Below are 57,671 nucleotides of genomic sequence, written 5' to 3'. Positions count from 1 at the left end.
GTGGATAACTCCTTCCGCGTGCCAGGGCGCCAGATGAACTACGTGAACCGCAAGCCCATCGGCGTGGCCGCGTTGATCACCCCCTGGAATGTCCCGTTCATGCAGGAATCCTGGAAGCTGGCCCCGGCCATCGCCACCGGCAACTCGGTCGTCCTCAAGCCCGCCAGCTACACCCCGCTCTCCGCAGGGCTATGGCCAGACATCTTCCGCGAGGCAGGCCTGCCAGAAGGCGTCTTCAACCTGATTTTCGGTTCCGGCGGCGTAGCCGGCGACTACCTGGTCAAGCACCCGGATGTGCCGCTGGTATCCTTCACCGGCGACTCCTCCACCGGCGCCACCATCTCCACCGCGGCTGCTCCGCAGTTCAAGGGCCTGTCCCTGGAGCTGGGCGGCAAGTCCCCTGCCGTGGTCTTTGCCGACGCCGACCTGGACGCAGCCCTGGATGCCACCGTCTTCGGCGTGTTCTCGCTGAACGGCGAGCGCTGCACCGCAGGTTCCCGTGTTCTGGTCCAGCGCGATATCTACGATGACTTTGTTGCCAAGTTCGCGCAGCGCGCCAAGAACATCCGTGTTGGCCTGCCTAGCGACCCGAAGACCGAGGTGGGTTCGCTGGTGCACCCGAAGCACTTCGAGAAGGTCATGAGCTACATCGAAATCGGCAAGACCGAGGGCCGGCTGCTGGCCGGCGGCGGGCGTGCAGAAGGCTTCGAGGACGAGGGCAACTATGTTGCACCGACCGTGTTCGCCGATGTCGCCCCCGATGCCCAGATCTTCCAGGACGAGATCTTCGGCCCGGTCGTGGCGATCACCCCGTTCGACACCGACGAGGAAGCGCTCGAGCTGGCCAACAACACCAAGTACGGCCTGGCCGCCTACGTATGGACCAGCAACCTGAAGCGCGCGCACAACTTCGCGCACCAGATCGAATCCGGCATGGTGTGGCTGAACTCCAATAACGTCCGCGACCTGCGCACTCCCTTCGGCGGCGTGAAGGCTTCGGGCCTGGGCCGCGAAGGCGGCTACCGCTCGGTGGATTTCTACACCACCCAGCAGTCCATCCAGATCACCCTGAACGAAGCCCACTCCCCCAAGTTCGGCGTCTAGGAAGCTCCCGCTTCCCTCCACTAATCTTTCCTGCTTGCAAAGGAGCAAATCATGAGCAAAGAAATCGAAAACCCGATTCCCACCCCTTCGGTTCCAGCACCGGATATCCTGCGCTGCGCCTACGCCGAACTGGTGGTCACCGACCTGGAGCGCTCGCGCAACTTCTACGTTGACGTTCTGGGCCTGCATGTCTCCTACGAGGACGAGAACCAGATCTACCTGCGTTCCTTCGAGGAATTCATCCACCACAACCTGGTGCTGACCAAGGGCCCGGTGGCCGCGTTGAAGGCCATGGCCTTCCGTGTCCGCTCCAACGAGGACGTGGACAAGGCCGAGGCCTACTACAAGGAACTGGGCTGCCGCACCGAGCGCCGCACCGAAGGCTTCGTCAAGGGCATCGGCGATGCGGTGCGCGTGGAGGATCCGCTGGGCTTCCCCTACGAGTTCTTCTTCGAGACCACCCACGTTGAGCGCCTGCACATGCGCTACGACCTGTACTCGGCCGGCGAACTGGTCCGCCTGGACCACTTCAACCAGGTCACCCCGAATGTGCCTCGTGGCCGCGCCTACCTCGAGGACCTGGGCTTCCGCGTCACCGAGGACATCCAGGACGATGAAGGCACCACCTATGCAGCGTGGATGCACCGCAAGGGCACCGTGCACGACACCGCGCTGACCGGTGGCAACGGCCCGCGCCTGCACCATGTGGCCTTCTCCACCCATGAGAAGCACAACATCATCCAGATCTGCGACAAGATGGGCGCCCTGCGCATTTCGGATCGCATCGAGCGCGGCCCGGGCCGCCATGGCGTGTCCAACGCGTTCTACCTGTACATCCTGGATCCAGATGACCACCGCATCGAGATCTACACCCAGGACTACTACACCGGCGACCCGGATAACCCGACGATCACCTGGAACGTGCACGACAACCAGCGCCGCGACTGGTGGGGCAACCCGGTTGTTCCGTCCTGGTACACCGAAGCTTCCAAGGTCCTGGACCTGGACGGCAACGTGCAGGAAGTTATCGAGCGCACCGATGACTCCGAGCTGGAAGTCACCATTGGCGCCGACGGCTTCTCCTACACCCGTGCCGGGGACGAAGACGGCTCCTACCACGGGCAGGCTTCCAAGGGCTTCAAGCTGGGCAACCAGCTCTAAGCGCCAGTGGCCATCAAGGGCTCTCGTGTTCCGGGCGGATTATCCCGTCCAGGCCACGGGAGCCCTCTGGCGTTTCCCCTAGCTGGCCGCCTGGCCGGTGAATGAACCGCTTGAATTTCTGGCTGTTGCTATTCATTTCGCTGACTTTGGGCAAGACTGGAACCATGGTCAGTGAAAACAGTTCCAAGTTTGACGACCGTAGCCACGCCGGAGCCGCGTTGGGCATGAAGCTGGCCACGACCTTGCCCGCTGGCGAGTACACGGTGCTGGGGCTATTGCGCGGCGGCGTTCCCATCGCGTACGAAGTAGCCCAGGCATTGGGCGCTCGCTTGGGTGTCTTGGCGGTGCGAAAGCTCGGAGTGCCCAATAATCCGGAACTGGCCTTCGGAGCCATCGCACATTACTCCGCCGTCGGCGGCCGCTACCTCAATGCCGAGGTGCACCGGCGGGCTTTGCAGTATTTTGGGCCGGAGGAGCTGGCCTCGGTGGAAAATGGAACCCATGCCGATCTGCTGGCCCTGGCCCACGCGTTCAGGGCCTACGCACCGGACTTGGCGGGACAATCCGTGATTCTCTGCGACGACGGCATCGCCACCGGGGCAACGATTAAAGCCTCCCTGGAACTCGTTGCCCAGCTGCATCCCCAATCCATCATCGTCGCATCCCCGGTAATTGCCCCGGAAACCCTCACCGAACTGGCTCCGCTGACCGACGGGCTGGTTGAGCTGCTCAAGCCGCACCGGTTTGGAGCTGTTGGTGCGTTCTATAAGGACTTCAGCCAGGTCGATCAAGACAACGTTCTCAAGCTGCTGGGTGCCGGTTCTTGAAAGCAGTACAGCAAACGGCCAGCAACTTTCGCCGTTGCTGGCCGTTGTGCTTTGCACCCTTTATCCGAAGAACTGATTCAGCGTACTGACCGGAAGCGGAATGCCGCTCCCAGGGCCGTGATGCTGACGATGGACAGGACGGCGAGATAGTATCCCGGCGCCACCGGCTGTCCCGTGGTTTCAATCAGGAATGCGCAGATCATCGGGGTGAACCCGCCAAAGACTGCCACTGCGGCGTTGTAGCTGAATGACAGGCCCGTGGCCCGGACCGAGCCGGTAAACACGTCGGCCATAACCGAGGGCAGCGCCCCGAAGTACAGGGCCTTGAGCAGTCCAAGAATCGTCATCACCACGGCCAGGACCAGGAAGCTCTTTCCTGCGATGAGCCAGAGGAACAGCGGAATCGTCAACAGGACAATCCCGATGACTGCCGGGATCATGATTTTCAAGCGGCCGTACCGGTCCGACAGGTGGCCGACGACTGGAGTCGCGAAGGTGAGGATCACGCCGGAAATAATCAATGATGAAAATGATACGGACGGATTCATGCCCAGCTGCTTGATACCGAAAGTCGGCATGTATTGCAGGACGAAGTTCAACGCAGTCGAGATGGCCAGGGCACCACCGGCAATCAGCACCGAAACCTTATGCGACCGGAATAGCTGCTGCACCGGCGCATGGTTGTGCTTCGTGCCGCCCTGGGCCTGCTGGTCGTCGGCCTTTTCAATCGGCGCTTCGTCAACATGCCGGCGGATCCACCATCCGGCGGGACCTACCAGCAGTCCGACGAAGAACGGAATGCGCCATGCCCAGTCGTTCATTTGCTCTGTAGTGAAGACGCTGGTCAGGATGACGACGGTGATTGCAGCCATCAGCGCGCCAAGCCCTTGGCTGGCAAATTGGAAACTTCCCAAGAAGCCCTTGCGCCCCTTGCTTTGGGCCAGCAGGTACGAGGTTGCTGCTCCGAATTCGCCGCCGGCCGAGAATCCCTGAACCAGCCGGCCGACGATCAGCCCCAACGGAGCGAGCAGCCCGATAGTTCCATAACCCGGCATGAAAGCGATGATTGCGGTGCCCAATACCATCAGCCTGATGGTGAGGACCAGGCCTTTTTTCATTCCCTTGCGGTCTGCGTAGGAGCCGAGCACCAAGCCACCCAGCGGCCGGATCAGGTACGAGATCCCGAAGACGGCAAACGCCTGGATTACTTCCACGGCCGCATTGTCCGAGGGGAAGAAATTATGCCCGATGTAGATGGCCAACAGCGCATAGATGGACATGTCGTACCATTCCAGGGCATTGCCAATGGTGGCCGCCGCAATGCCTCGTGCCGCGGACTGGCGTGCAGGCGCGGGAACTTCCGAGACCAAATCTTGTTGTTGCTTGTCCATGCTGGTACCTATATCTTTCCACTGGCCAGCGCGCTTGCGCTGGGCACGTCTTGGCGCGTTCCCAGATCGTGGAACAGGCCGCACATCATTTGCAGTCCTTCGCGCAGGACCGATTCCAGCGCATGTTCGTTGGGGCCGTGCTGCTGGCACCCAGGGTAGGAATGCGGAATCCAGAGGGTCGGCAACCCCAGCGTGGATTCGAAAACGGCGTTGGGAAGCGAGCCGCCAATATTCGGCAGGATCGTGGTGGGCTGGCCGGTGGTTTCTTCCAGCGAATTGCTTGCCCATTGCACCCACGGATTCTCCGGTTCAATGCGGCTTGCAGCAAAACATTGGCCCATGCTCAATTGCACCATCGAGTACCCAGCTTCATCCAAGGCCTGGCGAATGGCCGATTCGATCTTTCCGGTGTTTGTGCCGACGACAAACCGCAGCTGCAGAACTGCCCGTGCTTGTCCAGGTATCGCATTCACCGGCACCTGGACATCGGCCGAGTTCATCGCCAGGACTTCCAGGGTGTTCCACCCGTAGAGCCGCTCGGCGGCGCTCAAGCTCGTGTCCGCCCAGCCTGCCGCCACTTCTGGATCCTGTTTTCCCTGCCCGACTTGAACCGGTGCCAATACCTCGCGCACGGAGTCCGGCAAGCTGTCCGGCAGCAGTTCAGGGACCCTGATGCGTCCGTGGCCATCAACGAGTGTTCCAATCGCGCCGGCCAGTGTCGTCGCTGGATTGCGCAGCAATCCTCCCCAGTTTCCCGAATGGTATCCGCCTTGGCGCAGGGGAACGTTCAGCTCAAAGGTCGCCCCGCCGCGTGCTCCGAGGAAGATGGTGGGCTTATCCGCGCTCTGCCGTGGACCATCCGAGGCAATGAAGACATCCGCCTCCAGCGGTTCGCGATGCGCCGCGGCATATTCATCCAGCTGGGGGGATCCGATTTCCTCCCCGGCCTCGAAGAGGAAGGTGATGTTGAATCCCAGGGATCCTTGTTCTGCCAAGATCAGCTCGATGGCCTTGAGGTTCACCAGATGCTGGCCCTTGTTATCGGCGGCGCCACGTCCATACCAGCGGTCCCCCTCGGCACGCAGCTCAAAGGGATCCCGCCCCGCGTCCCACTGTCCGGCTTGCCCGTCAACCACATCCGCATGCCCATAGCACAGCACCGTCGGGTACTGCTGAGCCTCGATGCGAGTGGCGATCAGAAAGGAATTTCCTGAACCCTGCCAATTCAGATCCGTAGTCACTGAGAAGCCCATGGCTTCGAATCGTCCACGGAGGACATCGTCGAGATATGCGTTGACAGCAACGCTTTGCGCGGGGTCGCTGCTCACCGTCGGCCGCGCTACCAGCTGCGAAAGTTCATTGAACAACTCCCCAGAGTCGGCGAAATGCTCCGCTTTTTCCAATAGATCTTGTCTCGTTGCCACGGTTTCTCCTCCAGGATTTTCTGTACTGGAGATCACATTACGAGACCGGGAGGGGCTTGAACCAGTGCCGTTTCGAGCACTAGGTTTGACTTGAAGGCAAACCTACAGGGAACGAGAGCTCAGCACTATGCAAACGCTACCCACCGCACTGCGCTATTTCCATGAGGTGGCAACCACCGGGTCGATCTCCGAGGCAGCTGAAACCCAGCACGTTTCCCCGTCGGCGATCAGCCGGCAAATCAGCCAGCTAGAACGGCAGATAGGCTCTCCGGTGTTTCGCCGGCATGCGCGCGGCATGGAACTCACTGATGCAGGAGTACTTTTGCTCACCCATACCCGTAGAGTCCAGGCAGAAGGCGAGCAGCTTCTCCAGGACCTCGGCCAAATCTCCAGCGGCATCTCACGGAGCATCAAAGTCGTCAGCTCCGAAGGGCTGGCCGCCTCGGTCACCCCGAGGGCGATCGCCGCATTCTGCAAGCTCCATCCGCAAGTGTCGGTGCACCTGACGGTGCTTCCATCAGCTGACGCGGCTCGCCAAATCGTCGAGGGGACCGCGGATATAGCGACGGTCTTCACCCTGGGCTTGCAACGAGATGCGCAAGTCGAGTACTCCCGCCCCGCTCCGGCCTTTGCGGTCCTTGCCACAGGTCATCCGCTGGCGGGCAAATCCCAGATCTCGCTGGAGGAGCTATGCCGCTATCCCCTGTCAATGACCGCCAAGGGCATTACCCAGCGCGAGCTGTTCGACATTGCGATGTCCATGGCAGGGTTGACCCCGAACATTGCGTTGACGACGGACCATATCAACCCGGCGATGGAATTCGCGCGCTCGGGCGCGGGAGTGACGCTCTTGAGCCAATTCGCGCGGGACAGCGCGTTGAGCGAGGGATTGGAATTCATCCGCATTGACCATCCAGCTTTCGCCGAACGCACGGCGCAGATTCTGACCATGCCTCGCCGCCGCCAGCCCGCCTTAGTCACGGCTCTGATCCAGCACATCACCGATGTCATGAAGAGCAGCTAGCCCGCACGGGCAGCAGGCGGGAACCTACTGGGTATCCTTCAGCAGGGCCACGTCGGAAACAAGCTCGATGTGCTCCTGCATCGCCGCGGCTGCCGCCTGCGGGTCTCCGGCGGCAATGGCCTCCGTGATTTTCCGGTGCGATTCCAAGGACCGTTCCGGGCGCCCCGGCTGCCCCAGGGATTCCAGGCGCGTTTCGAGCACCATTTCAGCGATGAATGTCATCAATTTCTGCAGGACCGACGATTTCGCCGCCCCGGTAATGGCCTCGTGGAAAAGCTCGTCGCCCTTTTCCCCGCGGTCTCCGGCCGCAATCTCCTGGGCCATCACTTCCAGCGCGTGATTTATGCGCTTGAGGTCATCGTCGGTGCGCCGCTCTGCGGCGAGCGACGCCAATTTCACTTCCAGGGTGCTGCGCGCTTCAACAATATCCGGAAGCCGGTTCTTGTGTTCATGCAGCTCCCGCAAGACCGTCGCGACTGTGGGACGGTACACCAAGACGGCACCGGTTCCGTGCTTGACGTCTATAACGCCCAAAACCTCCAGCGCGACCAGCGCCTGCGCCAAGGTAGCCCGGGAAACGCCCAGCTGGTCCGCTAGCTCCCGCTCGGCCGGCAGATGGTCCCCGGGACCCAGCCGCTCTTCTTCCACGAAGGCCAAGATCTGCTGCATGAGCTGCTCATAGAGCCTGGGGCGTTGCACCTTGGCAAAAGCCCTGGGCTTCTTGATTTCAGCCACGTTCACTCCTTCTGATGTGTCCTAGATCAAACTTACACCGAAATTTTGCTTGACAAGACACTCTGAGTCTAGGAGGCTAGGCCAGTGAGCCAGTGACTCCTGTCACACAAAAATCCACTCGCTTTGCGGCCTTCACGAAAAGGATATTCCCCATGTCTGTCGCGCTAGTCTCCATCATCATCTTGGCGGTGATGTTCATCATCGCCACGATGTTCCCCATCAATATGGGGGCCTTGGCCTTTGTCGGAGCATTCCTGCTCGGCGCCGTCTTCCTTGGGATGGACACCAAGGACATCCTCGCCAGCTTCCCCGGCGGGCTCTTCCTCACCCTCGTGGGTGTCACCTATCTCTTTGCCATAGCGCAAAATAACGGCACCATCGACATCCTCGTCGACAAGGCCGTCAAATTGGTCGATAGCCGGATCTCGTTGATCCCCTGGGTCATGTTCGTCATCACCGCAGCCATCACCGCCATTGGCGCACTGGGCCCGGCAGCGGTCGCAATCATCGCGCCCATCGGCCTGAACTTCGCACAGCGCTACAAGATCAACCCGCTGATGATGGGCATGCTCATCGTTCACGGCGCCCAGGCTGGCGGCTTCTCCCCCATCGCGGTCTACGGCGTCATCGTCAACGGGCTCATTGAAAAAGCCGGATTCGATTTCAGCCCCACCGCGCTATTCCTCACCAGCTTCATCTTCAACCTGGTCATCGCCATCGTCTTGTACCTGGTCCTGGGCGGACGCCAGCTAGCTGGCCAGCGTGCCGGAGCCATCGCCGAACGAGTTGCCGAAGCACGGCTGAAGGTTTCCGCCGGCGCCCACGCCGCAGATGTCGATTTCAAGGGCAGCGGCTCGGGCACCTACGGTCCCCGCGATCCCGCCGGCGACGGCGCCGCTCCGAAGGCACCAGGACAGCGTTTTGGCCAGATCATGACCATCATCGGCCTGATCGCACTGGCCGTCATCGCACTGGGCTTCAAGGTCGATGTTGGATTCGTATCAATCACCATCGCCGTGTTCCTCGCACTGGTGAACCCCGCTGGGCAAAAGGGCGCCGTCAACAAGATCAGCTGGTCCACCGTGCTGCTGATCTGCGGCATGCTCACCTTTGTCGGGGTACTGGAAGAAGCAGGAACGATCGAATATGTTTCCAACGGCGTTGCCAACCTTGGCGCACCGCTGCTGGCAGGCCTGCTGATCTGCTACATCGGCGCCGTGGTCTCCGCCTTCGCTTCATCCACCGCCATCCTGGCCGCGCTGATCCCGCTGGCCATCCCGTTCCTGAACACCGGCTCCATCAGCGCCACCGGCCTGATCTGTGCCTTGGCCATCGCCTCCACCGTCGTGGACGTCTCGCCCTTCTCCACCAACGGCGCGCTGGTTCTTGCCAATGCTCCCGAAGGCACGGACAAGGAGCGCTTCTACAAGCAGGTCCTGGGCTACGGCGGCATCGTCGTGCTGGCCGGGCCGGTTGCGGCATGGGCACTGCTGGTGCTGCCCGGCTGGCTGTAGACGATCATCCCCACTACCGACCTGAATAATTCGAGGAGGATCCATTGAGTTCCCTGACTGCCGAAAATACGACAATCCACGGCACCGCCACCGGACCGCTGAGCGGCTACGTGGTACTAGACCTCACCCGCGCACTGGCCGGCCCCCATGCCGGAATGATGATGGGCGATCTCGGTGCCAAGGTCATCAAGATCGAAACCGTTGGCACCGGAGATGACACCCGAGGCTGGGGTCCGCCCTTTGTCGGCCCGGAAGACAACCGCCAGGCCACCTATTTCCTGTCCTGCAACCGCAACAAGCTCTCCCTGTCGCTGAATCTGAAAGATCAGGAACACAAGGAGAAGCTGGCGGAGCTCATCAAGAACAGCGACGTCCTGATGGAGAACTTCCGCACCGGCGTGCTGGACCGGCTGGGCTTCAGTGTCCAGGTTCTGCACGAGCTCAACCCCCGGCTGGTCATCCTGTCCATCACCGGATTCGGGCACGACGGGCCCGAAGCCCATCGCAGCGGCTACGACCAGATCTTGCAGGGCGAAGCCGGCCTGATGTCCATCACCGGTTCAGGCCCGGAGGATCCGCAGAAAGTCGGAGTGCCCATCGCTGACCTGCTCTCCGGCATGTACGGTGCCTATGGCGCGCTGGCCGCCCTGCTGGAGCGGGAGAGCACCGGGCGCGGCCAGGTCGTGCGCACCTCGCTGCTGGCATCGATCGTTGGGGTGCATGCTTTCCAGGGGACGCGCGCCACCGTAGCCGGGCAAAACCCCAAGGCCATCGGCAACCACCACCCCTCGATTGCCCCCTACGGCCTGTACGGCTGCAAGGATTCCAAGGTGCAGATCAGCATCGGCAGTGAAAAGCTCTGGCAGAATTTTGCCAGCGCCTTTGGCCTGCCCGCAGATGACCCGCGCTTTGCCAGCAACTCCGTCCGCGTGGAGAACCGCCCGGCACTCAATGAGCTGATCGAGCAGGCATTCTCCAGCCGCAATGCAGAGGAACTGCTCGGCGCCCTTGATGCCGCGGGAATCCCTTCGGGCAGGGTGCGCACCATCGAAGAGGTCTACGAATGGGACCAGGTGAAATCCCAAGGCCTGATCGTCGAGGTGGACCATGAGGTATTGGGCAAGATCAACTTGCCTGGCCCGCCGCTGCGCTTCTTCGATCCAGCCACCAACAGCGAAACCACGCGCACCGCGCACAGTGCCCCGCCGGTGCTCAACGCCAACGCCCAGGAAATCGAACAGTGGCTGGCCTCCCGAAAGGACGACGCCTCATGAGCACCACCGCCCTGCGCATTGATGCGGCCACGCTGCTGGATATCGTCCTGGACCAGGGCTCCTACGAATCCTGGGACCAGGCGCCTCAGCAGCCAAAGCTCAGCGCCCAGTACGCCGCGGACCTGGAAGCGGCCGCCACCAAGAGCGGTGCCGATGAAGCAGTCATCACCGGCAAAGGCCGGATCCATGGGCGCGAGGTGGCGGTCATCGTTTCGGAGTTCAATTTCCTGGCAGGTTCCATTGGCCAGGCAGCGGCACAGCGCATTGTGGCGGCGATTCAGCGCGCCACTGCCGAAAAGCTGCCGCTGCTGGCAGGTCCTGCCTCTGGCGGCACCCGCATGCAAGAGGGAACTCTCGCGTTTTTGGGCATGGTGTCCATTACCGATGCGGTGCGCCGGCACAAGGAGGCGGGGCTTCCCTACCTGGTCTACCTGCGCCACCCAACGACCGGCGGGGTCATGGCTTCCTGGGGGTCATTGGGCCATATCACCGTGGCGGAGCCCGGCGCGCTACTGGGCTTCCTGGGCCCGCGCGTCTATGAAGCGCTGTATGGCCAGAAGTTCCCGGACGGGGTGCAGATTTCAGAGAATCTTTTCCGCAAGGGACTGATTGACGCGGTGGTTCCGCCCCAGGAGCTGCCGAGCCTGATCGACCGCGCCCTCTCCGTCTTGCTGCCGGCATCAACCGGTGGCCGATTCCCGGCTCCGGCCGGCCGGCCCTATGTGCGCGAGGCCAAGGACGTGTGGGATTCGGTGCAGCTAAGCCGCAACCCGCGCCGTCCCGATACCCGCATGCTGCTGGCCTCGGCCGATGAAGCAATGCCCCTGAACGGCACCGGCCAAGGCGAAAAGGACCCGGGGCTGATCCTGGCCTTGGCACGCTTTGGCGATCAAGCCTGCGTGGTGCTGGGACAGCAGCGCCCGCGCCATCCGGAGACGGCCAGCCTGGGGCCGGCATCATTGCGTGAAGCCCGCCGTGGCATGCAATTGGCCCAGGAGCTCAAGCTTCCCCTGGTCACCATCATCGACACCACCGGCGCCGAGCTGTCGGTGCAGTCGGAAGAAGGAGGACTGGCCGGGGAAATTGCACGCTCGCTCAGTGAGCTGATCGGCTTGCGCTCCCCTTCGGTCTCGGTGCTGCTGGGACAAGGCACTGGAGGCGCCGCGTTGGCGCTGCTTCCTGCGGATCGGACGCTGGCGGCTGAAAATTCCTGGCTCTCGCCCCTGCCGCCGGAAGGCGCCAGCGCCATTATCCATCGCAGCACTGACCGGGCCGCCGAGATGGCCCGCCAGCAAAAGATCGGGGTGCCGGATTTGTGCAGCTTTGGGCTGGTTGACCATGTGGTGGAGGAACAAGTCGATGCTGCCAGCCGCCCTCGAGAGTTCTGCCAGGAGCTGGGCGCCGCGATCGCGGCAGAAATCTCGCTGGCCCGGGCCATCCCGGATGCTCATCGGCTCGCTCGACGGCAACTGAAGTTCCAGAGCCTGGGCGAAGCCGCCGACTAGGATGTACCAGCGATTCAGAGGTTCGGACCCCGCGGGGTTCGAACCTCTGAATCCTTCTGTGCTTGAATGCGCACTAGACTTAACCGCATGACTGCAACGCTCGTGGCCAAAGACCTCACTGGTGGCCACGCCCACCGAACCCTGTTTTCCAACTTGAGCTTCACCGCGACAACCTCGGATGTTTACGGTGTGGTGGGAGCCAACGGCGCAGGAAAATCCACGTTGCTGTCGCTGCTTGCCAAGGCCGCCACCGCGCAGTCCGGCACGGTGGACACTGCCCCGGACTCGGCCTTCATTGGCTGGTTGCCGCAGGAGCATGAACGCATCCCCGGAGAAACGATCGCAGCCTACTTGGCTCGCCGCACCGGATGCGCGCAGGCCACGGCCCGGATGGAAGAGACCGCCCAGGACCTGGGCAGCGAGAAGCCGGGCGCCGACGACGCCTATTCAACGGCATTTGACCACTGGATGGCCTCGGGTGCCATGGACCTGGACGATCGAATCCCTGAAGTCCTCGCGAAACTGGGCTTCACCCTGCCGGTCGAAACAGAAATGACCGCCCTGTCGGGTGGACAAGTCGCCCGCGTCGCCCTGGCGGCGCTGCTGCTCTCGCGCTTCGACATCGTGCTGCTCGATGAGCCAACCAATGACCTTGATCTTGCAGGACTGGAACTGCTCGAAGAGTTCATCAACGCCTTGCGCGCCCCGGTCATCCTGGTATCCCATGACCGCGAGTTCCTGGCCCGCTGCACCACCGGCATTATCGAACTCGATCTGGCCCAGAATAGCGTCGCCGTCTACGAGGGCGGCTATGACGCGTACCTGGCAGAGCGGGCCATCAACCGCACCCATGCCCGGGAAGCCTACGAGCAGTTTGAAAACCAGAAGGCAGATCTGGTCTCCCGTGCCCGCACCCAGCGCGAATGGTCGTCCCAAGGCGTGCGCAACGCGATGCGCAAGTCACCGGACAATGACAAGATCCGCCGCCGAGCCAACAGCGAGTCCTCCGAAAAACAGGCCGCCAAGGTCCGGCAGATGGAATCCCGCATCGCGCGCCTGGAGGAAGTGGCCGAGCCGCGCAAGGAATGGGTCCTGCAGTTTTCCATCGCCGCCGCGCCGCGCGGCTCATCGGTGATGTGCACCTTGAACGAGGCGGGGCTGCAACAAGGAGAATTCACCTTTGGCCCGGTGTCCGTGCAGGTTAATGCAGCTGACCGGATCGGCATCACCGGGCCTAACGGCGCCGGAAAATCCACGCTGCTCAAACTCCTGCTCGGCAAGCAGTCCCTTGATCAGGGCACAGTTTCCCTGGGAAGCTCGGTGAGCATCGGGGAAATCGACCAGGCTCGCACCCAGCTTCCCGGCGACCTTCCCCTGGGCCAGGCGTTCGAGAATGCTGTGCCTGAATATTCCTCGGCCGAGGTGCGCACCCTCTTGGCGAAGTTCGGGCTGAAAGCCGACCAATCCACTGCACTGGTCGACTCCTTGTCGCCAGGTGAGCGAACCCGCGCTTCCATGGCCTTGCTCCAGGCACGCGGCGTGAACCTGCTGGTTCTCGATGAACCGACCAACCACCTTGATGTTCCGGCCATCGAGCAGCTTGAAGAAGCGCTGGAAGCCTACGAAGGCGCGCTGTTGCTGGTGACCCACGACCGCCGGCTGCTGCAGAATGTCCGCTTGACGACCCGCTGGGAAATTTCCAACGGGCAGCTCACCGTCCGCTACTGATCCGCCGGTAAAACTGTGTATTTTTAGGGCTGGTTCACAGTCGCATACCGTACGCTTAAAGCATAGGAGCCGAGACTTTCAGTTCTTTCGACTGAGATGTCGCCCGCTACAACAGCCAAGGATACGACTTGAGTAGCAGTTCCGTTCTTCAGCCCCCCGCACCTTCAGCCAAGCCCGGGGATCCCCAAAGCTTTTTCCATGTAAAGAAGCTCGTTCAAGAGGCCGGGCTTTCCGGACGTCGACGGGCACATTACCTGGGCCTGGGATCTGTGCTGATCATCCTTCTGGGCTCAGCTGTTGCCGGCTCGATCTTGCTGGGCCACAGCTGGTACCAATTGCTCATTGCCGCGGCTTTGGGCATCCTGCTCACCCAGTTCGCTTTCCTGGCCCATGAAGCCGCCCACCGGCAGATCCTGTCCTCGGGCAAGACCAATGACAAGCTGGGCCGGTTCCTGGCCAATGTCGTGGTTGGAATCAGCTACCAGTGGTGGATGAACAAGCACAATAAGCACCATGCAACGCCCAACACCATTGGCAAGGATCCTGATATCGAATGGGACACCATCTCATTCCAGCCTGCTGATGCCCAGCGGCAGCGCGGAGTGCTCAAATGGATCACCGAGCGCCAGGGGTACCTATTCTTCCCGCTGCTGACGCTGGAGGGCTTGAACCTGCATATCCAGTCAATCCGCTACCTCTTCACCGCGAACCGCACCAAGCGGCGCAAGCGCGAAATGCTGGCCATCGCCTTGCGTGTGGGACTCTATGTTGCCTTGATATTCGTTTTCCTGCCGACCGGAATGGCTTTTGCCTTCATCGGAGTGCAGCTGGCAGTCTTCGGCATTTACATGGGCGCTTCGTTCGCGCCGAATCACAAGGGCATGCCGATGGTTCCGGGCGATGCACGCATCGACTTCTTCTCCCGCCAGGTCCTCACCAGCCGCAATATCATGGCACGCTCTTCCTGGGGCAACCGGGTGCTCTCGCACCTGTTCGGCGGCCTGAACTACCAGGTTGAGCACCACCTGTTCCCGTCGATGCCGCGCGCCAATCTGGCAGCAGTATCGGCCATTGTTCGCCAGTACTGCGCAGAGCACCAGATCCCCTACACTGTGGCCAGCATTCGCGAATCCTACGCCCAGGTCATCACCTACCTGAACAAGGTCGGCCTCTCGGCGCGAGATCCCTTCGATTGCCCGATGATTTCCGGTTACCGCGTCAGCTCATAGCCCGCGCGGGAACCAAAGAGAAAAGAGCTGGGAATTCTTGCCACCCATGGCGAGGATTCACAGCTCTTTTCCGCTTAGGGCCACAAGCGGCCAGCCTGCTTTCTCCAGCAACTTGCTAGCTGCTCGCCAGGACTTCAGGGCTGGGAATCCACCGGCTGGATTGGTTCCTTGGGGCCTACTACGTCAATCGCTCCGGTGACGGTGTGCTGCTTGCCGGTGGCGACGGGAACATACTCTTCGCGGGTTGCGGCCGGCACCTTTGCATGTCCGTGGCGCATGTCCGCCACTGCCACCAGCAGCGTGGCTACAACCAGGAGTGCAATGGCCACAAAGGAAATCTGCATCGCCAACGAATACCCTGCCACATGGTTGAGCCCGTAGAACACCGCCGTGATCACTGCGATGCCCACTGCCGTGCCAACGCGCTGCGAGGTTTGCATCAGTCCCCCGGCGCTGCCGGAATTGGCTACCGGCACTTCCATCAGGGTCAATGCCTGGTTCGGGGAGATGATGAAGCCCTGGGCAATGCCGATAAAGGCCAAGGAAAGCAGCATCCACCAAACGTTGAGATTGAGCCGGTCTTCAAAGTACACGACAGCAATGGTGGCCAGCAGGCCGAACAACGCGCTGAGCGTTCCGCCAATGACCAGCTTGCGTCCCAAGGTCGTGGCGTAGCGGCCTGCGACATGCGAGCTGAAAGCCGAGAGCAGCGCTGCCGGGAGGCAAATCAAGCCCGCTTCGAGGGCGCTGAAGCCTTGGGATTCCTGTACGTAGATGGCCACGAGCACCCATACGCTGGAGACGCCCATGAAGTACAGGCCAGCGATCAGCGTGCCGTTGGTAAAGCTGCGAATTCTGAAGAGCGCCAATTCAACCATCGGCTCCCTGCCGCGTTCCTTGTACCGCTTCTCCCACCAGATCCACACCGCCAACAGGATCAGCGCCGCTGCCAAAAGCCACCATAGTGCCGGGTTCTCGCGACCTTGGACGAAGGGAAGCAGCAAGGCAAAAATGCTCAGGGCCAGAACAATTCCTCCGACCGGGTCCAGATCCAGCTTGCCTGCAGGCTTAGTGAATAGGGGCTTTGGAAGCCAGAGCACGGCCAAGACGATGGCCAAAATGCCAACGGGCACGTTGATCAGGAATGTTGAACGCCAGCCTGCATCGGCACCAAGCCAATTGATCAGCAACCCGCCGAGCACCGGGCCCACGGCAACCGAGAAGCCGACCACGGTGCCCAGCAGCCCATAGGCACGGCCACGAGCCGCGCCACGGAAGTGCTGCTGAATCATCCCCATGACCTGGGGGTTGAGTAAACCGGAACCGATGCCCATGATGAAGCGCGCGATGTTCAGCAGCATCGGGTCCGCTGCCAGGCCGGCCAGGATGCTGGCCACCGTGAATATGGCTACGCCGGCGACGAACATGACTCCGCGGCCCAGCAAGTCTCCGGCACGCCCTGCAGCTACAAGGACCACGCCAAAGGTCAGCGCATAGCCAGCCAAGACCCACTGCATGTCGGCTTCGCTCGCATGCAGCGTTGAGCCAATGGAGGGCAGCACTACATTCACGATGCTGACCGAGACCAGGGACATGAACATGGCGGCCAGCAAGACGCCGAGCAGCCGCCAGCGGGCACCTGCCGATAACTCGCCAGGCTCTTTTGCTGCTTCGGACTTGCTTACTGGCATGGGGGCATCTCTCCGCATAGTTTCGGCCGCAGGTCAGTTGCGGCACTGTCCGGTTCAGCGCTGCCGGGTCACGAATTATTCCCTGACGGGGTACTTTTCAGTCTTGGCCGTCCTTGTTTTGGCTATTGAGCTGCAGCAGCCGCTCCATCGCGAGCACCCGCAGCTCGATGACCTCCTCGAACAGCTCGTCGCTATTTTGTTCCGGAAGTTCAAGAGCTTGTTGCGCGTAGGGTGCAGGGACTTCCGGATAGAATTCAAGCCATTGCCTGGGCACCGGATGGCTGAAAAAGTCGGGACAATCCGGCTGGCGCCGATCGTAGAAATAATCAATATGCAACACGAATCCAAGGACGTCCCGTTCCAGCGCGCGGACCATTCCCGTTGCCTGCTTCAGCGTCAGCCCCATTTCGACGTAGAACTTCAACACGCGTTCAACCAGCTCGGTCCGTCGTGGACCCGGGATTACGTGTGTTTTCTCGTCCATGCTCAGCTGCGAAGCCCGCGGATATGCGCGGTAAGCCGATCTAGTGGCAAGATAGGCGTCCCGCACCCCGTCTTTCCAGTGGGTGCAGTCGAATTCGAGCGTCGGGCTGATGGCCAGGAACTGCTGCAGGGCAAGGCCGATGACTTCTTCGCGGTCTGACACGTAGTTGTACAGGGCGCGCGGGGTTACCCCGAATTCGGTGGCCAACCGGTGCATGGTCAGGGCGCCATAGCCCTCGGAGCCAACGATCTCCAAGGCTTTTTGCCCGAGCAGCTCTTTGCTCAGGCTGATAAACTCTGAGTCCTTGCGGGGGCGCCCGCGTCCGCGCTTCGCGGATGGCGCGGGGGAAATTTCCTTATTATCGGCCATGTCACGAGATTATACGCAAGACCAGAGTAATTCAGCCTTGTTCGCGCAATCCGTTTAGAACAAGGCGAGAAGCTTCCGCGCACGCTCATGCCACATGCCCGCGGCAACAGCCAAATGGGCGAACGCGAAGGACAATCCGCCAGCCAGCCACGGCCACAGCAGCACGGCGTTATATGTTCCTGGCAGCGCCGCGATAAAACCTGCCGCCATCACCAGCAGCCCTGCGGCGACCAGGGCAATATGCGCTGCTTTCCACCGGGTAGGGAGCAAGCCAGCAAGTACCACCAGCACAGCGGCAGGCGCCAGCACCAGCCACTGCGGACCGGCAAAGCTTGCCATCCCCTGGTACGTGGCCAAGCCGATGCAGGCAACGAGCAGGACCGCCGCGGCCACCAGCCAGCCCGGTCCCGGACGGGCCATCGAACCGCGCATCATCAGCATCGGCGTGAAAACCTGGGCCCACAACAGCAGTGTGACCGGGATGAAGTACATTGGCAGGATTCCGCCGCCGAGGCACACCGCGCTCATGGCAACGGCCCCGAGGATTTGGAAGATCTGTCCTAGCGCGCCGTTGAGCCACAACGGCAGCAGGCTGAAAATCACCGGGATGAAGGCAAGCCAGATCAGCTGGCTGCCTATGGCTTCTTCGAGATCCGCAAGCCAGCCTTGGCCCGGTGACAAGAACTGGTCCAGGCCTTGGGTTCCAATGAGTGCTTGCTGCGGGGGCGCAAAAAGCACCACGATGACTGTCAGCAGCGCTAGTGCAAAAATGGGCCATGCCAGGATCCTGGTCAGGAAGTGCTTGCCGCTTCGAACTTCCAGGTCTTCAGGCTCGGTGCGTTCAAATTTGCGTGCTCTGGCTGCCGGCTCGCCCAGCATGCTGATGAGTTCGCGCTTGCGGCGTCCCCTGTCCGGCAGGCGGTGGATCTCTTCCCTTGTCTGTTCGAGGATTTGCTTGCGTTCCTGTTCCGAGAGGAAATCCAAGGCTCGGCGCAGCTGCTCCAAATAATTACGGGCAGCCCGCGGCAGGTAAGACTTCATGCCTTTTACTTTACGTGTTCTTTGCTGGCAAAGGGCGCAGCACTGCGGTGCACCGTCGCGAGGTGCCCCGCTGTGCTGCGCCCTGTGGATTCCTGCCAGCTACTTTCCCGCACCGGCGGTCAGCCCGCCGACAATGTACTTCTGCAGGAACAGGAACAATGCCATCACCGGCAGTGCTGCCAGTACCGCGCCCGCGGCGAAAACGGACCAGTTGGAGGTGAACTCCTCTGACACATAGGAATATAATCCCACGGCCAGCGTCTGGTTTTCAGGAGAAACCAGCACAACAGAAGCCAGCACAAAGTCGCTGGTGCTGGAGATGAAGGACAGCAGGCCGACCACGGCAAGAATCGGCGCCACCAGCCTGAGGATCATCGTGAAGAAAATGCGTGCGTGGCCAGCGCCATCAATCTTGGCTGCTTCGTCGATTTCCACGGGAATCGTGTTGAAGAAGCCGTACATCAGGTAGGTGTTCACTCCCAGGGCGCCGCCAAGATACACCATGATCAAGGCGATCTGGTTGTCGATTCCCAAGGCAGGGAAAACATCACCAAGCGAGGTGAGCAGGATGAAGATCGCCACCACGGCGAGCAGCTGGGGGAAGATCTGCACAATCAGCAAGCTGACCAGTCCCACGCGGCGTCCGGTGAATCTCATGCGCGAAAAACTGTAGGCCGCCAAGGCGCCGAGGAAGACCGAGGCCGCAGCCGTGGTCAGTCCGATGAACAGGGTGTTGGCAAACCATGCCGCATAAGGACGCTGTTGATTCTGGAAAAGATCAATGTAGCTTTGCAGGCCGATAGTGGAGAAGAATCCATTGGAGGAAAGCAGGGTGCCATTGGGGTTCAGGGAAGCCGAGAGCACGTAGAGCAGCGGGAAGGCCGAGTAGATGCACAGCGCCACTCCGATGAGGTGGCGCCATCCGGTAGTGGCGAACCACTTGCCGAAAGTACGCCGCGCTGGGGCCGGGGCCTGGCGCAGCTCCGCAGTGGTTTGCCTCGTTGAGGTTTCGGTACTCATTAGTTCAACTCCTCCAGTGCCTTGGTCTGCTTAAAGCTGATGATCGAGATGATCGCGACGATTACGAAGATGATGATGGAGAACGCGCTGGCCAAGCCGTAATCGCGCTGGGAACCGACGAAGGCTACCTTGTAGACCATCGAAATCAGGATGTCAGTGGCACCCACGTTCAGTCCGGCATCCTCAAGGCGCGGTCCGCCTTCAGTGAGCATGTAGATCACGTTGAAGTTGTTGAAATTGAAGGCGAAGGAGCTGATCAGCAACGGTGCCACGGAAACCAGCAGCAAGGGGAGCTTGATCAGGCGGAAGATCTGGAACGGCTTCGCCCCATCGATGGTCGCCGCTTCCGAGAGCTCCTGCGGGATCGACTGCAATGCACCGGTGCATACCAGGAACATGTACGGGAAGCCCAGCCACAAGTTGACCCAGAGTACTGAGAACTTGGCCAGCCATGGGTCGGTCAGCCATGGAATGCCGGCGCCCCCAAAGAGCACTTGGTTCACGAAGCCGAAGTCCCGGTTGAGCATGCCGGCCCAGACCAAGCCGCCGAGGAATGCGGGGAAGGCATAGGGAAGGATTGAAATGACGCGATAGATCTTGCGGCCCTTCATGCGCATGTCGTTGAAGACGATGGCCAGGAAAAGCCCGAGGAAGAAGGTGGAAGCCACGGACAGGAACGCGAAAGCGAAAGTCCATACGGAGACCGAGAACAAGGCGCCCCTGATGGAAGAATCCGTGAACGCGCGGGTGAAGTTGTCAAAACCTACGTTGATGGACCAGCCGGGCATCAGCTGTGTTCCGTCTTCAGCGGTAAATGCGCCGACGCCGGTGTCCTTGTAGACCAGTCCGGTAGCCTGATCGGTCATGCTGTCTGCTGCTTCGTCGTATTTCAGCGATGAGGTGTACTGGTAGGCGGTGCGGCCGTCGCTGGTGCGCAGCGTGCCATCTGCCGGGTCATCGCTGACCGGCACCTTCAACGAGGTGACTTCTTGCTGCCGGCCGAGCAGGTCCGCAAAGGTCAGTTCGGTGTAGTCCCCCAGGGTTGCTGGATCTGCTGGCGCCAGGGCATCGTTTTCATCGCCGATGAGCTGCTGGCCTTCGCGCTCGATGAGCATGGCCAGTCCATCATCGCCGCTGTAGACCTTGACCGGATAGCCAGGTGAGCCTTCAACTCGTTCCTGATTGGATTGCAACAGTGCCGAGATGGCATCGGCCTTGTCGGAGTTGTGGCCCGAACCGTAGTTGGTGAAGGCGATGTAGCCGGTGTACCCAATGACAAAAACTTGGAAGATCAGCAAGAAGATGGTGCCGGGCAACAAGTATTTGGCCGGGAGCCATCCCTTCTTGAAGTAGACGACGTTGATCAACACGGTGATCACGGCAATGACGGTGGCAATGAACCATGCTTCGCGTCCCAGCGCCGTGAAGAGCGCAAAGACCGCGGTGGCGTCCACGATCGCGATGAGAATGATCTTGGCCAGGATGGAGCCGAGGCTCGTGCCTGATGCGTTGGCGAAACGTTGTGCAGCCGGCGACAGCTTGCGTTTCGATTCGTCGTTGCGACGTGTCGGTGCCTCTGGGGCAGTCTTAGTCATCTTCCAGATGTCCCTGTCAGTAAAGTTCAGTTAGTGCTGGCCTGGTCAGGCGGCTGGAGCCGGCATGGTTCTGCGCCGGCTCCAGCTTGAGTGGTGCTTGCAGGCAGGCCTACTTGCTGATGGCCTTTTCGATATCCTCGGTCATCTGCTTCCAGCGCTTGGCCGGGTCGGCCTTGCCGGTAATGATTTCTGCCTCGGCTACACCCCAGAATTCCCAGACTGCTGCCATCTCCGGGATGTTGGGCATTGGCACGCCATCGGCGCCAACCTCGCCGAAGGAAGCAATCATCTCGTCGGACTTGGCTGCTTCGAAGGCAGCCTTGTTCGCTGGCGGGCGGTTGCCCACCTCGTAGAGGTCGGTCTGGACTTCCTCGGTGCCGATGTAGTTGGTCAGGAATTCGGTAGCTGCCAAAAGGTTCTCGGTCTTGGAAGAAACGAAGAATCCCTGCACTGCGACAAAAGGCTGGGCTTCTTCGCCACCGGCCGTCGGAATCGGGTCAATGGCCAGGTTCATCTTGGCCTTTTCAGCTGCTTCCACATTCCACGGACCGGTCAGGAAGAATGGCGAATCGCCGGAGACGAACTTCTCTTTGGCGATGTCCGCATCAATACTGGTTTTCAGCGTTCCGGCTTTGCCTTGCTCGGCCAGCCACTTTGCGAATTCCACGCCGCCTTCATTGCCGATCTGCAGGTCGGCCGGGTCGTAGGCCCCGGTGTCATCGGTGCCGAAGACCGGTGCTCCGAATGAGGTCTGGAATGGGTAGGCGTGGAACGGGTCGCCCACATCGGTGACCTGGACCAGGAACGGGAATTCCGTGCCGGCTTCCTTGCCGGCTTCAATCATGTCGTCAAAGGTCTCGGGTGCTTCATCCACCAGATCCGCATTGCGCAGCAGTGCCAGGTTTTCGGTGGCATACGGGACACCGTAGGTGCTGCCCTCGTAGCTCATTGCGTTGATGGAGACATCCTGGAATTCCGAGGCCTTGTCCCCCAGCTCAACTGGCTGGACCACGCCGTTGTTCACAAGATTTCCCAGCCAGTCGTGCGCGCCAATGGTGATATCTGGCCCCTTGCCGGTGGGCACCTGGCGCAGGAAATCTTCTTGGATCTTGGAGAAGTCCTTGATGACCAGGTCGACCTTGACGCCGGACTGCTTTTCGAAGTCAGCCGCGGCTTCCTTCAGCACTGGCTCGCGGTTTGCGTCAACCCAAACAGTCAGGGAACCACCTGAAGCGGCAGCTGGCGAGGACTGTTCGACTGCTGGGCTGGAGGAGGTTTCGGATGATCCGGATGCGCCGCAGGCGGTGAGCGACAGGGCTGCAATAGCCGTCAGCGCTCCGCCAAGAAGCCAGGGGCGTGTGTTCACCTTCATGTGATGTCCTTTCGTGACAACTTTGTCCGAGGGGCCAGTTCGGGGTGCGGGAATCCCGCGGGACCGCCGGTGAGGCAGAGGAAGTGCGAGTGGCTCGTCGTTTTGTAAGCGTTTCCAGAGTGGCACATATCACCCGGGTTGGCAAGACGGCGGATAAAATCAGTCTCATGGGCAACAAACTGCAGTTCTGGGCTTCCGTGCGCATTCCGACTCCCAAAGTAATATTGCAAGCGTTTACATTCTGGCGCGCTTCGATTATCGTTACGGGCATGACTCAAACTCGCGCAGAAGCAGATAACCCCTTGCAATCCGAAGATTCCCAATGGTGGCGCTCGTCGGTGATCTACCAGATCTACCCGCGCTCATTTGCTGATTCCAATGCCGATGGCATGGGCGATCTGCGTGGCATTACCCAGCATCTGGAGAGCATCGCCCAGCTATCCGTTGATGCTATTTGGCTTTCCCCGTTTTTCACCTCCCCGCAGAAGGATGCAGGCTACGACGTCGCTGACTACTGCGATGTCGACCCGCTCTTCGGCACGCTTGCGGACTTTGATGAGATGGTTGCCCGAGCCCACGAATTAGGGCTGAAAGTCATTATCGACCTGGTGCCCAACCACTGCTCGGACCAGCATCCCTGGTTCCAAGCTGCCCTTGCCGCGGCCCCCGGTTCCCCGGAGCGTGAGCGGTTTATCTTCAAGGATCCTGTGCAGCAGGGCCACCCCAATAACTGGGAGTCGGTCTTCGGCGGGCCAATGTGGACGCCAACCACTAACCCGGACGGCAGCCCGGGCCAGTCGTACCTGCACATCTTCGATTCATCGCAGCCCGATTTCAACTGGAAAAACGAGGACGTGCGCGCGATGTTCCGCGACGTCTTGCGCTTCTGGCTAGACCGCGGCACCGACGGGTTCCGCGTAGACGTGGCCCACGGGCTGATCAAGGCCGAGGGGCTTCCCGATTTCACCCCGGATCCGGCTGGCGCCTCGATGGGCGGCACCGAAGAACTCGCCCCATGGTGGGGCCAGGACGGAGTACATGAGATCTACCGTGAATGGCGCCAGGTGATCGATGAATACGAAGGCGACCGTGTCTTGTGCGCAGAAGCCTGGGTTAACCCGCTGTCGCTGATGGCCAAATGGGTTCGCAATGATGAAATGCACCAGGCCTTCAACTTCCCATACCTCTCTTGCGACTACGATGCGCAGCAGCTGCGGGAAACCATCGATGAGTCACTGCACGAGTTTGGCGCGGTAGGGGCACCGAGCACGTGGGTCTTGTCCAACCACGACGTCGTGCGCCATGCCACCCGTTTGGCGCTGACCGACGAGAACCCCCAGGGCGAAGGGATCGGACCCAAGACCCCGAACCTTCCCGATCCGGCCACCGGGCTGCGCCGGGCCCGATCCTCGACTGCGCTCATGCTCGCTCTTCCGGGCGGCGCGTACCTTTACCAGGGCGAGGAGCTCGGATTGCCCGAGGCCGTGGATCTGCCCGATGACGCCCGCCAGGACCCGACATGGTTCCGCACCAATGGCGAGCGCTACGGCCGCGACGGGTGCCGGGTCCCCCTGCCGTGGAAGGGCGATGCCCCGTCCTTTGGTTTCAGCGACAGCGGCAAAAGCTGGCTTCCGCAGCCAACCTCGTGGGCTCCCTATGCCCGCGATCTGCAGGCAGATGATCCAGATTCGACATTGAACCTCTACCGCCGGCTGCTCCAGCTGCGCAAGGACCACGGCCTGGGCACCGGCGGCCTTGAGTGGGTGCCCGGAGACCAGCCGGACCTGCTGGCCTTCAGCAATGGAAAGGTGCTGGTCGTTGCCAACTTTGGAGCCGCGCCGCTTGCGCTGCCGCCGCTCGTGCAGGACGCCCAGGAACTGGTTCGCAGCCAGCCCCGGGACAGCACCGCCCCGGGGATGATTCCCGCCGAAACCACCATGTGGTTCTTGCTGGCATAGCCAAGGCAATCAGTCCCGGCGTCAAGGACACCGGGTATCGTTGAACAGTGGCCGCGCTGTGCTGAATGCACTTTCACGCATATCGCGGCCACAAACTTGAAGGAAGGACGTATTGTGGCCGGGATCAAAGATGTCGCCCAAGCCGCCGGAGTCTCGGTGGCAACAGTCTCCCGCGCCCTGTCCGGGCGGGGATCGGTGTCAACCACTGCCCAGGAAGCGGTGCAACGCGCTGCTGCCGAGCTGGGATACGTCGTTTCATCCTCGGCCTCCGGGCTGGCCTCGGGCCGCACCCGGAATATCGGCGTTCTGGTCCCGGTGATCAACCACTGGTTCTATGCCAGCGTCCTGGAAGGCATTTCCAGCACGCTCATGGACGAGGGCTACGACACCACGCTCTACCAGTTGACGAAGGATCGCATCCAGCGCGAAAAAGTCTTTTCCGACTTCCTCCTGCGCCAGCGCGTCGATGCTGTCATCGCGGTCAATGTTGAGCTGAATTCCGAGGAAGTCCAGGCATTGCATGCACTGGATAAGCCCCTGGTGGGTGTCGGCGGCCCGCTGCCTGGCGTGCCCACGCTGCATGTTGACGATGAAGGAATCTCTGCGCTCGCGACCCAGCACCTGATTTCCCTGGGGCACCGGCGCATCGGGTTTATTGGCGGGAACGAGGAAACCGACGTGGATTTCCGCGTTCCAACCCGTCGGCGCACCGGATACGAGCAGGCGCTGGATCAGGCCGGCATCGAAATTGATGACAAGCTCTGCGTTGGCGCGGACTTCACCATGCCGCAGGCCTACGCGGCGGCCAAGCAATTATTGGGCGCCCCGATTGCGCGACCCACCGCTCTCATGGCCGCCAGCGACGAGATGGCCATCGGCGCGATTCTCGCGGCCCGCGATCTTGGGCTGCAAGTCCCCCGCGACCTTTCGGTCATTGGCGTGGATAACCACGACCTGTCGGAAATGTTCGGCTTGACCACCATAGAGCAACGGCCTCATGAACAAGGCGAGTTGGCTGTTGCCATGCTGCTGCGGGCCATCCGCGGCGAGGAGCCTGCGCACGCGCACACGGTTGACCACCGACTGGTGGTCCGCTCGTCCACCACGCGCCCCCTCGACGCGTCTTAGACTGCCCTTTTCACAGCGAGCCCTCGCCTTCAGCGCCAATTCCAGGGCATACAAAACTGCCCGCGCCGTTGGCCGGATCATTCGAATCCGGTCAACGGCGCGGGCAGGATGCTTCTGGATTGCCTTTTAGTGGGAAGTCCTCAAGTCTTCGGAGCTTCCTTCAACTTCTTCAACGTGCAGATTCCGTCCTCGGGTCTCGCCCACCCAGAACACCGCGGCCACCGAAATAATCGTCAGCACCATGATGTAGATGGCGATCGAAATCGATGCCCCAGTGGATTCCAGCAGAATCTGCGCCACCGTCGCAGCGAAGGCGCCGCCGAGAATGGCGCCAATGGCATAGCCGATCGAAATGCCGGAGTAGCGCACGTGGGCCGGGAACATCTCTGCGTACATGGCCGACTGCGGACCGTAGGACAATCCCAGGCCCACGGTCAGCACGAAGATCGCCACCGCGTAGAGAACGATATTCCCGGTATCCACCAGCATGAACATCGGGATCATCCATACGAAGACAATCGCGTAGCCGATAACAAAGGTTGTACGGCGTCCAATCAGGTCCGAGAGCCATCCACCGACGAGGGTGAAGATCAGCCAGCCTACCGAGCCGATGGTGGTCGCCAGCAGCACGGGTGCCACCGGCATCTTCAGGACCGCGGTGGTGTAGGAAATGAAGAACGCGATCACCAGGTAGCCGGCAGCATTGTTGGAAATGAAGATCAGCGCCGCCTGCAATACCTGCTTTGAGTGCTTGGCCATCAGTTCGCGCAGTGGCGTGTGCTCTGCGGCCTTGCGCAAGGCCAGCTGCTTGAAGACCGGCGATTCCTCTACTGCACGACGGATCATGTAGCCCACGAGGATCAGCAAAATCGAGAGCAAGAACGGAATGCGCCAGCCCCAGGTGCCAAATGCTTCCGGCGACATGGATACACGAAGAATGTAGAGCAGTCCCGTAGCCAGGATCATGCCGATCGGCACACCGATCTGCGGGTAGGCGCCAAAGTAGCCGCGACGGCTCGTTGGCGCGTGCTCCACTGCCATCAATGCCGCACCGCCCCATTCGCCGCCAGCCGAGAAGCCCTGGATGACTCGAAGCAGCACCAGCAGGATAGGCGCCGCAATGCCGATCGAAGCGTAGGTGGGAAGAACGCCGATGAGCGCCGTGGCGGCACCCATCAAGATCAGGGTCAGGACCAGGATCTTCTTGCGCCCATACCGGTCGCCGAGATGGCCTGCCACGATGGCGCCCAGGGGACGGAAGAAGAAGGAGATGCCGATCATCGCGAAGGAGAGGATCTGAGCTAGTCCTGGATTCGACTCCCCCAGCGGCGCGAGAAACAGCGGTGCCAGCAAGGTAGCCGTGAGCTGCGCGAAGATGAAGAAGTCATACCACTCAATGGTGGTTCCCACGAGAGTTCCGGCAAGTACCCGGCGCTCTTCCTGGGTGCGAGTGACTGTAGATGACATGAGTTGCCCTTTGCCCGTTACTTTACCGACCGTTCGGACGGTATATTGTGTTCACTATCATAATCTGAGAGTGAACCAGATCACAACACCGGGAGCTGCTTGGCCAATGCCAGAACCGAAAACCGCAACCTACACCCGAAGAGAATTCGGTGTTCTAATAGAGAACGACTAAAATTGCGGTTAAAGCAACTATTCAGCAGTCGCAAGGCTCACCGCAAGGGCGCTGACGAGCATTAATCAAATGCCACGCGCCAGATTGAAGTTCCATGCCTACTTCCCAGACCCTTTCCCGCGGAATCCGCGTCCTCGAAATGGTCGCCGACTCCCCGGTACACCTGTCGATTGCCGAAATTGCCGAGAAGCTTGAGGTCCATCGTTCAATTGCGTATCGAATCATCCGCACGCTTGAACAACACCACCTGCTCAATCGCGATGCCGCAGGCCACATTCGCCCAGCGTCAGGCCTGGCAGCCCTGGCCCGCTCCGTTCAGCACGACTTGCAGGCTACAGCAACCGCGGAACTCACAACGCTGGCCAATCAACTCTCGATGACAGCATTCGTCGCTGTGTGGGAATACGACCTGTGCACGACATTGCAGTCCGTGTCGCCATTGAACTCGCAGCGCGCCATCGTCCATCGCCCCGGTTCGGTTCACGGCATGGACGTGGGCGCCGCGGGCATCGCTATCCAATCGAGCTACAGCAAGGAAGCCTGGGAAGCGATGGACACCTTGGTTGCCTATCGCGATGCCGCAGCGCAAGCACGGCTCGACGGCTATGCCATGAGCGAGAACGAAGTCATCCAAGGCGTCACCTCGCTGGCCGTGCCCATCGAGCAGCCTGGGCAAGCTCCTGCAGCCCTCGCGGTCGTCTTCGCGACAAGCACCGTGGACTCATACCAGCCGGTGATCGAAGCGCTGAAGCTGTCAGCTGGACGGATCAGCCAGAAGCTGGCCCACTAGCAGCGACGCCTTGTTAAAAAGGAAACCCGCAGCGGATCCGAGTTGGATCCGCTGCGGGTTTCCCTTAACTGCTAGCTGCCTGCAGGTGCCTTAGCGAACCCTGGAGAGCGTCGGCGACTTGGCGACGATCACCTTCATCGCCAGCGCCGCGAGGAAGATGACTGCCGCGCCACCGGTGGATACCCAAAACGCGCCCAAGTAGCCCAGCGACTCGGCAAAGACTCCGGCCAAGCCGTTGCCGATTGCCGTGCCGACAACGATGCCAGCCGAGAGCATCGTCATCACCGTGGACAGGCGGGAGGCTGGCGCGACTTCTCCGCCCAAGGTCATGACGGTGACGATTACCGGCCCCACGGCAAAACCAGCAACAAACAGTGCCACGATCATCCAAGGCGTTGTCGTAGCCATGTGGAGCCCGAAGCTCAAGATGGTCAATAGTGCCCCGCAGAGAATCCAGCGGTTGATCTGCCGGAAGTACTGTGGCCATGCAGCTACCGAGATGGCCGCGATGGCGCTGGACAAGCCCATGGCGCCGTAGAGCAGACCGCCTTCATTCGAATTTCCCTGGTCTCCGGCGAAGGCCAAAGTTCCAGCGGCCGACGAGCCAAAGACCGTGCCCAGTGCGATCATGCCCAACACCAGCGCGCTGATCGAAGCGACCTGGGCACCAGTGATCCGCGCCTTCTCGGTGGTCGCGGTGGCCGCGACCGGCTTGACCGCGCGACCGGTGGAGTGGGTGGCAAAAATCGGGACCAATACCAAGGTCATGATTGCCGCCAGATACAACGGCAGCACCGGGTTCACCAGCGAAGCCAGCAAACCCACCGCCACTGGGCCAAAAACGAATCCCAATTCATCAAACATGGATTCCAGGCTCAAGGCAGCCGACAGGACTTTCGGATTCTTCTTCTGCTGTCGGGTCATGGCAATCCAGCGCACACGCGACATCGGTCCGACCTGGGGTCCGGTAGCACCGGTGACCAGGCACATGGCGACCAGCAGGGGCACCGATAGGTCCGGGCCGCTATTTCCCAAAAGGGTCAGCAAAACCAGCAAGATGCTGTGGATCAAGGCGACGGCGACCAGGATGGGGCGCTGCCCGAAGCGGTCGGCAAGATACCCAATGCTGGGTCCGCCTACGGCAGAACCAAGGCCAACCATGGCCGCGGCAAGTCCGCCCAAGGCGTAGGATCCGGTGGTGGCGGTGACCAGGGTCATCGACCCGATGGTCAACATCGCCAAAGGAAGGCGGGCCAGGAAAGTCAGTGGCAGGAACGGGGCTCCGACCAAGGGAACAAGCGCAGAGTAACCGGATTTCATCGCCGAATCCTCGCGTTTTTCTTTCGACAACGCATACTGAGTCAACAAAACTCCATAACGAAGCGTGCGCCGTCCCACACCCCCCGACGCACAAATTCCCAGACATGCCTGATGGCACTACCTTCAAGATAGCCACCAGCAAGCGGCAAGTCCAATCCTATTGGCCAGTGCCCAGCAGGCTATCGCGCTGGATGGTCGAGCCGTGCTGGGTCTTGAGCACGGACACCCGGTTGGTGATGCGTTGCTTCATCTCGGCAACGTGGGATACCAGGCCGATCGTTCGTCCGCCCGCGCGCAAGTTCTCCAGCGCTTGCATCACTTCTTCCAGGGTCTCGGCATCCAGGGAGCCAAAGCCCTCATCAACAAAGAGTGTTTGCATATCCACCGCGCCCGAGTGATGGGAAATCACATCTGCCAAGCCCAGAGCCAAAGCCAACGATGCCATGAACGTCTCGCCGCCGGACAGCGTTTGGGTTTCCCGGTACTTCCCGGTCCACGAGTCCAAAACCCGCAGCCCCAATCCGGACTTTGAATTCCCTTGCTTGGAATCATCATGATGCAGCGAATAGCGGCCACCGGACATCGCATCCAGCCGCTCGGTGGCGGCAATGGCTACTTCCTCCAGCCTGGCAGCCAAGACATAGGTGCTGAGCGTCATCTTGTAGAGGTTCTCTGCCCCGCCACGGATCACTTCAGCCAGCCCGCGCAGGCGCCGGTAGGCTTCGATCACCGGACCCGCATCTGCCCGAAGGCGCTGCAGCTGTCCAACCGATTCCTCGTGGCGTTCCAAGCACGTTGCCGCCAGAACCACCTGTTCGCGGGCCGCTTCATACTGTTCCTCTGCATCCGCGGCCAGGGCACGCGATTGGAGAATTTCATCATCGTTCGGAGCCTGGACGCCCTTGACTTCCAGGTCCCGGGCCGCACGGCAGTCTTCGGATTTTTCGAGGGTTGCAATGGCGCTGGCAAGATCTGCATCCGCCCGTTGCAGCTGCTTCAGCCTCTCGCGTTCTTCGCCCTCCAGCACCGCGGCTTCAAAGTCGCCAATGGTTTCAAAGCCGGCTTCCTTCCGTTCCCTATCCCACGCGGATTCGACCTCGTTCAACGCTTGCCGGGCTTCGAGCAGCTGGCGCAAGGCCTGCACGGAAGCGGCCAGCCCTTCGGATTTCCCCTGGAGCCCGCGGACCTGATCGGACAGGCTTTCCTTGCCAGCACGCAGCTCTTCCAGCTTCGCGTCTAGCTGTTCCAGCTGGGCAGCCAGCGACTGAACGTTGTGCCGCGCCGTGGAATGCTCGAGGGTGGCTTGGGCTGCGCGAGCCGTACGCTGCTCGATCCGCGCGCGAAGCTGGTCGAGCTTTGCCACGCGGGCAGAGATCTCGGCTTGCTGCTTGCGTGCCAGTTCCAGCTGGCTTTGCGCCGCGCCCAGCTCCTCGCGCAATTGCGCGACGCTTTGTTCGCCCGCGGAGATTTGCGCCGTTTCCAGTTTGGCCGCCAGCGTGTCGCGCGCCTGGGCGGCCTTTTGTCCTTCCGCACGGGCAGAGGCCACCAGTTCCTCGGAGATCTGGATCTGCTTGTCGTCGATCAAGGCAGCGTCAGCATCTGCTTGCGCCGGGGCAGGATGCTCCGCTGAACCGCACACCAGGCAAGGCTGCCCCTCCTCCAGCGCGGCTGCCAGGCGCAGCGCGCTTTGGCCTAGCTGCTCGGTGCGCAGAGCCAACAAGCTTTTTTCAGCGTCGACAATCTTCAACTCTTGTGCGATTGAATGCTCGCGGGCCGCAAGGACTTTCTTTTCCAGGTCATCACGGGTCAGCGCATGGGCGATTTGCGTTTCAGCCAGTTGCTGGCGTTCCTTGGCTCGCTGCAGGTTTTCACCAGCCCCGGCCTGGTCCAGGTCTTCGCTCTCCAATTTTTCGCGTTCAGTTTTCAATTGTGCGACCTCGGCCTCTGCCTGGTCACGGGCCTTCTCATGCGTTGCCGCGTCCTGTTCTGCCTTGGACACATCCTTGGCAAGGGAGACTCGACGCTTCTCTTCTGCCAATGCAGACTTCGCTATGGCCAATTCCTCGGCAACATCAGTGCTTTCCTGGCGCAGCCTGTCCAAGCCCGATGCATCCGGTTCACAGGCCATGCTGACGGCCTGGCTTAGCCACAGCTGCTGTTGTTCCCAGGCGAATGTGGATTGCTGCAAGGCGGCCCGAGCACTGTTGGCCTGCGCAAGATAGGCGCGCACTGCCGCAGCCTGGGCGTCTTTCTCCAGCTTGCTGCTGGCACTCACTGCTGCGCCATGGCCCTGTCCATAGCGGCTTTGCAGCGCCTGCAGTTCGCCAAGCCGGGCAAATACGCGCCGGCGTTCTTCCAGCGCACGCGCATGATCGCCTGTGCGTGTTCTCTGCGTCCGCAGCTTTTGGGCTTCAGCTTCGGCCAGCCGGTGAATCTGGCCAATGCGGGCACGATAATCCGCAAAATAATCGTCGGGAGAAGCCAGAACCGCTTCTTCTTGCTCTACTGGTTCGCCCATGGGCTCGCGGCCGGCCAGGAAGGTTCGCGCTTCGGCGTGAATGGCATCCTCGGATGCGCTCAGACGGGCTTCGAGGCTCTCGGTTTTCTTGCGTTCTTCGGAAAGACGCAAGGAAAATTCTTCTTCGATTCGCGCGTAGTCACTCGTATCGAAAAGATTGGCCAGAAGATCCTCGCGGTCTTTGGCCTTCGCCCTCAGGAAATCCGCAAACCCGCCTTGAGGCAGCATGACCACTTTGGTGAACTGTTCGCGATCAAGCCCCAAGAGGCTGCCCAGCACATGTCCAACCTCGTCATTGCGGGTCGAGAGTTCCTTCCACCCATCAGGGGTGAACTCCCGCAGCAAGCTGGACGCCTTTTGCTCGGTGGTTTTGTTCTTGCCCCGCTTTGACGGGCGCATCCACGCAGGCGAGCGGGTCACTTCGAAGCGGCGATCGCCAATGGTCAGCTCGCAGAGCACTTCTGGAGCCAGGTCGGCAGGCGCATGATCAGATCGAATTTGCCGGCTGCCGGTGCGGCTTCCGGGCAACGTGCCGTACAGGGCATAGCAAATCGCATCGAGGATGCTGGATTTTCCTGCGCCGGTGGGCCCGTCCAGAAGAAAGAGGCCTCCGTCGGCGAGCTCGTCAAAGTCGATGTGCTCGCTTCCGGCAAAGGGGCCAAAAGCCTGGATCCGGAGATGATGAATTCTCACTGGCTGACCTGCGCTTCCCGGGTGGCTCGGATCACTTCGGTGATAACGTCGCGTTCGGCTTCATCCGCCGCCCGTTCACGCACGTGTTCCAGGAAGTCGCCCACCACCTCTTCGGTGCTGGTCGCCTTGGCCATCCGCTGGGCATAGCTGGAGGTCTGGGATGCTTTTTCGCCGCCTTCGGGAGCAAAATTCAGCACCACGGTATCGGGGAACCGTGTGCGCAGGGCGTTCATCGCCTCGGCCGGGCGCTCGGGATCGGTGAGCGTGATCTGGCACCAGGCTTCGGTAGCATATTCCAGTTCCGGGTCGTTGAGCAGATCAGCCAGCCGGCCCTTGAGAACCGCCAATTTCTTCGGCACCGAAAGCAGGATTTCCTGGACTGAGCCGATGCCTTGCGCGGTGGTGTCAATCAGCCACATGCCCTTGGTCTGGTTCACTTCGGAGAAGGAGTAGGCCAACGGCGAGCCTGAATAGCGCACGTGGTCCCGTACTTTTTGGCGACCATGCAAGTGGCCCAAGGCGGCATAGCCAAAGTGCTCGAACAGCTCGACCGGAACCACATCCAGGTTTCCGGTGCTCAGCTCGCGCTCGGAGTCGCTGCCAATGCCGCCGGCCGCAAACAGGTGCGCCATGGCCACGGGAACAATGGGCTTCTGCCCATTGTGCAGCGTCGCGAGGTGCTCGTCGATTTCACCGATTGCTGCCTGCACCACCGATTCGTGGCTGGCTTTGGCCGCGCCCAGGCGCTCCATCACCATGCGCGGTTCCAGGTAGGGAATGCCGTAGATGGCCACCTGGTGATCCCCTGCATCGCACACCACCGGAGAGAGCATGCGGTCAAGATCCGCGATGATGTGCACCCCGGCACTATCCAGCAGCCCAGAGCCAAAGCCCAACCGGGAGGCCGAGTCATGGTTGCCGCTGGTGATCACTACGGTGGCGCCGGTTGCCCGCAATTCGGACAGCGCCCAGTTGCACAGTTGGACGGCATCAACGTGGGGCAGGGCGCGGTCGTAGATATCACCGGCAATCAGCACCACATCAACCTGCTGGTTGGCCGTGACATCGATGATTTCCTGGAGCACGCTGCGCTGCGCGTCAATCAGGGACGCCCCATGGAAGGTCCGGCCCAAATGCCAATCGGAGGTGTGTAGCAATCGCATATTTCCAACCATATGCAATGTCGGGGACAACTTGGACATTAGAATGGAGCTGTGAATGAAACCGGTGAATCTGCACTCCTGCCAGAGAACTACTCAGACAAGGTGTTTGCGATCCTCCTCGGCCTAGCCGACGGCGCAACCCACGCCCGTGACGACATCGACCCCGGCGCCACCGAAATCCTCCCCCTCTATCTGGCCGACGGCCTGCTGGAAGCGTTGGAGTGGGCTCGTGATGGCGTTGCCAGCGACGAGGCAGCCTGCATGTGGCTTGCCGCGCTGCGCAGCTACAAGAAACTCACCGGGTCTTTCCCCGCTGGCGCTCCTGAACCACTGGGCCGCTGGATCGACAAGGAATTTCCCAAGGTGGAGATCTTCGAGAAAATCGCTGACGGCGATCCGCAGAATATCTCCGGATTGAACAGCGCCGATATGGGACAGCCGGGCCGCCCGACAGGCGCCGATGCGGACTCCACCGGGGTCCTGCCCCGCGCTGCGATCACTGCGCTGCTGGCCCGCGTGCCGCTGGGCACCACCGAAGCCTTGGCCCGTTCGGCAGCTTTCCTGACCCACGATGCCCAGGCAGCCAAAACTGCCATAGCCGCAGCGAAGATCATTCGCTCGGCCATGGAACGCTCCGAGGAGTCGGCCAGCGAGTGGGATGGCCTGCTGGCTGAGCTTGAAGGCCCATCGGCCGAAGCCTTGCGCACGGCGGTATCCAAAATTCGCGAAAATATTTCGCTGTCGCCAGAAGATGCCTACAACGCGTACTTTGGCGAGAACGCCGAGGCAGAACCGGCCGAGTCCGACGTCTCGGCTGCTCCTGAGCCAGTCGTTTCGGAGCCGGAGGATCGGGACCCCGAGGTTGATGCCTACGCGGTGGCCCTGCTGGCGGCCGTCTATGGGACCGAAGCTGTTGGCGAACGTCCAGCCAGTGCGCTGGATGACATCATCTCGGAATTGCATGATCGCTGGATGGCACTGCTCGTCTAGCGCAAGACCTTGTGAATCACGGCGATGGCCGGCTCATCAGAGCCGGCCATCGCCGTTTTTCATGCTGGAGCTATGCGGTCAGCCCGAAGCCGCCAACCATTTGCATGAATTCGCCTTCGGAAATGATCGTGACCTTCTGGCCCTTTTCGCGCAGGCGCAAAACGTGCTTGGCCTTGTTGGTCAACCGGCCATTGGCCAGGTCCTGCGGTACAAATCCGTCGCCGACAACCAGGGCAGTGGTTGCGCGGGTAACCCGCGACGCGGTCTGCGCACCGTGTTCGGCGGCAAGTTCCTTGGCTTGCGGACGCGGCAGGGCCAGATTGCCGGTGAAGACCATGATCTGCCCGTAGAGCGGATGCCCCGGATCCGCCTGGAGATTTGGCGACGGGTTCGGCCCTTCCTGAGGCCAGTTATTGAACGCGTCCTGTGGCGGCAGCGGGTGGCCGGAGGCGAGCCATCCCTGGGCGTCGCGGGTGGCGCGCGAGTATTCGTCGCCCGGTTGCCATGCCGAGGTGAGCCCCAGGCGCACTCCATAGTGGTCTGCCGTTTCCAGCAGGGATCCTAGGCCGCTGCGTTCAGCCATATCGATCATGGCCCAAGCGCAGGCGGTGGAGTCGGCGAGCGCTTCGTGGTGATTCTCGATGGGATGTCCGGCTTCCTCGGCCACAAAAGGCAGGGAGTAGCTGGGCAGGTCGTAGGCCTTGCGGGAGAGCTTCACGGTGCACAGGTGGGCAATTTCCGGAACCGGGATTTCGCCGGCCTCCGAGGCGGCACGAATCACTCCGGAGTCAAAAGAAGAATTGTGGGCCACCAGTACGTCCGGGCCGATGAAATCCAGCAACTCCGGAAGCTTCTGCGTGACTCGTGGCGAGTCGATGACCATGTCCGGGGTGATGTGGTGGATCGACACATTGCGGGGGTCGAAGTGGTCAAAACCCGCCGGCGGCTGCATGAGCCACTGCTCGGTTTCAACTATTTTTCCGGAACGTACTTTGACCAGGCCCACCGAACAGGCGGAGCCGATAAAACCGTTTGCTGTCTCAAAATCTACTGCTGTGAAGTCCAATGCCACGCCCAACAGCTTACTCCCTTATACGGTGCTCCCGGCATCCGTGCCCGCCCAAGCGATCCGAGCCGCGGCCGCTCATTCGCCGACCTGAAGCCCTCTCTCGACCCTTGACCTGCAATAATTTGTCGGAATGAGGCCAAGGAGGTGCACAACAAGCAGGAAAGATCACACAGTGAAGGACCGGCTCGGGCCGATCCGCAAGCGCTGCCAGCTCATGGGCGAAAGAGCTGGTCGTAGTAGCCGCTCAGTGCCGGATAATAATCGGGTTCGAAAACAACAGCTGCGGGGTCGCCTCCTGCGGCCGCCGTTGCCAGCCGATCGAGATAGAACTCCCAGCCCGGGCCCACGGACCCGGCCATCGCAGGGTCGATTCCCGGCATTTGGAAGATCAGTTCGCTGCCATCGACCGAGGTTTCGATGAAGAGTTCCAGTTGCCAGCTTTGGCTTCCTTCTCCTGTACGCACTTTCAGGACAAAACCAGTCCTGTCGCACTCCAGGATTTCCACGCGCGCACTAGGGTGGCCTTCTTCAGCCAGCAACACCATATCAACTGCACCGGTGTGCGGATCCCCGCTCCACGGACCGAACCAGAGTGCCAGGCGTTCCGAGTCGACGAGATATTTCCATAATTCGCCAGGAGCCTGGGAAAAATTTCGTCGAAGTTCCAAAGCCCCGTTGGCTGCCCGGGTTCCAGTGGCTCGGGTACTCATTCAAGTTCTCCTTCGTGCTCGGGAAGAGGACGACATGGCCGGCCAGCTGGCAATCGTCCTGAGTTGCAAAAAGAATAGCAAGGTTCGCTCCCCGGCGGCCGAGCCCCTTGGTCTGCGTCAGACACCGCCCGATTCCTGTCCTCGGGAAACAGAAACCGGGCGGCGTGTGCTTGCCCCTGGCCTAGGCTGTGGCCTTGCGCAGCGTGACATAGGAACCTGTGGCCAGCAGCACGGCGGCCGCGCCTCCCCAGAGGGTGACCCCGGCTGCGGTCCAGGTCAATGCCCAGTCCCAGAACGGACCCCAGAATTCAGTGAACGTGAAGATCGCGATGACCCCCAAGATCAAAAGTCCGAGGGCGGTGAAGAAGACCACCATTCCCGCCTGCCGCCAACGCATATAGATCGTGGCAATCAGGAAACCGATCATGAACAGCAATACCATGAGCACGAAATAGAACATGATCTGAACGAACCAGCTATTGTCGGCGATCCACTGCAAGGCGAAGAATCGTCCGTCCATGCCCCAGCCTCCGGTGGCGGTTTCAATGAGTCCCATGAGGTAGTAGAACACCGAGAGCACCAAGGCACAGGCGGAAAATAATGCCACAGTTCCGACATAGAAAGTCCGCCGAGAAATGCTCATCCCCAGGGAGAAGGGGAAGGTCATGGTCAGCGCCTGGATACCGAGTGCAAGAAAATACCACATCGGTGCTTGGGCGCCACCGCCATACAGCACGCCGTCACCGCCATTGCGGCGGACCAACCACCAGATGGCGAGCGTAAAGAGGAAGGCGCTGACCAGGATCATCAGTGGAATGCCGATGAAGGTAGCCTTGTTTATCAGCTGCATTCGGGCAACTTTGATGGTGCGGTTCATGACCGGGCCTCCGTCTTGTCGCTTGTTGCTGCGGTTGCATCGTTCAAGGCGCTGCGGACTACGTATTGCTGCAGCGAGACCGGGCTCAAGTCCAGTCCCATGAGCTTCGCCTGCTCCCGGCGGCCTGCGTCCAGATCGGCTCTGATGGTGACACTGGATAGCGCACCGAGCCCATCGCGATGCAGCACCGTGGCAGCGCCGATGAATTCTTGGACCTTGGCCGCTTCGCCGGTCACCGTCACGGCCGCGCCGCGCAGGTCTTCAGCGTCGGAGTCGATGACGATCCGGCCCTTGTCGATCACGATGACGTGTTCGAGCAGGTTCGCGACCTCGTCGATCAGGTGGCTGGAAAGCACGATGGTTCTCGGGTATTCGGCAAAATCCTCAACCAAGCGGTCGTAGAAAACCTGCCGAGCCACAGCATCCAAGCCGAGGTATGGTTCGTCGAAAAAGGTGATTTCGGCGCGTGAGGCCATGCCGATGATGACGCCCACTGCGGAAAGCTGGCCCCGCGAGAGTTTCTTGATCCGGCGCTTGATCGGCAGCCCGAAGTCCTGAACCAGATTTTGCGCCAATTGCTCGTCCCAGTTCTCGAAGAACATCGCCGCGGCGGTGAAAGCCTGATGGACTTTGAAGTCTTCCGGGTACTTTTGGGATTCGCGGATGAAGCAGATGCGCGAGAGCGTTGGGTCGTGCTCGAATGGCTCATGCCCGAAGATCAGGGCGGAGCCGTGGTCCGGATAGTTCTGCCCGGTCAAGATGGACATCAGGGTGGTCTTGCCGGCGCCGTTGCGCCCGAGCAGGCCGTAGATCCGGTCGGGTTCCAGATCCAGATTGATGTTATCCAGCGCCCTGACGTCCTTGTAGGTCTTGGTCAGCCCGCGGGTGGCGATTGCTGTTGATCGTGTCATGCCATTCCTCCCTGCCTAGTGATGAAGTTTCAGGCTTCCGAACCGGTTCTGATCATCGCGACCAGTTCGTCGATGCCGATGCCGAGGTTCGAAGCCTCGGCGGTAAGTGGAGCTATGAATTGCTGCTGGAATTTCTCCCGGCGCTTTTCACGCAGCCGCGTCGGCGCACCCTGCGTGACGAACATGCCGATCCCCCGCTTCTTGTAGAGAAGTCCATCCTCGACCAATCGATTAATGCCCTTGGCCGCGGTGGCTGGGTTGATTCGATAGAAAACGGCGAATTCGTTGGTGGAGGGCACTTGCGCCTCTTCGGCGAGAACACCAGAAATGATGTCGTTCTCAATCAGCTCAGCGATCTGCATGAAAATCGGTTTCGAATCATCGATCACACCGGCTCCTCCCCGTGCTTGCTCCCACCATCCAAGTTAGTGGGTTAGTTACTCATGTAACTAACCATAGAACCTAGGGCGGCAGAGCACAAGTGCTGAGGGCTTAGCTTTCTGGGCATTCTCATAATAAATGCATACAAATTCCCAAATCACGTCGAAAATTCGCGTTATTCCGCGCTTTTCAACACCCAGAAAGCAAAGTTTTTCCTGTCAACGAGTGGCGTTTGACCTGCCCCTTAGCTGCTACATGAGGTTGCCCTACGAACCGCACAGCAATCAATTCAAGACTTATGACAGCCCCCTTTTCGAAGCACTACAAGGAACTCCATGAACATCTTGCTTTTTGCGGCCGCCGACGTCGCCGCCATTTTGATTCTTACTTTTGGTCTTTACCTTCGCCGCCATCGACGCCGGGATTTGGCTGTGTCCTACATCGGAATCAACATCGGGGTGTTCGCCGTCGCGACCGCCTTGGCCGGAAGTACCGTCAGCGCCGGACTGGGCATGGGACTTTTCGGAGTTCTTTCCATCATCCGCCTGCGCTCGACCGAGCTGGAACAGCACGAAATCGCCTACTATTTCTCAGCCCTGGCCATCGGCTTGATCACCGGCATGGGTCCAACGCCCATCTGGCTTCCCCTGGCACTGGTGGGCCTCATCCTGATCGCGATGCTCGTTGCCGACCACTCAAGGGTCCTGCCTACCTACCGCCATCAGGAAGTCATCCTGGACCGGGCCATCGCCAACGATGAAGAACTCCATGCCCACCTCGGCTTGCTCCTCAATGGAGCCACGATTCACCAGGCTGTGGTCCAGCAGCTGGACCTTGTCAATGACAAGACCATCGTCAAGGTCCGTTTCTCCGCACCACGAATCGGCCTGATTGAACAACCATCATCACGCACCGTCGAGAACCACGAAGTCATTACGGGGCAAACACGATGAATTTCACCGATCAGCTAGAAACCATAAGCCTCGACGAGCTCAATGCGGCCGCCGCGCTCCAGACCCGCACCGACCGCAAATACATTCTCACCGCGCAGCAGGCCAGGGAAGTCCTCCCGCTCTTGGCGAAGCAAGCACTGGTCCTGTCCATCGAAGGGCGCCGCGCATCGGATTACACCTCGGTCTACTTCGATACCCCTGATCTGGCCAGCTTTCACCTGGCCGCGCATCCTCGCCGGCGCCGCTTCAAGATTCGCACCCGAAGCTACATGGATACCGAGCGGTGCTACCTGGAGGTGAAAACCGAGGGGGCGCGCGAACAGACGGTGAAGGAACGAATCGAACACCCCTTTGCGGCCCGTAGTGCGCTGGGCAAAGATTCGCTGGAGTACATCCACGAGACTCTGGAGCACGAGCTGGGGAGCTGCCCCATCACACCGGCCGAACTCACCCCGGTTATTGATTCGTCCTACTCACGCACCACCCTGTACCTGCCGCAGTCGAATAGCCGCGTCACCGTGGACAACAACCTGATCTGGACGGATCCGCAGTCCGGGTTCCGCCTCGAATGCAACGAGATCATCGTGGAAACAAAGTCGGCCTTGAACGCTGGCCCAGCCGACAAACTGCTCTGGAGCCACCAGATCCGGCCGTCACGGATCTCAAAATTTGCCACCGGAATGAGCTTGATCCACCAGCATCTTCCAGCCAACCGCTGGCACAAAACAACCAAGCACAAATTATCCACCGCAGTATCCCTGCACCCATAGGAGCATCATGATTGACTCACCCCGCCACCGGGCGCAGTCCCCGCGCCAATTCCGGTTCAAAACCCCACGGGCCATGGCTGCCGTCGCATCTTTGTCCATCGCCGCACTGGCTCTTGCCGGTTGCACCAATCCAGCATCGGCGCAGAGTGTCGTGAACACTAGTCTCAGCACCGAAACGGCGGCATTCTTCAACGCAGATTCCGTACATGAGATCAGTGTGAGCGCTGAACCCGACGACATCACCGCCGCGCTGAAGGCCTATGCGGCTGACGGAACCAAAGATTGGATTTCCGCCGAGGTCACCATTGACGGGACAACATTCAAAAACGTGGGCATAAAGCTGAAGGGGAACTCCACTCTTCGCGGCGCTGACGAATCATCGGATCCCGCATCGCTGCCGTGGATTCTGCGGCTGGACAAGTTCGAAGGCAACCAGAGCTATTCGGGACGAACAGAGTTTGTCATCAGGACCAATTCCAGCGAATCCTCGCTGAATGAGGCCGTGGCACTTGAACTTCTTGGCGAAGCGGGCCTCGCCACCGAGCATGCGGCGGCCACCCGCTTCTCGCTGAACGGTTCGGATGCCGAACTGCGCCTGGTCATAGACAACCCCTCCGATGAGCTTTACAGCGAGGAGACTTTTGACGGCGAGGGCATCACCTACAAGGCCGACGCCGATGGCGATTACTCCTACCGCGGAGACGCAGCCAGCGACTATGAAACTGCCTTTGAAGTGGAATCCGGGGCGGACGATCTCACTCCGGTGGCCACGTTCCTGGATTTTGTGAACAACTCATCGGATGAAGATTTCTCCAGCAAGCTATCGGACTACCTGGACACCGGCCAGTTCGCAACGTACTTGGCCATGCAGGATCTGGTGTCTAACACCGATGATATTGACGGGCCGGGCAACAACTCCTTCCTGCGATATGACGCAGCCACGAAGAAGATGACGGTCGTCGCATGGGATCAAAACCTTTCCTTCGGCTCTGGCCCAGGCGGGATGGGCGGCGGCGGTCCGATGGGCGGTGGCAACGGAGGCGGGCCCGGCAAGATGGATGCCGATTCATTGCTCACCAGCATGTTGCCCGATGGCTTGAAGCTCTCCGACGCCAAGAAGCAAATCGAGGCAGGGACGGTGCCGGACGGCGTCGAGCTCCCAGAGCAAATGGCTTTGGAAGACGGAACCGAATTGATCGACGTGCTGAAGGATCTGGCCAAGGGCGAGATGCCAGAAGGCCTGTCCTTCGGCGGCGGAGGGCAGCGGCCTGGGATGAATGGCCAAGGCGGCGCGCCCGATGGGACCATGGCTCCCCCAGAGCAGAATCCAGCGGACGGCACCAAAGCCACCGGCGATACGACGCAGGCCACCAAGGACAATCCTGCAGGCGGCCAAAACGGCGGCAAATCGATGGGCGGGAAATCCAACCCGCTGGTGACCCGGTTCCTGGCGGATGAAGACTTCAAGGCACAGTATGAAGCTGCCAAGACCGAACTGGCAGACAAGCTCTATGAATCCGGCACCGCCGAGGAAATCCTCGACAAGTGGACCACGCTGTTGAACAACGAAGCCAGCGACCTGATTGATTCAGAAACAGTGAGCAGCGAAGCGGACGCCATCCGTTCGCATTTCACCTCGGATTCAGCGCAGTCATCCACCCCGAGCTCCCAGCAGCCCTCTACCGCTCCAAAGACCGAAGAAGATGAAGCAACGCCCGGCGCTTCAACGACTTCAAATTCCTGATACCGGGCAGATCGGCAGCCTGGCCGGGCATGGCAAACGCCAGCTGGCACTTTCCACGAGGGGAGGTGCCAGCTGGCGTTATGCGGTGAAAATCAGTTGTTCTCCAAGGCCTTGCTCACGGCCTCCACGATCGCAGGCAGCAAGGCAGCGAAGGCCCGAGCGCGATGCGAGATCGCATTCTTCTCTTCCGGCGTGTGCTCTGCCATCGACTTGCCAGCCCCGGCCGGTTCAAAGATGGGGTCATATCCGAAGCCATGCTCGCCGGCACGTTCGGTACGCAGCAGTCCCTCGACCTGGCCCAGCTTAACGTGCTCGCCGCCGTCCGGGGTCGCCAAGGCGGCGGCACAGACGAACTGCGCCCCGCGATGCTCAGCGGCGATATCGCCAAGCTGCGCGAGCAGCAAGTCGATATTTGCCTCGTCATTTCCGTGGACCCCGGACCAGCGAGCCGAGAAGATGCCCGGCGCGCCACCGAGCACGTCGACGCTCAAGCCAGAATCGTCGGCGAGCGCAACCAGTCCGGTGGACGCGGCAATTTCACGGGCCTTTTTCAGCGCGTTGCCCTGGAAGGTCACCTGGTCTTCGACCGGATCCGTGGCCCCCGCGGTGGCCGCGTCAATGACCTGGGAGTCGACATCCAGGCCTGGCACCTGTCCGCGCAGCAATTCGCGAAGCTCACGCAGCTTGCCCTGGTTATGCGAAGCGAGAACTAGAACTGGCTGGCTCATTTGCCGTTTTTCAAGGTGTCGCGCTGGATCTGTGCCAGCTCGTTGGTTCCGCCCAGGGCAAGGTCAAGCAGCGAATCCAGTTCGGAGCGCTTGAATGGAACGCCTTCGGCGGTGCCCTGTACTTCGACGAAGTCGCCGGAACCGGTGACCACGACGTTCATGTCGGTCTCGGCGCGGACGTCTTCCTCGTACGGCAGGTCAAGCATTGGGGTGCCGTCGATGATGCCGACGGAGATGGCGGCGACCGAGTCGGTGAGCACCTTGGCGTTTTCCTTCACGATGCCCTGCGAACGGGCCCAGGAAATGGATTCTGCCAATGCCACATAGGCGCCGGTGATTGCCGCGGTACGGGTGCCGCCGTCGGCCTGCAGCACGTCGCAGTCAAGAACAATGGTGTTTTCGCCCAGCGCCTTGGTGTCCACCACGGCGCGCAGCGAGCGTCCAATAAGGCGCGAGATCTCGTGGGTGCGTCCGGACAGCTTGCCCTTGACCGATTCGCGGGAGTTGCGGGTGTTCGTGGCACGCGGCAGCATGGCGTATTCGGCGGTGACCCAGCCGGTGCCCTGGCCTTTGAGCCAGCGCGGCACCCCTTCGGTGAAGGAAGCGGTGCACAGTACCCGGGTGTTGCCAAATTCAATCAGTGCAGACCCTTCGGCCTGGGCGGACCAGCCGCGGGTGATGGTGATGTCTCGAAGTTGCGCGGCTCCTCGGCCGTCAGCGCGTAAAGTCATGGTTCCATCCTAACCACGCTGGAGACCAGAATTTCACGAGATGGCCCCAGCATTACGGTGAAATGCACCTCGCCGGCGCTCTGCTTCATCGCCAGCCTCCGGGAATTGGTGCGATGGTGCCGTGCAGAAACACAAGAACAGCGCCTTCGAATCCGAGTTGCCGATTCAATGGCGCTGTTCTTTTGCTGGATCTCTACTTCTTGCGCTTGAGCAGCGGGAACTTGCGCGTTTTTTCATAGGAGATGGTCGGCAAAGTTCCGGTACGCGTCTTGAGGTAATCGGTACCGCGCTCCCCCTTGAACAGGGCCGGGTCCTTGTCTTCCTTCAGGCTGCCCGAATAGACGCCGTAGGTCACGCCGGATACCGCCACGGCAATGCCGCCGTCATAGGTTCCCTTGGCTTCCTCGACGACCTTGTTGATATCGGTCCAGACGGGAATGTGGGTCAAAAGCATGCGTTCAACGCCAGCAGCCGTGGCCATCTCGCCTGCTCGCTTGCCGGTCAGGTGCACCCCGTCGATGTGGTCATCGCGGCCTTCTTCAAAGGCAGCCTCGCAGAGGAACATGTCGGCGTCCTTGGCCGCTTCCACCAGGCCATCACAGGTGTCGGTATCGCCCGAGTACGTCAGCACGCTGGTCAGCAGCTCACCGTCCGGACCGGGTTCGCTGGCCTCCACGCGCAAGGCGTAGGCTTCTTCAATCGGGTGGCGCACCGGATATGGGGTGATGGTGAATGGACCGATTTTCACTGGCTTATTCGGCTGCCACACCTGGAAGTCGTAATCCTTGGCCATGGTGTCGCCATCGGGCAAGGAATAGGCAGTTTCGATGCGGTCTGCGGTCGCTTCGGGCCCGTGCACCAGCATCCGGTCGCGGCCCCAGCCGTTCGGGTCCCAGCGGATCGCAACGTGCAAGCCGCAAAGGTCCATGCAGTGGTCCGGGTGCAAATGGGAAATCATGATCCCATCGATGTCCTTGAGATCCGTGTAGCGCTGCAGAACACCCAGCGCGCCGGAGCCCAGATCCAGGAGGATCTTCCAGTCGCGCGTGCCATCAAAGGCCGACACCAGGTAGCAGGACGCGGGTGAGCCCGGTCCCGGGAACGACCCGGTGCATCCAATGATGGTCAGCTTCATTCGTTTCTCGCTTTCGACGCGGCGATCATTTGCGGAGTAATCCGCGCAATAGCGCCGGTCGGGTAGTGGGCGGCCACATGGTCCACGTGGCGCACCTGCAACACCTCGGGTCCGAGGAAACGGCGAGCCAGTACACCAAAACTATCAGCGTTGCCTGTGGCAAGGAACTCATGACGCGCCGCGATGCCGTCTTCGCGCACCAGCGAATGCCGCGTCAAGGCGCGGAAAACATCCTTCGCTGTTTCTTCCGCGCTGGAAACCAAAGTGACGCCATCGCCCATGACATAGGAAATCACGCCGGTCAGCAGCGGATAGTGGGTGCATCCCAGAATCAGGGTGTCCACGCCTGCTTCCTGCAACGGCGCCAGGTACTCCTGGGCGATCTGCAGAAGTTCTGCTCCCGCGGTAATGCCGGATTCCACGAACTCCACGAATCGCGGGCACGCCACCGAGGTCACCTGCAAGTTCGGGGCGGCGGCAAACGCGTCTTCGTAGGCGCGCGAGCCCACCGTGGCTTGCGTGCCGATGATCCCGATCTTGCCATTCTTGGAGCCGGCCACCGCACGCCGCACGGCCGGCTGGATGACTTCCACCACCGGGATTCCGTATCGGGCGGTGTACCGTTCACGGGCATCGCGCAGCACAGCGGCCGAAGCTGAATTGCACGCGATCACCAGCAGCTTCACCCCGGCATCCACCAATTCGTCCATGACGCCCAAGGCGTTGGCCCGCACCTGGGCAATAGGCAACGGGCCATAGGGGGAATTAGCGGTGTCCCCCACATAGATCAGCGACTCGCCGGGCAGCTGGTCGATAATCGCCCGGGCGACGGTCAATCCCCCGACCCCGGAATCGAAAATGCCGATTGGCGTATCGGAGTCGGGAACTGAAACCTGGCCGGTGGCAAAATAGGAATTCATCGATCAGGACTCCGCATCCATCAGTGCACCCATCAACGTATCTTGTACCCACGAAACCAGGTTGTAGACCAGGGCCAGGTACTCTTCGGGAGTTTCAACGTCGGCGGCATCCAGCATCTGGGAAACCCGTGCGGCATCTTGCTCATCGCGGATCTCCAGGCGCTCGGCCAGAACCAGCCGGACATCGTTCAACGCCTGGGCGAAGCGCTGCGCCTTGTCCTTGTCCAATACGATCTTGTCGGTTTCCAGGAGGAACTGGGCCTCGCGCAGCCGGCCGGCTTTTTGCGCAATCAGGTCCGCTTCGGTCAGCCGCCGGTGCTCTGCAGCCACCACCGGGTCATCACTGGCATCGGGCAGAAGCCTGGCCAGCCCCGGATCGGAGACCGGAGGCAAGTCCATCGACTCGGGACGCATCCCGGTCAGTGCGTACAAGGGGTCGATGTCCTCGGGCAGCCGATGCACCTCGGCACGTTCTTCGAGCATGGTGATCACGTCGCTGAAAAGTTCGCGAAGCAATTTGCGCTCAGCCGAGTGCAGGGTGCCGGTAATTCCGTGGGCACCGTTTTTGAAGGCCTTGGCCACGCTCAGGCCTCCTGGGTCATGGTCGCATTGAGCCCGAATCCGTGCATGGCCTGGACATCGGATTCGATGGCCTCGCGGCTGCCGCTGCGCACAGCGCAAAAACCATCATGATGCACCTGCAGCATGAGCTGTTCGGCCTTTTCCGCCGTGAAACCGAAGTAGGAACGGAACACATAAGCCACGTAGCTCATCAAGTTCACCGGGTCATTCCACACGATCAAGCGCCAGGGCTTTTCGCTGGTGGAGGCTGTTTCCATTTCGGGAAGTACATCGGGCATTGCGGTCATGATCCCTATTTTACGCGCGGATCCTGAACGCCACGCAGGACACGGTAAATATCACCTTCAGCGTGAGGCGTTATACAGTAAAACCGGTCTGCCAGAACGCGCAGCACCACCGCTGATACTTTTTTCGATCCCCAGGAGCGTCCCATGCGCACCAGCCTCTTCACCGACCACTACGAGTTGACCATGCTTCAGGCGGCCCTCGAGTCCGGTGCGGCCCACCGCCCATCCGTGTTTGAAGCTTTCGCACGGCGCTTGCCCGAGGGTCGACGCTACGGCGTAGTCGGCGGCACCGGCCGCCTGCTGGAGGGCCTTGTCGACTTCCACTTCGACGAAGAGCAGCTCCGTTTCCTCTGGGATCACCGGGTGGTGAACGCGCAGACCATCAAGTACCTGGAAAACTACCGTTTCAGCGGAAACATCTCCGGCTACGCCGAAGGCGAGCTCTACTTCCCCAACTCGCCCCTGCTGACCGTGGAATCCACCTTCGCCGAAGCTTGCGTGATTGAAACCTACCTGCTGTCGGTCATGAACCATGACTCGGCCATTGCCTCGGCGGCTTCGCGCATGATCGCTTCGGCCGGGGACCGCCCCTGCATCGAAATGGGTTCGCGCCGCACCCATGAAGAGTCGGCCGTCGCCGCCGCTCGCGCTGCCATGATCGCCGGGTTCACCTCGACCTCGAATCTGGAAGCCGGTGCGCGCTACGGGCTGAAAACCGTGGGCACCTCTGCCCACTCGTTCACTCTGCTGCATGATTCGGAGCGGGCAGCCTTCGAAGCCCAGGTGGCGTCGCTGGGCAAGGACACCATCTTGCTGGTGGATACCTACGATGTCGAGAATGGGGTGCGCACCGCCGTTGAGGTCGCCGGCCCTGAACTGGGCGGTGTCCGCCTGGACTCCGGCGACCTGGTCCAGCAGGCCGGCTGGGTGCGCCAGCTGCTCGATGACCTGGGCAACTGGAACACCAAGATCACCGTCACCTCCGATCTGGATGAGTATGCGATTGCCGCATTGGCCAGTGCGCCGGTTGATGCCTACGGCGTGGGCACCGCGCTGGTCACCGGTTCCGGGCACCCCACCGCTTCGATGGTCTACAAGCTGGTGGCCCGCCAGGATGATGCCGGCAGCTGGATCCCGGTGGCCAAGGCTGCCGCCAACAAGGCCAGCGTCGGCGGGCGCAAGCACGCGGTGCGACAGCTCAATGACCGCGACCGCGCCGTGGCCGAAATTGTCTCCACCACCGAGCACACCACCGGAGGCCCAGAGCGCGGCCTGGTGGTGCCGCTGGTGGTCAATGGGGAGATCGACATGTCGTACACGGGTGCTGCCGGAGTCCACAAGGCCACCGAACGCCACCGTGCTTCCACCCAGGAACTGCCCGGCATAGCCCGCAAGCTGCAGCGCGGCGAGCCAGTGATCCCAACGATCATGATCCAGGACTGAAAACACACCAGAATCTCAGTTGCGGGCCGTAGCCTTTCCTCACGTGGAATCGCCGGCCCGCCTCAAGGAGCACGCTATGACCCGAGCCCTGCTGATCATTGATCTGCAACCTGACTTTTGCGAAGGCGGAGCCTTGCCCGTGACCGGTGGAAACGCCGTGGCTGCGGCCATCGCCAGCGACGTGGCCGAGCGCCGCCAGAGCTATTCGGCCATAGTCACCACGCAGGACTGGCACATTGATCCTGGATCGCATTTTTCCGCATCGCCCGATTTTGTTGATTCGTGGCCGGTGCATTGTGTCGCAGGCACCGACGGCGCAGCACTGCATCCGCTGATCCGGGAAATACCGGTCGATGCCCGCTTCGCGAAGGGCCGTTACACCGCTGCGTATTCGGGCTTCGAAGCACGCGAGCTGGATCCTTCGGCGCCGCTCGGGGACGAGAACGGCATGCTCTTGGCGCCCTGGCTTGCCGCCCGTGGCATTACCGCAGTAGATATCGTGGGTCTCGCCGCGGACCATTGCGTGCGCGCCACCGCCCTGGACGCCGCGGCCGAAGGACTTGCCACCACGGTGATCTCGCCATTGACCGCTGCGGTCAGCCCCGGCATGCTGCCAGAAGTCCACGATGAACTGCGCGCTTCCGGCGTGACCGTCCTGAGCCTCGGCTAATACTGGCCCGGCACTGGGCAATGCGCTTGACCGGCGGCCAGGATATGGCATGCTGAGGGCACAAGAGATGTCCGGAGAAGGGATGAGCATGCGAAAGCTCGTGTACTACGTGGCCTCGACACTAGACGGCTATATTGCCGGCCCAGATGGCGGCGATCCCAGCGGAGAACCGTATTTCCCGGTGGCCAAGAGCGACATCGATTTCATCGTCGGGCAATACCCCGAGACACTGCCTGCGCCAGCGCGCCAGGCTTTGGGCGTCACCGGCCCAGGCCAGCTCTTCGACACGGTGCTGGAGGGCCGGGCTTCCTACGAAGTCGGGTTGGCCGCCGGGCTCACCAATGCTTATCCGCACCTTCGCCACATCGTCTTCTCAACCACGCTCAGGGCCGAGGATCCATCCATTGAAGTGGTCCGGGGCCAGGCACTGGAACGGGTTCGCGAACTCAAGTCCGAGCAAGGCAAGGATCTGTGGCTTGTTGGCGGTGGAACCCTGGCGTACAGCTTGCTTCCGGAAATCGACCGCCTCGTGCTCAAACAGCACAGCTCGATCATTGGTTCCGGCATCCCGCTGTTCAATGGCCCGTTCCAGATCCAGTCCTTCCGCCTCAGCGGGGAAACAGCACTGGATTCAGGCGTGCGGGTCGTAACCTACGATCGTGTTTGACCCGCTCGGACGCCAGGGCAAGTTCCCGTAACAACGCCTGCCGCATGCGGCCGTTGAATCATCTCCATTGACATCATGGGCCGGGGTGCGGTGGGGCCACTCCGCGCCGGGCCAAGTCAAGGCAAACCAGGGTGAATCCCAAAGTCTGCACGCGTTGAACTATCCCCAGGTGCCAGCCGCGGCGAGGCCAAGGCTGCCAGGCCTGCCATTTCTCCAGAACCACGGCCAGGCCAAAATTTTCGCGCAGCGCAGCCATATCACTGGGCTCGTGCAGTTCCGCATCCAGCGAAGTGAGGAGCCGCGGGACCCCATTCCTGGGCTCAGCGCCTTGCCCAGCTGGAAGATGGCGATCAGCACGAGCAGCATGATGGATGCACCCCGTGCCAGCCGATGGCCCGAGCGGAGGTAGCGCGCAAGCCTGTCCCAATGCCCCTATTTGCGACCGACGAACCAGTCCTGCAATTTATCGATGCGAGCCTGCAGCTGGTCCGCGGTGGCCTGCGGTACCGCTGGTCCCCCGCACACGCTGCGCAGCTTGTTGTGCACCTGCCCGTGCGGCATGCCGGTGCGGGCAGCCCACGCCGAGACATTCTTGGAGAGCTTGGAGCGCAAATCCATCATCCGCCGGTGATCCGAAACCGGTTCAGGCTTGGTCCCGCCCCGATTAATCTGCTTGCTCTGCTGCTTGCGCAGCAGCTCGGAGACCTGATCGGTTTCCAACAGTCCCGGAATGCCAAGGAATCCAAGTTCTTCATCGCTGCCGATATCAGCACCGGTGCCGAACTCCCCGCCGTCAAAGAGCACCCGGTCAAAAGAAGCCTGGGAATTGAGCGCCTCGAACTTGCTGCGCACCAGATCGTCACTGGCTTTGTCTTCCTTGTTGGCCTCCTCGAGCAAGGAGTCGTCCAGGCCGTCTTCGTCCTTGGAGCCTTCCTTGTCCAAGGCATGGTCGCGCTCGACTTCCATCTCATTGGCCAAGGCCATCAGGATCGGCACCGAGGGCAGGAAGACGCTGGCAACTTCACCACGCTTGCGGCTTCGCACAAAGCGCCCGACAGCCTGGGCGAAGAACAACGGAGTCGAGGTGCTGGTGGCATAGACGCCGACACAGAGCCGAGGCACATCGACGCCTTCGGACACCATTCGCACGGCCACCATCCAGCGGGCCTCCGAGGCGGAGAAGTCGTCAATCTTCTGCGACGCCTTGGGGTCGTCGGAAAGAATGGTGGTGACCTTCTCCCCGCAAATGGCCTCGAGCTGGGCAGCATATCCGCGGGCGTCTTCATGGTCGGTGGCGATAATGAGCCCGCCCGCGTCCTTGACCGTGCGGCGCACCTCTGACAGCCGCCGGTCAGCTGCCTGCAGCACCGAGGGGATCCAGTCGCCATGCGGGTCCAGCGCCGTGCGCCAGGCATGGGCGGTGACATCCTTGGTGAACCCCTCGCCGAGGTTGGCTTCCATTTCCTCGCCGGCGGCGGTGCGCCACCGCATATTGCCCGAGTAGGCCATGAAGAGCACCGGTCGAACCACGTGGTCGGCTAGCGCGTTGCCGTAGCCATAGGTGTAGTCGGCCTTGGAACGGCGGATCCCGTCACCCTCGTCGATGTACTGAACAAAGGGAATCGGCGCGGCATCCGAGCGAAACGGCGTTCCGGTCAGCGCCAGGCGGCGCGTTGCAGGTTCAAAGGCTTCGCGGATGCCATCGCCCCAGGACAGGGCGTCGCCTGCGTGGTGGACCTCATCCATGATCACCAGGGTGCGGGCATTCTCGGTCTTGGCACGGTGCACCGCTGGCTTCAAGGCCACCTGCGCATAGGTCACGACCACGCCCATGTAGTGCGAGCCGTGGCGCCCATCCGAGTTCTTGTAATTCGGGTCCAGGGCGATGCCCACGCGCGCTGCCGAGTCGGCCCACTGCTTTTTCAAGTGGTCGGTCGGGGCAACTACGATCATGCGGTTGATCTTGCCGGAGTCGATCAGCACCTTGGCCAGGCGCAGCGCGAAGGTGGTCTTGCCTGCGCCGGGGGTTGCCACGGCCATGAAGTCCCTGGGCTCGGTTTCAAAGTACTGGGCCAGGGCCTCTGCCTGCCAGGCACGAAGCTTGGGCCCGGTTCCCCAGGCTGCACGTTCCGGATACGCTACGGGGAGCTTGTCTTCCAGTGGAAGCTTGTCGCCAAAATCAAAGAGTGTCTCGGTCATATACCTTTTCCCGGCCGCGTGCTGTGTGAAGTAGTGCTGTTTTTCTCGGGCACTACCCCATCAAGGAGTCGTAGACTTCCTTGCACTCAGGGCATACCGGGAACTTCTTCGGGTCTCGACCCGGGGTCCAGACCTTGCCGCACAAAGCGATCACTGGTTCGCCGGACAGCGCCGACTCCATGATCTTTTCCTTCTGCACGTAATGGGCAAATCGCTCATGATCGCCGGCCTCGACACTCTGGGTTGTCTCGGTACGCTCGATTGTCGCTGTGCCGCCACGGGTTTCTTCAGACTGTTCCACCATGCCTTCAAGTCTAATACGGATTGGCCCCGCTGTCCGTCCGATCAGCATGGGAGCTTGTCCACATCCACGGCACATTCATCCCTGGTTTCCGCGTCCGCCTGCGGGCCGTGGCGGTGTTCCGCCAGGGATTTTCCACGAAGAATGATCGCCAGCAACGACACGGAGCCACCTGCCAGATTCCGGATCTGGCCGATGGCTCCGTGTCGCCTCTGAAGCGAGGGGCATTATTTGTTGAGCATGACGGCTTGCATCAATTCGGGGGTCCGCTGCTCGTACCATTTGCCACCCAGGGCGATGCCGCCGAACAGCAGCCCCACGCCGAGCACCAGGCCGATGCCCAGGGTCAGCAAGCCCAGGGGCTGCGATTCCTGGAACCACCCCATCAGGTAGGGAATGAACACCGGAATCAGCAAAATCGCCATGGTGCCGATGGTGGCCAGCTGCGTGACCGCGACGCGCAGGCCGTTGCCCGGCGGGGTTTTCATCGGATTATCCCCCGGCAGGGGCACCGCATAGGTGTAGCGCGCCGAGGCCACCGAGGCCACGCCCAGGGCAACCAGCAATGCGGCCAGCGACAGGCCCAGGTCCCCCGGGATCCGCCACGCTTCGCCGGCGATCGCGCCAGGCAGGATGGCCGCCGCCAGCACCGGGATAATCGACAGCGCAAAGCAGGCCAGCGCGCGTCCGGCGCGGTCGGCACGCCCCGATACTCCGGTCAGCACGTGCAGGGCAAAGGCAGTGTTGTCGTAGGAAATATCCGCTGAAATCGAAAAGCCGAGCAGGACTCCAATCAAGGGCCCCAGCAGATACATCATGGTGTAGTTTCCGGACTGGCTGCCGGTGAACCAGAAGAGCAGCGGCAATACCGGCACCATCAGCACACCGATGGCGTAGCGCGGGTCCTTGAGCCAATAGGTCAGAGCGCGGGCGATCACCGCGCCTGTGGGCGTCCCCGGGGTGTACTTGAAAAAGCCCAGTCCGCTCTGCTTGGCGGCCCGCTGTTGCGGCGGAGGGGTGACCGTGGCCTGCGCCGTCGCCCGGTTCACCAGCCAATACAGTCCCCCCAGGTAGGCCACCGCAAGAATCAAGCAGATGGCAAATTGCAGGTAATCGCCCTGGGCCAGCGCACCGGGCAGGGCCGCGGCGGCTCCGAGCGGAGTGTAGGCCAGGACGCTGGCGATCGGTCCGACCCAGTCCAGCAGGCTGTTGGCGGCCGAGGCGATCGAGGAGATGATCGGCCCCAGGCAGATCAGCAGCAGGAACAGCACGGCGAAGGTCAGTTCGCGGAAGCGGCGCTTGGCACGCAGGGCCGTGGCCATGATCGTCAAATACTGGCAGACCAGGACCGCCATCACCGCGGTGGCGATGGCCGCCACGACGGCAACCGGCAGCACCAGTGGCTCAAGCCGCCAGATCAGCGACCCGCCCACCAGCCCGATAATCGTCAAGATCGCCGGAACCGAGATGAAGCCGGAGAGCACCAGCGCCGGGCCCAGGACCTTCTGCGGAATGCCGAAGTGCACAAAGCGCGAAGGCTCCAAGGTCAGGTCAACGCCGGTGAGCAGCGGCGGAATGATGGCCCAGCCAAGCACCGCCAGTGAACCGATGAGGATGCTCAATTCGGCGTCGATGGCGGTTTCGCCGGCCAGGAACCAGGCCGCGAGCGTGAGCATCACGATCATCCCTAAGGCGTACAACCCGCCGATGATCACGCCGATCAGCTGGCCTGTCGAACGCTTGAACCCATTGGCCAGCAGCAAAAGCTTCAGTTTGAGGATGTGCGCAACCATGACAGCCCTTCGTTGTTTGCCCGTCCGCCCACCAGATCAACGAACCGGTCCTCCAGGCTCATGCCGCCGCGCACCTGCTCAACCGAGCCCTGCGCCTTGAGCACGCCGCCGGCAATCACTGCCACGTGGGTGCACATGCGCTGCACGAGATCCATCACATGCGAGGAAACGATCACGGTGCCGCCAAATTCAACGTAGTCGTTGAGGATGTCGCGGATATTGGCGGCCGATACCGGGTCAACGGCCTCGAAGGGCTCATCCAGCACCAGCAGCTTGGGCGAGTGGATCATCGCCGTGGCCAGCGAGATCTTCTTGGTCATGCCGGCCGAATAGTCCACCACCAGCTTGTCGCCGTCACCGGTCAGATCCATGACGCGCAACAGGTCCTCGGTGCGCTCAGCGACCTCGGCCCGGTCCATGCCGCGCAAGAGCCCCGAATAGCTCACCAGCTGCCGGCCGGTCAGCCGGTCGAACTGGCGCACGCCATCGGCCAGCACGCCCAGGGTTGCCTTGGCCGCCTGGGGATCAGCCCAGATATCCACCCCATTGGCCAGAGCTTGGCCGGAATCGGGCCTGAGCAGTCCGGTGGCCATGGACAGCATCGTGGTTTTGCCGGCTCCGTTGGGGCCCACGAGGCCATAGAAAGAGCCTGCAGGCACCTGCAGGCTGACGTTATCCACCGCGACCTTGGGGCCAAATTGCTTGGCGAGGCCGCGAATATCCAGTGCGATCTGAGTCATATTTTCAGGCTAGCAACACGCCTGGGAAATAAGCATCATCCTTTGGAATTAATCTTAGGTGCAAAAAGCCCCGGCCGACAAGCGAACTTGTCGGCCGGGGCACAGCGAAGCGGGACGGATCAGAACAGGACGCGCGCCAGTTTCTGTCGCGAGGCAGCCACGCGCGGATCGTTGTTTCCGACCACTGCGTAGAGCTCGATGAGGCGGCGGCGAACTCGTTCGCGATCATCGTCTGCCAGTTTCGAAATCAACGACACCAGACGGGCAAAGGCATCCTCCACGTGGCCGCCGATCAGATCAAGATCAGCGACATCGAGTTGCGCGGCAATCTCTTGCGGATTCTGCGCTGCCAGTTCGCGCGACGTGTTCAAATCGAGGTTCTGCGTGCGCGAGAGCAGCCGCACCTGGTATACGCCCACCTGCGCGTCGTGGTCGTTCGGCTTCTCGTTCAGCGCTTCGAGGTAGGCGGCTTCGGCGGCGGCGTAGTCGCCCGCGTCAATCGCATCCACGGCCTTCTGGTGCAGCGGCGGCAACTCGGGCTCGGTGTTCCCAGCGGTTCCGCTCAATGGCGGCACCGTTCCGCCCAGGCCCTGCTGCACGGCGAGCTGTTCCAGCTGGCCCAGCAACTGCACAATCTGCTCCTCGGCGGCCGGGCCCTGGAACAGCGGCACCGGCTGGCCCTTGACCAGGGCGACCACCATCGGAATCTGCTGGGCCTGGAAAGCCTGGGCGATCTGGGGATAGGTTTCGGCATCTACCACGCCGAGAACGAACTTGCCGTTCTTGGCATCGACCAGCCTGCGCAGCACGGCATCGAGATCAGCCGAGACCTGCACCCGGGGCGAACCCAGCGACACGATGGCCGGCACGCTTTGGGAGAGGCCGACAAACTGTTCGAAGGATGCCTCGTCCAGGCTGGTGGTCCAGCTGGCAGCTGCCGAATCGGTGGTGCCGGTGGCCTGCGGGCTATGGTGGGCCAACGCCGAGAGGTCTACCGCGCCACGGGTTGAAGGAATGTTCTCTTCGCTCATGGGTACTAGTCAACTTCCTTTACGTCGAGCAGGACTTGGTCAGCGGAGATCAATTGGATCTTGTCCTCGGAACCACTGGCAGGGATATAGAACATCACCGGCTCAGCGTAGGTGCTCTCCACGTTGCCGTTGGAGGAGCTGGAACCCAGCAGCTGCTCGGTCAGCTTGTCGCTGCTCTTGAGCGGATCGGCGTTTTCGGTGCGCTCGAACAAGGCCTTGTTATCCAGCTTGCCTGCCACAATCGCGCCACCGTCAGGCGTGGACACCGCGAAGGTGTCGCCCTTGGTGACCGAGCGCTTATAGCTGACCTTGGCCTCGTCGGCATTCTCGGACTCGGACTTCTGGGCCGCATGGATGGCCTTGATGAACTCGGACTCGGCAAATTTGCCCTTTTGCTTTGAATCCTCGTTGGTCAGCACATCACCGAGGGCTTCCAGGGCCTTTTCCGGCGTCATCTGCAAGTCCTTGGCATCAGCGGTCAACTGCTTGGTGGCCGGGTCGCCCACGGCAATGCCTGGGAAGGAGGAGTTCGGGAGCATCTGGCCGGCGAAAACAACCTTGTAGTTATCCCGTGCGCTCTTTTGGACCAGGGTCAGGGCCTGCGGCAGGGTATTGGCGTCGTTGTCCTTGGCGGTCACCACGGAGATCACGCGGGGGAACTTTGCCTCGCTGGCATTTGGCACGGCAGCCGAGCGCAGAACCTGGGTGTTCAGGGTCAGCGGCTTATCCACCTTGAACTCGTCCTTGAGCATGTCGTAGCGCTTGCCGCGCAAGTACTTGAAAGCACCCGCGGCACGGGAATCCAAGGCCTTGGTGTCGTTCTTTTCATCGGCGTTGCCGACCTGCTTCTGGACATCTGCCAGAACGCTCTTGAGCTGCTCTTCGGTCAGCACCGGGAAGGCGACCGGCTCCTCTTCGCTTTCCGAGGCAGAGGCGGAACTGGAACCGGATTCCTCGGCGGGTGCCGAGGATGCGGCGCTCGAGCTGGCATCGCCGGACTTGGCGGCAGACTCGGAAGGCGATGCGCTGGATTCATCCTGCGGCTGCATCGGCAAGGTGACACCGGACAGGGCGAGGGCAACAACGGCCGCCGCGGCCACGGAGTGCTGGGCGTTCGAGCCGGTCTTCGGCTTGCCCGGACGCATCACCAGCAGGGCCAGCCCGAAGACCAGCAGCAAAGAGCCGGCAATGATCAATGGCAGCGCGAAGGGCATCGCGTCGTCATTGGCGTAGGTTACCGAAATATCCACTGGGGCAGCGTCCTTTCCGCCAGCAGCCAGCAGCAGTGACCAGTCGCCCGAATCTGGAGCAGTCCAGCGGTAGGTCATGGTGCCGTCAGCGCTTTGCGAATCGAAGAAGATGTCATCGCCTGCAGGGTTGGGCACTTCGGCTTCGCCATCGACGTATTCGGCGATCATCTTGTGGTTCACTGTGTCGATGCCGGTCAGCGACACGTGCGCTGCGTTATCGACCCACGCATCCACGTCATAGCTGCGTCCCAAAGATGCAGTGAATTCGCCCTTGGCCTTGATCACCAGTTCCACCGGTGCGACCTTCGGGTCGTTGACCGAGGGCTCGATCAGGGTCAGCGGCGCCTCGCCGTCCAGTTGCGGCATGGAAGCGGTGACCGTTTCGGGCGGGGCCCAAAAGGTCTTCTGTCCGATGCCGGCTACGAGGGCCGCAGCCCCCAGCAGCATCGCGATCACGGAGATTACTTTTCGCACGAGTTCACCTATTCGCCTACGTCTTACAGCAGTTCATTCCCAAGTCTAACGAGTTCGGCGCGAACATGGTTCCGTTCCGGGGCTGTGAAGTGGCTCATTGGTGTTTCAACTCAATGTCTTGAAACACATATTCACCTCTCGCCCGCGATATGCTCGGTGCCATGGAGCCAGATCAGCAGCGCCAGCACCACGATCCTCATGACCCCGAGGATCGCGCCAGCACGCCCTCCCCCTTATCAGCGCCGGGTGCTTCACAACCTGTGAATTCCCCGGAAACGGCATCCAGTGGACCAAATAGCGCCGAAAACCAGGCCGCGCAGCCGCAAGGCACGCTGGCCCGGCGCCTCGGTGCAAGCCTGGCAAAAATGTTCAGCACTCCAGCCCGCACCGCAGCGCTGGGCGAGGTTCCCGATCACCAGTCGGAAGAGGCCTTCGACCCCTTCCCTGTGCTGCATCCTATTTCGATGGGCTTCCTGGCCACGATCGGAGTGGGCTTGGCCCTGGGCGGCTACTACGTGTTGACCAATGTGGGTTCGCTGCTGACCTGGATTGCCATTGCCTTGTTCATTGCGCTCGGACTGGATCCGGTAGTCCGCTTCCTGATGCGCCGCGGATTAT

At 61.2% G+C, this 57,671-nt stretch carries 50 protein-coding genes and 1 pseudogene (2 of these 51 cut by a window edge); 20 read left to right on the top strand and 31 right to left on the bottom strand.

What is annotated here, in order from left to right; translation table 11 throughout:
- From hpaE to AOZ07_RS06915, 3 genes are all read left to right on the top strand, one after another.
- Positions 1-1,104 carry the 3' portion of a 5-carboxymethyl-2-hydroxymuconate semialdehyde dehydrogenase gene (gene hpaE / locus AOZ07_RS06925; RefSeq protein WP_060701341.1) on the top strand. The gene continues 393 nt to the left of window position 1, outside the view, so the window shows 1,104 of its 1,497 coding nt (coding positions 394-1,497); the start codon falls outside the window, past its left edge; its stop codon occupies positions 1,102-1,104.
- Between the two features lie 63 nt (positions 1,105-1,167).
- Positions 1,168-2,265, top strand: coding sequence for a 3,4-dihydroxyphenylacetate 2,3-dioxygenase (hpaD, locus tag AOZ07_RS06920; RefSeq protein ID WP_060703350.1), 1,098 nt, complete (start codon positions 1,168-1,170; stop codon positions 2,263-2,265).
- Between the two features lie 164 nt (positions 2,266-2,429).
- On the top strand, positions 2,430-3,092 hold the full coding sequence (locus tag AOZ07_RS06915; RefSeq protein WP_060703349.1) for a phosphoribosyltransferase: 663 nt from the start codon (positions 2,430-2,432) through the stop codon (positions 3,090-3,092).
- 77 nt (positions 3,093-3,169) lie between these two features.
- On the opposite strand, the gene AOZ07_RS06910 is transcribed toward AOZ07_RS06915, so the two are convergent.
- Together AOZ07_RS06910 and AOZ07_RS06905 are read right to left on the bottom strand one after the other, a co-directional pair.
- Positions 3,170-4,483: an MFS transporter gene (locus AOZ07_RS06910; protein WP_060701340.1), complete on the bottom strand. Its 1,314-nt coding sequence runs from the start codon at positions 4,481-4,483 to the stop codon at positions 3,170-3,172.
- Between the two features lie 8 nt (positions 4,484-4,491).
- A complete protein-coding gene (locus tag AOZ07_RS06905; protein ID WP_060701339.1) occupies positions 4,492-5,907 on the bottom strand; it encodes a M20 family metallopeptidase in 1,416 nt (471 codons plus the stop codon).
- A gap of 127 nt (positions 5,908-6,034) precedes the next feature.
- Between AOZ07_RS06905 and AOZ07_RS06900 the strand changes: the two genes are divergently transcribed.
- Entirely contained in the window at positions 6,035-6,931 is an 897-nt protein-coding gene (locus AOZ07_RS06900) for a LysR family transcriptional regulator (RefSeq protein WP_060701338.1), read from the top strand.
- Positions 6,932-6,955: 24 nt separating this feature from the next.
- On the opposite strand, the gene AOZ07_RS06895 is transcribed toward AOZ07_RS06900, so the two are convergent.
- On the bottom strand, positions 6,956-7,657 hold the full coding sequence (locus AOZ07_RS06895; protein ID WP_257720425.1) for a FadR/GntR family transcriptional regulator: 702 nt from the start codon (positions 7,655-7,657) through the stop codon (positions 6,956-6,958).
- Positions 7,658-7,818: 161 nt separating this feature from the next.
- Here AOZ07_RS06895 and AOZ07_RS06890 point away from each other — a divergent pair, with 161 nt between their 5' ends.
- The 5 genes from AOZ07_RS06890 to AOZ07_RS06870 all read left to right on the top strand — a co-directional run bounded on the left by AOZ07_RS06890 (position 7,819) and on the right by AOZ07_RS06870 (position 14,916).
- Positions 7,819-9,180 (top strand): SLC13 family permease, encoded by a 1,362-nt coding sequence (locus AOZ07_RS06890; protein WP_060701336.1) that lies wholly within the window; start codon positions 7,819-7,821, stop codon positions 9,178-9,180.
- A gap of 44 nt (positions 9,181-9,224) precedes the next feature.
- Positions 9,225-10,454, top strand: a complete 1,230-nt coding sequence (locus tag AOZ07_RS06885; protein WP_236995283.1) for a CaiB/BaiF CoA transferase family protein — start codon at positions 9,225-9,227, stop codon at positions 10,452-10,454.
- Positions 10,451-11,959, top strand: coding sequence for a carboxyl transferase domain-containing protein (locus AOZ07_RS06880; RefSeq protein ID WP_060701335.1), 1,509 nt, complete (start codon positions 10,451-10,453; stop codon positions 11,957-11,959). The genes AOZ07_RS06885 and AOZ07_RS06880 overlap by 4 nt, the downstream gene beginning before the upstream one ends.
- A gap of 87 nt (positions 11,960-12,046) precedes the next feature.
- Positions 12,047-13,687: an ABC-F family ATP-binding cassette domain-containing protein gene (locus AOZ07_RS06875; protein ID WP_060701334.1), complete on the top strand. Its 1,641-nt coding sequence runs from the start codon at positions 12,047-12,049 to the stop codon at positions 13,685-13,687.
- Positions 13,688-13,815: 128 nt separating this feature from the next.
- Entirely contained in the window at positions 13,816-14,916 is a 1,101-nt protein-coding gene (locus AOZ07_RS06870) for a fatty acid desaturase family protein (RefSeq protein ID WP_060701333.1), read from the top strand.
- 134 nt (positions 14,917-15,050) lie between these two features.
- Here AOZ07_RS06870 and AOZ07_RS06865 read toward each other — a convergent pair whose 3' ends face one another.
- The 6 genes from AOZ07_RS06865 to AOZ07_RS06840 form a co-directional block, all read right to left on the bottom strand.
- Positions 15,051-16,607 (bottom strand): MFS transporter, encoded by a 1,557-nt coding sequence (locus AOZ07_RS06865; protein WP_060701332.1) that lies wholly within the window; start codon positions 16,605-16,607, stop codon positions 15,051-15,053.
- A gap of 97 nt (positions 16,608-16,704) precedes the next feature.
- Positions 16,705-17,460, bottom strand: a complete 756-nt coding sequence (locus tag AOZ07_RS06860) for a TetR/AcrR family transcriptional regulator (RefSeq protein ID WP_060701331.1) — start codon at positions 17,458-17,460, stop codon at positions 16,705-16,707.
- 54 nt (positions 17,461-17,514) lie between these two features.
- Positions 17,515-18,501, bottom strand: coding sequence for a class-II aminoacyl-tRNA synthetase family protein (locus tag AOZ07_RS06855; RefSeq protein ID WP_194943821.1), 987 nt, complete (start codon positions 18,499-18,501; stop codon positions 17,515-17,517).
- A 99-nt stretch (positions 18,502-18,600) separates the two neighbouring features.
- Positions 18,601-19,521, bottom strand: a complete 921-nt coding sequence (locus AOZ07_RS06850) for a sugar ABC transporter permease (RefSeq protein ID WP_060701329.1) — start codon at positions 19,519-19,521, stop codon at positions 18,601-18,603.
- The gene (locus AOZ07_RS06845) at positions 19,521-21,116 is read right to left on the bottom strand and encodes an ABC transporter permease subunit (protein ID WP_060701328.1); all 1,596 of its coding nucleotides are present in this window, start codon (positions 21,114-21,116) and stop codon (positions 19,521-19,523) included. Before AOZ07_RS06845 ends, AOZ07_RS06850 begins: the two co-directional genes overlap by 1 nt.
- A 109-nt stretch (positions 21,117-21,225) precedes the next feature.
- Positions 21,226-22,488, bottom strand: coding sequence for a sugar ABC transporter substrate-binding protein (locus AOZ07_RS06840; protein ID WP_060701327.1), 1,263 nt, complete (start codon positions 22,486-22,488; stop codon positions 21,226-21,228).
- A gap of 269 nt (positions 22,489-22,757) precedes the next feature.
- Here AOZ07_RS06840 and AOZ07_RS06835 point away from each other — a divergent pair, with 269 nt between their 5' ends.
- Entirely contained in the window at positions 22,758-24,446 is a 1,689-nt protein-coding gene (locus AOZ07_RS06835) for a glycoside hydrolase family 13 protein (RefSeq protein WP_060703347.1), read from the top strand.
- A 114-nt stretch (positions 24,447-24,560) separates the two neighbouring features.
- On the top strand, positions 24,561-25,574 hold the full coding sequence (locus AOZ07_RS06830; protein WP_060701326.1) for a LacI family DNA-binding transcriptional regulator: 1,014 nt from the start codon (positions 24,561-24,563) through the stop codon (positions 25,572-25,574).
- A 126-nt stretch (positions 25,575-25,700) separates the two neighbouring features.
- On the opposite strand, the gene AOZ07_RS06825 is transcribed toward AOZ07_RS06830, so the two are convergent.
- Positions 25,701-27,041, bottom strand: coding sequence for an MFS transporter (locus tag AOZ07_RS06825; protein WP_060701325.1), 1,341 nt, complete (start codon positions 27,039-27,041; stop codon positions 25,701-25,703).
- Positions 27,042-27,307: 266 nt separating this feature from the next.
- Here AOZ07_RS06825 and AOZ07_RS06820 point away from each other — a divergent pair, with 266 nt between their 5' ends.
- A complete protein-coding gene (locus tag AOZ07_RS06820; RefSeq protein WP_060701324.1) occupies positions 27,308-28,003 on the top strand; it encodes an IclR family transcriptional regulator in 696 nt (231 codons plus the stop codon).
- A gap of 90 nt (positions 28,004-28,093) precedes the next feature.
- Here AOZ07_RS06820 and AOZ07_RS06815 read toward each other — a convergent pair whose 3' ends face one another.
- The 3 genes from AOZ07_RS06815 to AOZ07_RS06805 form a co-directional block, all read right to left on the bottom strand.
- On the bottom strand, positions 28,094-29,323 hold the full coding sequence (locus AOZ07_RS06815) for an MFS transporter (RefSeq protein ID WP_075972580.1): 1,230 nt from the start codon (positions 29,321-29,323) through the stop codon (positions 28,094-28,096).
- A 157-nt stretch (positions 29,324-29,480) separates the two neighbouring features.
- Positions 29,481-32,534, bottom strand: coding sequence for an AAA family ATPase (locus tag AOZ07_RS06810; protein ID WP_060701322.1), 3,054 nt, complete (start codon positions 32,532-32,534; stop codon positions 29,481-29,483).
- Positions 32,531-33,697, bottom strand: a complete 1,167-nt coding sequence (locus AOZ07_RS06805; RefSeq protein WP_060701321.1) for an exonuclease SbcCD subunit D — start codon at positions 33,695-33,697, stop codon at positions 32,531-32,533. The genes AOZ07_RS06810 and AOZ07_RS06805 overlap by 4 nt, the downstream gene beginning before the upstream one ends.
- A 51-nt stretch (positions 33,698-33,748) precedes the next feature.
- On the opposite strand from AOZ07_RS06805, the gene AOZ07_RS06800 reads away from it, so the two are divergent.
- Positions 33,749-34,687, top strand: coding sequence for an ADP-ribosylglycohydrolase family protein (locus tag AOZ07_RS06800; protein WP_060701320.1), 939 nt, complete (start codon positions 33,749-33,751; stop codon positions 34,685-34,687).
- A gap of 70 nt (positions 34,688-34,757) precedes the next feature.
- Here AOZ07_RS06800 and AOZ07_RS06795 read toward each other — a convergent pair whose 3' ends face one another.
- From AOZ07_RS06795 to AOZ07_RS06775, 5 genes are all read right to left on the bottom strand, one after another.
- Positions 34,758-35,759 (bottom strand): 3'-5' exonuclease, encoded by a 1,002-nt coding sequence (locus AOZ07_RS06795; protein WP_060703346.1) that lies wholly within the window; start codon positions 35,757-35,759, stop codon positions 34,758-34,760.
- 209 nt (positions 35,760-35,968) lie between these two features.
- Positions 35,969-36,466 carry an SRPBCC family protein gene (locus AOZ07_RS06790; protein WP_060701319.1) on the bottom strand — a complete coding sequence of 166 codons (498 nt, stop codon included), beginning with the start codon at positions 36,464-36,466 and terminating at the stop codon, positions 35,969-35,971.
- 181 nt (positions 36,467-36,647) lie between these two features.
- Positions 36,648-37,343, bottom strand: a complete 696-nt coding sequence (locus AOZ07_RS06785; RefSeq protein ID WP_060701318.1) for a hypothetical protein — start codon at positions 37,341-37,343, stop codon at positions 36,648-36,650.
- Positions 37,340-38,254 (bottom strand): ABC transporter ATP-binding protein, encoded by a 915-nt coding sequence (locus tag AOZ07_RS06780; protein ID WP_060701317.1) that lies wholly within the window; start codon positions 38,252-38,254, stop codon positions 37,340-37,342. The genes AOZ07_RS06785 and AOZ07_RS06780 overlap by 4 nt, the downstream gene beginning before the upstream one ends.
- Before the next feature lie 29 nt (positions 38,255-38,283).
- Positions 38,284-38,616, bottom strand: a complete 333-nt coding sequence (locus tag AOZ07_RS06775) for a GntR family transcriptional regulator (RefSeq protein WP_207758471.1) — start codon at positions 38,614-38,616, stop codon at positions 38,284-38,286.
- Between the two features lie 354 nt (positions 38,617-38,970).
- On the opposite strand from AOZ07_RS06775, the gene AOZ07_RS06770 reads away from it, so the two are divergent.
- Genes AOZ07_RS06770 through AOZ07_RS06760 form a run of 3 tightly spaced genes read left to right on the top strand, consistent with a single transcriptional unit; the run spans position 38,971 to position 42,102 of the window.
- Entirely contained in the window at positions 38,971-39,588 is a 618-nt protein-coding gene (locus AOZ07_RS06770) for a DUF4956 domain-containing protein (protein WP_060701316.1), read from the top strand.
- A complete protein-coding gene (locus tag AOZ07_RS06765) occupies positions 39,585-40,358 on the top strand; it encodes a polyphosphate polymerase domain-containing protein (protein ID WP_060701315.1) in 774 nt (257 codons plus the stop codon). Before AOZ07_RS06770 ends, AOZ07_RS06765 begins: the two co-directional genes overlap by 4 nt.
- A 7-nt stretch (positions 40,359-40,365) precedes the next feature.
- Complete coding sequence (locus AOZ07_RS06760) at positions 40,366-42,102, top strand: CotH kinase family protein (protein ID WP_060701314.1); 1,737 nt, start codon at positions 40,366-40,368, stop codon at positions 42,100-42,102.
- A 92-nt stretch (positions 42,103-42,194) separates the two neighbouring features.
- Here AOZ07_RS06760 and rdgB read toward each other — a convergent pair whose 3' ends face one another.
- The 6 genes and pseudogenes from rdgB to clpS all read right to left on the bottom strand — a co-directional run bounded on the left by rdgB (position 42,195) and on the right by clpS (position 46,485).
- A complete protein-coding gene (gene rdgB / locus AOZ07_RS06755; protein WP_060701313.1) occupies positions 42,195-42,830 on the bottom strand; it encodes an RdgB/HAM1 family non-canonical purine NTP pyrophosphatase in 636 nt (211 codons plus the stop codon).
- Complete coding sequence (gene rph / locus AOZ07_RS06750; protein ID WP_060701312.1) at positions 42,827-43,561, bottom strand: ribonuclease PH; 735 nt, start codon at positions 43,559-43,561, stop codon at positions 42,827-42,829. Before rph ends, rdgB begins: the two co-directional genes overlap by 4 nt.
- Positions 43,562-43,901: 340 nt before the next feature.
- Positions 43,902-44,696 (bottom strand): annotated as a pseudogene (locus AOZ07_RS06745) (MBL fold metallo-hydrolase); the annotation flags it as partial.
- On the bottom strand, positions 44,693-45,616 hold the full coding sequence (murI, locus tag AOZ07_RS06740; RefSeq protein WP_060701310.1) for a glutamate racemase: 924 nt from the start codon (positions 45,614-45,616) through the stop codon (positions 44,693-44,695). The gene murI and the pseudogene AOZ07_RS06745, both read right to left, overlap by 4 nt.
- Before the next feature lie 3 nt (positions 45,617-45,619).
- Entirely contained in the window at positions 45,620-46,198 is a 579-nt protein-coding gene (locus tag AOZ07_RS06735) for a DUF2017 domain-containing protein (RefSeq protein WP_060701309.1), read from the bottom strand.
- A gap of 2 nt (positions 46,199-46,200) precedes the next feature.
- The gene (gene clpS, locus AOZ07_RS06730) at positions 46,201-46,485 is read right to left on the bottom strand and encodes an ATP-dependent Clp protease adapter ClpS (RefSeq protein WP_060701308.1); all 285 of its coding nucleotides are present in this window, start codon (positions 46,483-46,485) and stop codon (positions 46,201-46,203) included.
- Between the two features lie 144 nt (positions 46,486-46,629).
- Here clpS and AOZ07_RS06725 point away from each other — a divergent pair, with 144 nt between their 5' ends.
- From AOZ07_RS06725 to AOZ07_RS06715, 3 genes are all read left to right on the top strand, one after another.
- Positions 46,630-47,928, top strand: a complete 1,299-nt coding sequence (locus AOZ07_RS06725; protein ID WP_060701307.1) for a nicotinate phosphoribosyltransferase — start codon at positions 46,630-46,632, stop codon at positions 47,926-47,928.
- A 76-nt stretch (positions 47,929-48,004) separates the two neighbouring features.
- Positions 48,005-48,598, top strand: coding sequence for an isochorismatase family protein (locus AOZ07_RS06720; RefSeq protein ID WP_060701306.1), 594 nt, complete (start codon positions 48,005-48,007; stop codon positions 48,596-48,598).
- Positions 48,599-48,647: 49 nt separating this feature from the next.
- Positions 48,648-49,265 carry a dihydrofolate reductase family protein gene (locus tag AOZ07_RS06715; protein ID WP_236995282.1) on the top strand — a complete coding sequence of 206 codons (618 nt, stop codon included), beginning with the start codon at positions 48,648-48,650 and terminating at the stop codon, positions 49,263-49,265.
- A 73-nt stretch (positions 49,266-49,338) separates the two neighbouring features.
- Here the strand turns inward: AOZ07_RS06715 and AOZ07_RS18750 are convergent, their stop codons facing one another.
- The 7 genes from AOZ07_RS18750 to AOZ07_RS06680 form a co-directional block, all read right to left on the bottom strand.
- Positions 49,339-49,521 carry a hypothetical protein gene (locus AOZ07_RS18750; RefSeq protein ID WP_194943820.1) on the bottom strand — a complete coding sequence of 61 codons (183 nt, stop codon included), beginning with the start codon at positions 49,519-49,521 and terminating at the stop codon, positions 49,339-49,341.
- A gap of 176 nt (positions 49,522-49,697) precedes the next feature.
- The gene (locus tag AOZ07_RS06705; RefSeq protein ID WP_060701304.1) at positions 49,698-51,464 is read right to left on the bottom strand and encodes a DEAD/DEAH box helicase; all 1,767 of its coding nucleotides are present in this window, start codon (positions 51,462-51,464) and stop codon (positions 49,698-49,700) included.
- A gap of 52 nt (positions 51,465-51,516) precedes the next feature.
- The gene (locus AOZ07_RS06700; RefSeq protein WP_022876321.1) at positions 51,517-51,768 is read right to left on the bottom strand and encodes a DUF3039 domain-containing protein; all 252 of its coding nucleotides are present in this window, start codon (positions 51,766-51,768) and stop codon (positions 51,517-51,519) included.
- Between the two features lie 224 nt (positions 51,769-51,992).
- Positions 51,993-53,558, bottom strand: coding sequence for a hypothetical protein (locus tag AOZ07_RS06695; protein ID WP_060701303.1), 1,566 nt, complete (start codon positions 53,556-53,558; stop codon positions 51,993-51,995).
- Positions 53,534-54,298, bottom strand: coding sequence for an ABC transporter ATP-binding protein (locus AOZ07_RS06690; protein ID WP_060701302.1), 765 nt, complete (start codon positions 54,296-54,298; stop codon positions 53,534-53,536). The genes AOZ07_RS06695 and AOZ07_RS06690 overlap by 25 nt, the downstream gene beginning before the upstream one ends.
- Positions 54,299-54,417: 119 nt before the next feature.
- Entirely contained in the window at positions 54,418-55,329 is a 912-nt protein-coding gene (locus AOZ07_RS06685) for a co-chaperone YbbN (RefSeq protein WP_060701301.1), read from the bottom strand.
- Between the two features lie 5 nt (positions 55,330-55,334).
- Positions 55,335-57,053 (bottom strand): DUF8094 domain-containing protein, encoded by a 1,719-nt coding sequence (locus tag AOZ07_RS06680; protein WP_060701300.1) that lies wholly within the window; start codon positions 57,051-57,053, stop codon positions 55,335-55,337.
- 161 nt (positions 57,054-57,214) lie between these two features.
- Between AOZ07_RS06680 and AOZ07_RS06675 the strand changes: the two genes are divergently transcribed.
- On the top strand, positions 57,215-57,671 hold the 5' portion of the coding sequence (locus AOZ07_RS06675; protein WP_060703343.1) for an AI-2E family transporter. 860 nt of this gene lie beyond the right edge of the window; only the first 457 of its 1,317 coding nucleotides appear in the window; its start codon is at positions 57,215-57,217; the stop codon falls past the right edge of the window.

The sequence above is a fragment of the Glutamicibacter halophytocola genome (assembly GCF_001302565.1).
GTDB classification, from domain to species: Bacteria; Actinomycetota; Actinomycetes; order Actinomycetales; family Micrococcaceae; genus Glutamicibacter; species Glutamicibacter halophytocola.
This window is presented reverse-complemented; position numbering and strand designations above follow the sequence as displayed.

Coding starts and splice junctions, on each gene's coding strand:
- murI (WP_060701310.1), bottom strand. CDS start 45,616: ATGAATTCCTATTTTGCCACCGGCCAGGTTTCAGTTCCCGACTCCGAT.
- AOZ07_RS06820 (WP_060701324.1), top strand. CDS start 27,308: ATGCCTACTTCCCAGACCCTTTCCCGCGGAATCCGCGTCCTCGAAATG.
- AOZ07_RS06775 (WP_207758471.1), bottom strand. CDS start 38,616: ATGCAGATCGCTGAGCTGATTGAGAACGACATCATTTCTGGTGTTCTC.
- AOZ07_RS06770 (WP_060701316.1), top strand. CDS start 38,971: ATGAACATCTTGCTTTTTGCGGCCGCCGACGTCGCCGCCATTTTGATT.
- AOZ07_RS06805 (WP_060701321.1), bottom strand. CDS start 33,697: ATGCGATTGCTACACACCTCCGATTGGCATTTGGGCCGGACCTTCCAT.
- AOZ07_RS06700 (WP_022876321.1), bottom strand. CDS start 51,768: ATGGTGGAACAGTCTGAAGAAACCCGTGGCGGCACAGCGACAATCGAG.
- AOZ07_RS06875 (WP_060701334.1), top strand. CDS start 12,047: ATGACTGCAACGCTCGTGGCCAAAGACCTCACTGGTGGCCACGCCCAC.
- AOZ07_RS06915 (WP_060703349.1), top strand. CDS start 2,430: ATGGTCAGTGAAAACAGTTCCAAGTTTGACGACCGTAGCCACGCCGGA.
- AOZ07_RS06725 (WP_060701307.1), top strand. CDS start 46,630: ATGCGCACCAGCCTCTTCACCGACCACTACGAGTTGACCATGCTTCAG.
- AOZ07_RS06910 (WP_060701340.1), bottom strand. CDS start 4,483: ATGGACAAGCAACAACAAGATTTGGTCTCGGAAGTTCCCGCGCCTGCA.
- AOZ07_RS06695 (WP_060701303.1), bottom strand. CDS start 53,558: ATGGTTGCGCACATCCTCAAACTGAAGCTTTTGCTGCTGGCCAATGGG.
- rdgB (WP_060701313.1), bottom strand. CDS start 42,830: ATGAGCCAGCCAGTTCTAGTTCTCGCTTCGCATAACCAGGGCAAGCTG.
- AOZ07_RS06850 (WP_060701329.1), bottom strand. CDS start 19,521: ATGAGTACCGAAACCTCAACGAGGCAAACCACTGCGGAGCTGCGCCAG.
- AOZ07_RS06685 (WP_060701301.1), bottom strand. CDS start 55,329: ATGAGCGAAGAGAACATTCCTTCAACCCGTGGCGCGGTAGACCTCTCG.
- AOZ07_RS06855 (WP_194943821.1), bottom strand. CDS start 18,501: ATGAAGTCTTACCTGCCGCGGGCTGCCCGTAATTATTTGGAGCAGCTG.
- AOZ07_RS06835 (WP_060703347.1), top strand. CDS start 22,758: ATGACTCAAACTCGCGCAGAAGCAGATAACCCCTTGCAATCCGAAGAT.
- AOZ07_RS06880 (WP_060701335.1), top strand. CDS start 10,451: ATGAGCACCACCGCCCTGCGCATTGATGCGGCCACGCTGCTGGATATC.
- AOZ07_RS06815 (WP_075972580.1), bottom strand. CDS start 29,323: ATGAAATCCGGTTACTCTGCGCTTGTTCCCTTGGTCGGAGCCCCGTTC.
- AOZ07_RS06890 (WP_060701336.1), top strand. CDS start 7,819: ATGTCTGTCGCGCTAGTCTCCATCATCATCTTGGCGGTGATGTTCATC.
- AOZ07_RS06865 (WP_060701332.1), bottom strand. CDS start 16,607: ATGCCAGTAAGCAAGTCCGAAGCAGCAAAAGAGCCTGGCGAGTTATCG.
- rph (WP_060701312.1), bottom strand. CDS start 43,561: ATGACTTTACGCGCTGACGGCCGAGGAGCCGCGCAACTTCGAGACATC.
- AOZ07_RS06690 (WP_060701302.1), bottom strand. CDS start 54,298: ATGACTCAGATCGCACTGGATATTCGCGGCCTCGCCAAGCAATTTGGC.
- AOZ07_RS18750 (WP_194943820.1), bottom strand. CDS start 49,521: ATGGCTGCGCTGCGCGAAAATTTTGGCCTGGCCGTGGTTCTGGAGAAA.
- AOZ07_RS06715 (WP_236995282.1), top strand. CDS start 48,648: ATGCTGAGGGCACAAGAGATGTCCGGAGAAGGGATGAGCATGCGAAAG.
- AOZ07_RS06705 (WP_060701304.1), bottom strand. CDS start 51,464: ATGACCGAGACACTCTTTGATTTTGGCGACAAGCTTCCACTGGAAGAC.
- AOZ07_RS06785 (WP_060701318.1), bottom strand. CDS start 37,343: ATGAACCGCACCATCAAAGTTGCCCGAATGCAGCTGATAAACAAGGCT.
- AOZ07_RS06900 (WP_060701338.1), top strand. CDS start 6,035: ATGCAAACGCTACCCACCGCACTGCGCTATTTCCATGAGGTGGCAACC.
- AOZ07_RS06720 (WP_060701306.1), top strand. CDS start 48,005: ATGACCCGAGCCCTGCTGATCATTGATCTGCAACCTGACTTTTGCGAA.
- AOZ07_RS06780 (WP_060701317.1), bottom strand. CDS start 38,254: ATGACACGATCAACAGCAATCGCCACCCGCGGGCTGACCAAGACCTAC.
- AOZ07_RS06790 (WP_060701319.1), bottom strand. CDS start 36,466: ATGAGTACCCGAGCCACTGGAACCCGGGCAGCCAACGGGGCTTTGGAA.
- AOZ07_RS06840 (WP_060701327.1), bottom strand. CDS start 22,488: ATGAAGGTGAACACACGCCCCTGGCTTCTTGGCGGAGCGCTGACGGCT.
- AOZ07_RS06845 (WP_060701328.1), bottom strand. CDS start 21,116: ATGACTAAGACTGCCCCAGAGGCACCGACACGTCGCAACGACGAATCG.
- AOZ07_RS06860 (WP_060701331.1), bottom strand. CDS start 17,460: ATGGCCGATAATAAGGAAATTTCCCCCGCGCCATCCGCGAAGCGCGGA.
- AOZ07_RS06825 (WP_060701325.1), bottom strand. CDS start 27,041: ATGTCATCTACAGTCACTCGCACCCAGGAAGAGCGCCGGGTACTTGCC.
- AOZ07_RS06765 (WP_060701315.1), top strand. CDS start 39,585: ATGAATTTCACCGATCAGCTAGAAACCATAAGCCTCGACGAGCTCAAT.
- AOZ07_RS06760 (WP_060701314.1), top strand. CDS start 40,366: ATGATTGACTCACCCCGCCACCGGGCGCAGTCCCCGCGCCAATTCCGG.
- clpS (WP_060701308.1), bottom strand. CDS start 46,485: ATGACCGCAATGCCCGATGTACTTCCCGAAATGGAAACAGCCTCCACC.